This window comes from Moraxella bovis (genome assembly GCF_025985205.1).
GTDB classification, from domain to species: Bacteria; Pseudomonadota; Gammaproteobacteria; order Pseudomonadales; family Moraxellaceae; genus Moraxella; species Moraxella bovis.
Genome location: NZ_CP087840.1, coordinates 2,134,494 through 2,192,164, shown reverse-complemented (window position 1 = coordinate 2,192,164; position 57,671 = coordinate 2,134,494). Strand labels below are relative to the sequence as shown.

Annotated in this window: 56 protein-coding genes (2 of these 56 cut by a window edge); 39 read left to right on the top strand and 17 right to left on the bottom strand. The window is 41.9% G+C overall.

Going from position 1 to position 57,671, the window contains the following annotated elements; genetic code table 11:
• From LP107_RS11155 to LP107_RS11140, 4 genes are all read left to right on the top strand, one after another.
• A protein-coding gene (locus LP107_RS11155) for a phosphoglycerate kinase (protein WP_264676111.1) crosses the window boundary here: on the top strand, positions 1-298 show its end. The gene continues 902 nt to the left of window position 1, outside the view; the window shows 298 of its 1,200 coding nt (coding positions 903-1,200); its start codon lies beyond the left edge, outside the window; it ends in the stop codon at positions 296-298.
• Between the two features lie 203 nt (positions 299-501).
• Positions 502-888: a hypothetical protein gene (locus tag LP107_RS11150; RefSeq protein WP_264676112.1), complete on the top strand. Its 387-nt coding sequence runs from the start codon at positions 502-504 to the stop codon at positions 886-888.
• Positions 889-1,517: 629 nt separating this feature from the next.
• Complete coding sequence (locus LP107_RS11145; RefSeq protein ID WP_264682783.1) at positions 1,518-1,997, top strand: pilin; 480 nt, start codon at positions 1,518-1,520, stop codon at positions 1,995-1,997.
• A gap of 185 nt (positions 1,998-2,182) precedes the next feature.
• A complete protein-coding gene (locus LP107_RS11140; RefSeq protein ID WP_264682782.1) occupies positions 2,183-2,776 on the top strand; it encodes a hypothetical protein in 594 nt (197 codons plus the stop codon).
• A gap of 525 nt (positions 2,777-3,301) precedes the next feature.
• Here LP107_RS11140 and LP107_RS11135 read toward each other — a convergent pair.
• Positions 3,302-3,655: a pilin gene (locus LP107_RS11135; RefSeq protein ID WP_083141352.1), complete on the bottom strand. Its 354-nt coding sequence runs from the start codon at positions 3,653-3,655 to the stop codon at positions 3,302-3,304.
• 65 nt (positions 3,656-3,720) lie between these two features.
• On the bottom strand, positions 3,721-4,689 hold the full coding sequence (gene piv / locus LP107_RS11130) for an IS110 element transposase-like pilin switch DNA invertase Piv (RefSeq protein ID WP_264676116.1): 969 nt from the start codon (positions 4,687-4,689) through the stop codon (positions 3,721-3,723).
• Between the two features lie 161 nt (positions 4,690-4,850).
• Here piv and LP107_RS11125 point away from each other — a divergent pair, with 161 nt between their 5' ends.
• Complete coding sequence (locus LP107_RS11125) at positions 4,851-6,290, top strand: sulfatase-like hydrolase/transferase (protein WP_264676117.1); 1,440 nt, start codon at positions 4,851-4,853, stop codon at positions 6,288-6,290.
• Positions 6,291-6,292: 2 nt separating this feature from the next.
• On the opposite strand, the gene LP107_RS11120 is transcribed toward LP107_RS11125, so the two are convergent.
• Positions 6,293-6,985 carry a hypothetical protein gene (locus LP107_RS11120; protein WP_264676118.1) on the bottom strand — a complete coding sequence of 231 codons (693 nt, stop codon included), beginning with the start codon at positions 6,983-6,985 and terminating at the stop codon, positions 6,293-6,295.
• 65 nt (positions 6,986-7,050) lie between these two features.
• Between LP107_RS11120 and LP107_RS11110 the strand changes: the two genes are divergently transcribed.
• A complete protein-coding gene (locus tag LP107_RS11110) occupies positions 7,051-7,527 on the top strand; it encodes a pilin (protein WP_276012176.1) in 477 nt (158 codons plus the stop codon).
• Between the two features lie 55 nt (positions 7,528-7,582).
• Here the strand turns inward: LP107_RS11110 and serA are convergent, their stop codons facing one another.
• Positions 7,583-8,809 carry a phosphoglycerate dehydrogenase gene (gene serA / locus LP107_RS11105; RefSeq protein ID WP_264676119.1) on the bottom strand — a complete coding sequence of 409 codons (1,227 nt, stop codon included), beginning with the start codon at positions 8,807-8,809 and terminating at the stop codon, positions 7,583-7,585.
• Positions 8,810-9,401: 592 nt separating this feature from the next.
• Here serA and LP107_RS11100 point away from each other — a divergent pair.
• From LP107_RS11100 to LP107_RS11075, 6 genes are all read left to right on the top strand, one after another.
• Complete coding sequence (locus LP107_RS11100; RefSeq protein WP_264676120.1) at positions 9,402-10,766, top strand: diaminobutyrate--2-oxoglutarate transaminase; 1,365 nt, start codon at positions 9,402-9,404, stop codon at positions 10,764-10,766.
• A 136-nt stretch (positions 10,767-10,902) separates the two neighbouring features.
• Positions 10,903-11,046, top strand: coding sequence for a hypothetical protein (locus tag LP107_RS11095; protein ID WP_264682781.1), 144 nt, complete (start codon positions 10,903-10,905; stop codon positions 11,044-11,046).
• A gap of 217 nt (positions 11,047-11,263) precedes the next feature.
• On the top strand, positions 11,264-12,844 hold the full coding sequence (locus LP107_RS11090; protein WP_338044537.1) for a site-specific DNA-methyltransferase: 1,581 nt from the start codon (positions 11,264-11,266) through the stop codon (positions 12,842-12,844).
• A gap of 18 nt (positions 12,845-12,862) precedes the next feature.
• Positions 12,863-15,496, top strand: coding sequence for a restriction endonuclease (locus tag LP107_RS11085; protein WP_112741873.1), 2,634 nt, complete (start codon positions 12,863-12,865; stop codon positions 15,494-15,496).
• A gap of 84 nt (positions 15,497-15,580) precedes the next feature.
• Positions 15,581-16,492, top strand: coding sequence for an IS982 family transposase (locus tag LP107_RS11080; RefSeq protein ID WP_264676122.1), 912 nt, complete (start codon positions 15,581-15,583; stop codon positions 16,490-16,492).
• A 71-nt stretch (positions 16,493-16,563) separates the two neighbouring features.
• Positions 16,564-18,108, top strand: coding sequence for a pyridoxal phosphate-dependent decarboxylase family protein (locus tag LP107_RS11075; RefSeq protein ID WP_078273819.1), 1,545 nt, complete (start codon positions 16,564-16,566; stop codon positions 18,106-18,108).
• 110 nt (positions 18,109-18,218) lie between these two features.
• Here LP107_RS11075 and LP107_RS11070 read toward each other — a convergent pair whose 3' ends face one another.
• Positions 18,219-18,485 (bottom strand): hypothetical protein, encoded by a 267-nt coding sequence (locus LP107_RS11070; protein WP_264676123.1) that lies wholly within the window; start codon positions 18,483-18,485, stop codon positions 18,219-18,221.
• 263 nt (positions 18,486-18,748) lie between these two features.
• Between LP107_RS11070 and LP107_RS11065 the strand changes: the two genes are divergently transcribed.
• The gene (locus LP107_RS11065; protein ID WP_112741874.1) at positions 18,749-19,570 is read left to right on the top strand and encodes a DUF72 domain-containing protein; all 822 of its coding nucleotides are present in this window, start codon (positions 18,749-18,751) and stop codon (positions 19,568-19,570) included.
• 461 nt (positions 19,571-20,031) lie between these two features.
• Complete coding sequence (locus tag LP107_RS11060; RefSeq protein WP_208624075.1) at positions 20,032-20,247, top strand: helix-turn-helix domain-containing protein; 216 nt, start codon at positions 20,032-20,034, stop codon at positions 20,245-20,247.
• Positions 20,248-20,323: 76 nt separating this feature from the next.
• Here LP107_RS11060 and LP107_RS11055 read toward each other — a convergent pair whose 3' ends face one another.
• The 4 genes from LP107_RS11055 to LP107_RS11040 all read right to left on the bottom strand — a co-directional run bounded on the left by LP107_RS11055 (position 20,324) and on the right by LP107_RS11040 (position 23,919).
• On the bottom strand, positions 20,324-21,058 hold the full coding sequence (locus tag LP107_RS11055; protein WP_078273822.1) for a TetR family transcriptional regulator: 735 nt from the start codon (positions 21,056-21,058) through the stop codon (positions 20,324-20,326).
• Positions 21,059-21,256: 198 nt separating this feature from the next.
• Entirely contained in the window at positions 21,257-22,597 is a 1,341-nt protein-coding gene (locus LP107_RS11050; protein ID WP_078273823.1) for a lipid-A-disaccharide synthase, read from the bottom strand.
• A 34-nt stretch (positions 22,598-22,631) separates the two neighbouring features.
• The gene (fdxA, locus tag LP107_RS11045) at positions 22,632-22,955 is read right to left on the bottom strand and encodes a ferredoxin FdxA (protein WP_078273824.1); all 324 of its coding nucleotides are present in this window, start codon (positions 22,953-22,955) and stop codon (positions 22,632-22,634) included.
• Positions 22,956-23,430: 475 nt separating this feature from the next.
• Positions 23,431-23,919: a hypothetical protein gene (locus LP107_RS11040; RefSeq protein WP_112741875.1), complete on the bottom strand. Its 489-nt coding sequence runs from the start codon at positions 23,917-23,919 to the stop codon at positions 23,431-23,433.
• Positions 23,920-24,363: 444 nt separating this feature from the next.
• Between LP107_RS11040 and recJ the strand changes: the two genes are divergently transcribed.
• Positions 24,364-26,058 carry a single-stranded-DNA-specific exonuclease RecJ gene (recJ, locus tag LP107_RS11035; RefSeq protein WP_078273831.1) on the top strand — a complete coding sequence of 565 codons (1,695 nt, stop codon included), beginning with the start codon at positions 24,364-24,366 and terminating at the stop codon, positions 26,056-26,058.
• Between the two features lie 37 nt (positions 26,059-26,095).
• Here recJ and queE read toward each other — a convergent pair whose 3' ends face one another.
• Entirely contained in the window at positions 26,096-26,842 is a 747-nt protein-coding gene (gene queE / locus LP107_RS11030; RefSeq protein WP_078273826.1) for a 7-carboxy-7-deazaguanine synthase QueE, read from the bottom strand.
• Positions 26,843-27,334: 492 nt separating this feature from the next.
• Between queE and LP107_RS11025 the strand changes: the two genes are divergently transcribed.
• Complete coding sequence (locus LP107_RS11025; protein ID WP_158079632.1) at positions 27,335-27,493, top strand: hypothetical protein; 159 nt, start codon at positions 27,335-27,337, stop codon at positions 27,491-27,493.
• A 138-nt stretch (positions 27,494-27,631) separates the two neighbouring features.
• Here the strand turns inward: LP107_RS11025 and LP107_RS11020 are convergent, their stop codons facing one another.
• The 3 genes from LP107_RS11020 to LP107_RS11010 form a co-directional block, all read right to left on the bottom strand.
• A complete protein-coding gene (locus LP107_RS11020; RefSeq protein ID WP_208624076.1) occupies positions 27,632-28,171 on the bottom strand; it encodes a hypothetical protein in 540 nt (179 codons plus the stop codon).
• 136 nt (positions 28,172-28,307) lie between these two features.
• Positions 28,308-29,126, bottom strand: coding sequence for a 2,3,4,5-tetrahydropyridine-2,6-dicarboxylate N-succinyltransferase (dapD, locus tag LP107_RS11015; protein WP_112741876.1), 819 nt, complete (start codon positions 29,124-29,126; stop codon positions 28,308-28,310).
• Positions 29,127-29,182: 56 nt separating this feature from the next.
• Entirely contained in the window at positions 29,183-30,145 is a 963-nt protein-coding gene (locus LP107_RS11010; RefSeq protein WP_112741877.1) for an alpha/beta fold hydrolase, read from the bottom strand.
• 85 nt (positions 30,146-30,230) lie between these two features.
• Between LP107_RS11010 and LP107_RS11005 the strand changes: the two genes are divergently transcribed.
• Together LP107_RS11005 and LP107_RS11000 are read left to right on the top strand one after the other, a co-directional pair.
• Positions 30,231-30,374 carry a hypothetical protein gene (locus LP107_RS11005; RefSeq protein WP_158079633.1) on the top strand — a complete coding sequence of 48 codons (144 nt, stop codon included), beginning with the start codon at positions 30,231-30,233 and terminating at the stop codon, positions 30,372-30,374.
• Positions 30,375-31,252: 878 nt separating this feature from the next.
• Entirely contained in the window at positions 31,253-31,435 is a 183-nt protein-coding gene (locus tag LP107_RS11000) for a hypothetical protein (protein ID WP_162860348.1), read from the top strand.
• A 217-nt stretch (positions 31,436-31,652) separates the two neighbouring features.
• Here the strand turns inward: LP107_RS11000 and LP107_RS10995 are convergent, their stop codons facing one another.
• Together LP107_RS10995 and lipA are read right to left on the bottom strand one after the other, a co-directional pair.
• Positions 31,653-32,504 carry a hypothetical protein gene (locus LP107_RS10995; protein WP_264676124.1) on the bottom strand — a complete coding sequence of 284 codons (852 nt, stop codon included), beginning with the start codon at positions 32,502-32,504 and terminating at the stop codon, positions 31,653-31,655.
• Complete coding sequence (gene lipA / locus LP107_RS10990) at positions 32,464-33,528, bottom strand: lipoyl synthase (RefSeq protein WP_112741881.1); 1,065 nt, start codon at positions 33,526-33,528, stop codon at positions 32,464-32,466. The genes LP107_RS10995 and lipA overlap by 41 nt, the downstream gene beginning before the upstream one ends.
• A gap of 162 nt (positions 33,529-33,690) precedes the next feature.
• Between lipA and LP107_RS10985 the strand changes: the two genes are divergently transcribed.
• From LP107_RS10985 to LP107_RS10975, 3 genes are all read left to right on the top strand, one after another.
• Entirely contained in the window at positions 33,691-33,867 is a 177-nt protein-coding gene (locus LP107_RS10985; protein WP_162860350.1) for a hypothetical protein, read from the top strand.
• Positions 33,868-33,879: 12 nt separating this feature from the next.
• Positions 33,880-34,596 (top strand): alpha-ketoglutarate-dependent dioxygenase AlkB family protein, encoded by a 717-nt coding sequence (locus LP107_RS10980; RefSeq protein WP_112741882.1) that lies wholly within the window; start codon positions 33,880-33,882, stop codon positions 34,594-34,596.
• Positions 34,597-34,854: 258 nt separating this feature from the next.
• Positions 34,855-37,479 carry a bifunctional aconitate hydratase 2/2-methylisocitrate dehydratase gene (locus LP107_RS10975; RefSeq protein WP_078273230.1) on the top strand — a complete coding sequence of 875 codons (2,625 nt, stop codon included), beginning with the start codon at positions 34,855-34,857 and terminating at the stop codon, positions 37,477-37,479.
• Positions 37,480-37,532: 53 nt separating this feature from the next.
• Here LP107_RS10975 and LP107_RS10970 read toward each other — a convergent pair whose 3' ends face one another.
• Complete coding sequence (locus LP107_RS10970; RefSeq protein WP_078273219.1) at positions 37,533-38,123, bottom strand: DedA family protein; 591 nt, start codon at positions 38,121-38,123, stop codon at positions 37,533-37,535.
• Positions 38,124-38,267: 144 nt separating this feature from the next.
• Between LP107_RS10970 and ribH the strand changes: the two genes are divergently transcribed.
• The 8 genes from ribH to glmU all read left to right on the top strand — a co-directional run bounded on the left by ribH (position 38,268) and on the right by glmU (position 44,915).
• Positions 38,268-38,762 (top strand): 6,7-dimethyl-8-ribityllumazine synthase, encoded by a 495-nt coding sequence (gene ribH, locus LP107_RS10965; protein WP_078273229.1) that lies wholly within the window; start codon positions 38,268-38,270, stop codon positions 38,760-38,762.
• Positions 38,763-38,939: 177 nt separating this feature from the next.
• Complete coding sequence (nusB, locus tag LP107_RS10960) at positions 38,940-39,503, top strand: transcription antitermination factor NusB (RefSeq protein WP_264676125.1); 564 nt, start codon at positions 38,940-38,942, stop codon at positions 39,501-39,503.
• Positions 39,504-39,558: 55 nt separating this feature from the next.
• A complete protein-coding gene (gene thiL, locus LP107_RS10955; RefSeq protein WP_078273217.1) occupies positions 39,559-40,536 on the top strand; it encodes a thiamine-phosphate kinase in 978 nt (325 codons plus the stop codon).
• Between the two features lie 31 nt (positions 40,537-40,567).
• The gene (locus tag LP107_RS10950; protein WP_264676126.1) at positions 40,568-41,230 is read left to right on the top strand and encodes a hypothetical protein; all 663 of its coding nucleotides are present in this window, start codon (positions 40,568-40,570) and stop codon (positions 41,228-41,230) included.
• A gap of 5 nt (positions 41,231-41,235) precedes the next feature.
• The gene (locus LP107_RS10945; RefSeq protein WP_078273215.1) at positions 41,236-41,808 is read left to right on the top strand and encodes a phosphatidylglycerophosphatase A family protein; all 573 of its coding nucleotides are present in this window, start codon (positions 41,236-41,238) and stop codon (positions 41,806-41,808) included.
• 24 nt (positions 41,809-41,832) lie between these two features.
• Positions 41,833-42,348, top strand: coding sequence for a hypothetical protein (locus LP107_RS10940; protein ID WP_112741883.1), 516 nt, complete (start codon positions 41,833-41,835; stop codon positions 42,346-42,348).
• A 505-nt stretch (positions 42,349-42,853) separates the two neighbouring features.
• Positions 42,854-43,321, top strand: coding sequence for a hypothetical protein (locus LP107_RS10935; protein ID WP_112741885.1), 468 nt, complete (start codon positions 42,854-42,856; stop codon positions 43,319-43,321).
• A gap of 238 nt (positions 43,322-43,559) precedes the next feature.
• Positions 43,560-44,915, top strand: coding sequence for a bifunctional UDP-N-acetylglucosamine diphosphorylase/glucosamine-1-phosphate N-acetyltransferase GlmU (gene glmU, locus LP107_RS10930; protein WP_112741886.1), 1,356 nt, complete (start codon positions 43,560-43,562; stop codon positions 44,913-44,915).
• 340 nt (positions 44,916-45,255) lie between these two features.
• Here the strand turns inward: glmU and LP107_RS10925 are convergent, their stop codons facing one another.
• Positions 45,256-47,964, bottom strand: a complete 2,709-nt coding sequence (locus LP107_RS10925; RefSeq protein ID WP_112741887.1) for a penicillin-binding protein 1A — start codon at positions 47,962-47,964, stop codon at positions 45,256-45,258.
• 267 nt (positions 47,965-48,231) lie between these two features.
• Here LP107_RS10925 and LP107_RS10920 point away from each other — a divergent pair, with 267 nt between their 5' ends.
• The 10 genes from LP107_RS10920 to gloA form a co-directional block, all read left to right on the top strand.
• Complete coding sequence (locus LP107_RS10920) at positions 48,232-49,290, top strand: pilus assembly protein PilM (RefSeq protein ID WP_112741888.1); 1,059 nt, start codon at positions 48,232-48,234, stop codon at positions 49,288-49,290.
• The gene (locus LP107_RS10915; protein WP_078273209.1) at positions 49,290-50,168 is read left to right on the top strand and encodes a PilN domain-containing protein; all 879 of its coding nucleotides are present in this window, start codon (positions 49,290-49,292) and stop codon (positions 50,166-50,168) included. The genes LP107_RS10920 and LP107_RS10915 overlap by 1 nt, the downstream gene beginning before the upstream one ends.
• Positions 50,165-51,007 (top strand): type IV pilus inner membrane component PilO, encoded by an 843-nt coding sequence (locus LP107_RS10910; protein WP_078273208.1) that lies wholly within the window; start codon positions 50,165-50,167, stop codon positions 51,005-51,007. Before LP107_RS10915 ends, LP107_RS10910 begins: the two co-directional genes overlap by 4 nt.
• Positions 51,004-51,534 carry a pilus assembly protein PilP gene (locus LP107_RS10905; RefSeq protein WP_228157777.1) on the top strand — a complete coding sequence of 177 codons (531 nt, stop codon included), beginning with the start codon at positions 51,004-51,006 and terminating at the stop codon, positions 51,532-51,534. The genes LP107_RS10910 and LP107_RS10905 overlap by 4 nt, the downstream gene beginning before the upstream one ends.
• Positions 51,535-51,568: 34 nt before the next feature.
• The gene (locus tag LP107_RS10900; RefSeq protein WP_078273207.1) at positions 51,569-53,689 is read left to right on the top strand and encodes a type IV pilus secretin PilQ; all 2,121 of its coding nucleotides are present in this window, start codon (positions 51,569-51,571) and stop codon (positions 53,687-53,689) included.
• A gap of 121 nt (positions 53,690-53,810) precedes the next feature.
• Positions 53,811-54,419, top strand: coding sequence for a shikimate kinase (locus tag LP107_RS10895; RefSeq protein WP_078273206.1), 609 nt, complete (start codon positions 53,811-53,813; stop codon positions 54,417-54,419).
• 46 nt (positions 54,420-54,465) lie between these two features.
• A complete protein-coding gene (gene aroB, locus LP107_RS10890; RefSeq protein WP_112741889.1) occupies positions 54,466-55,566 on the top strand; it encodes a 3-dehydroquinate synthase in 1,101 nt (366 codons plus the stop codon).
• Between the two features lie 43 nt (positions 55,567-55,609).
• Positions 55,610-56,611 (top strand): hypothetical protein, encoded by a 1,002-nt coding sequence (locus LP107_RS10885; RefSeq protein ID WP_112741890.1) that lies wholly within the window; start codon positions 55,610-55,612, stop codon positions 56,609-56,611.
• A 55-nt stretch (positions 56,612-56,666) separates the two neighbouring features.
• Positions 56,667-57,290: a carbonic anhydrase gene (locus tag LP107_RS10880; RefSeq protein ID WP_112741891.1), complete on the top strand. Its 624-nt coding sequence runs from the start codon at positions 56,667-56,669 to the stop codon at positions 57,288-57,290.
• Positions 57,291-57,346: 56 nt separating this feature from the next.
• Positions 57,347-57,671: the 5' portion of a lactoylglutathione lyase gene (gene gloA / locus LP107_RS10875; RefSeq protein ID WP_112741892.1), read on the top strand. 209 nt of this gene lie beyond the right edge of the window; the window shows 325 of its 534 coding nt (coding positions 1-325); the start codon lies at positions 57,347-57,349; its stop codon lies off the right edge, out of view.

Here is a 57,671-nt window from a genome sequence, read left to right as displayed (position 1 = left end):
CGCCCCTGAGGCGGCGAGTAAGCTGGGCGAGCATATCAAATCCGCCAAAACCATTCTATTTAATGGACCTGTGGGCGTGTTCGAAGTGGACGCATTCGGTCAAGGCACTGCCATCATCTGTCAAGCGGTGGCAGACAGCGAAGGGTTTAGCATTGCTGGCGGTGGCGATACCTTGGCTGCCATTGACAAATATGGCGTGGCAGACAACGTGGACTACCTATCCACAGGTGGCGGGGCGTTCCTAGAATTTGTTGAAGGTAAACCCTTGCCTGCCATCACCGCACTAGATACACCTTGATAAGTATATGATTTTTATATAAAAATGATAAAATGCAACAACAACCTTTGTTAATTTTTGTTGCATTTTTTATGTTTGCCCTTGCCAAATACCATCATTCTGCTAAACTATGTTGGAGTTTAAAGCATCTTTAAATTTTGGTGTTTTATCACTTTTAAAGATGTACTGCCATTACTAATACATACTTTCTTTGGAGTGCTTTTATGAAAAAATTAATCCTAACCACGCTTGTCGCTGCCCTTGCTTTGACAGCGTGTAGCAAAGAAACCAGCGATAAAGCTGCCGACACAGCTCAGTCTGCTGCCACTGACACCGCCAATAACGCCAAAGCCGCTGCTGATACTGTGGTCGCCGAGGCCGAGGCTGCCGCCAATGCGACCGCTGAAGGCGTCTCTAATGTCGCTCATGACGTGGCAAATAATGGCGTAGAAAATGCCAAAAATACCGCCGAAGCTGCCGCAAGCGTGGTCTCTGATGCCGCTACCGCCACCGCCGATGCCGTGACAGGGGCTGCCAGCAGTGCCACTGATACCGTAACAGGCAACACCGCCACCGCCGAACAGCAAGCCCCCGAAGACCAAAAGTACTAATCCACCATCACCAAAGCCCCGAACATGTTCGGGGCTTTTTTGATAAAAATAAATTTACACCCAGCGAATCTGATGTTCGCCATGGATCTGTGATGATCACCCGTTTCACATCATCTTATGCCAGTTTATCAACATTAACAAAAATCGTCACATACAACACATTAATACCATGTCAGTGTTCATTTGTGTCCAAAATCAGCCAAGATGACAAACTTTGGCAACAATTTTTGACAGGTAAAAATTTTGTCCATGTCAAAAATTGACATCTCTGCTAAAATGTCAGTCCAACCTGCCAAAAAATGTCGAAAAATCCAAAACTGACAAAAATTGTCACCCAAAATTACCCGCCAGACATCAAATTTTAAAAATTTTTTTGGTAAAAAAGAAAAAAATTGTACATATTTTAATCAATTTTAAAAAATAGCAAAAAATCTGCCTATTTTTTAGACAAAATTTCTAAAATTTTCTCAATTTTGCCTATTTTTCCCAAAAACAGCCCAAATCCACCAAAAAGTTGGCACAGACAATGCAACAGTATGAGTATAAGGTTAGCAAATATGTTTAAAGTTGCTAATCAGTTAACTTAAACAAACTGGGCAATGTCGCCCCTATGAACTAAGGAGTTCATTATGAACGCTCAAAAAGGTTTCACCCTTATCGAATTAATGATTGTTATCGCCATTATTGGTATCCTAGCTGCAATCGCTCTACCTGCTTACCAAGACTATATCTCTAAGTCTCAAACTACTCGTGTGGTTGGCGAACTAGCTGCTGGTAAAACTGCTGTGGATGCTGCTTTGTTTGAGGGTAAAGAGCCAGTATTGCAAGCTAATAATGCTGATACCTCCAAAGAGGATATTGGTCTAACTGACACCAGTAACAAACCTCGTTCCAACTTGATGTCAAATGTTGAATTAGGAGGTTTCTCTGCTACTAGTTCAGCTGGCACTATTACTGGCACCTTGGGTACTCGTGCTAATAAAGACATCACTGGTGCGAAAATCATGCAAAATCGTGCTGCTGATGGTGTATGGAGTTGTACCATTGATGGTTCTGCTGCTACTGGTTGGAAAGACAAATTTATCCCAACTGGCTGTACAGCTAGCTAAGTAATAATCTACTCTTAGATTACAAAACACCACTCCTTTATGGGGTGGTGTTTTGTAACATGAAGACATAATATTTACAATAAATATACAAAAATAAGAAAACGCTTGTCTATTTTTTATCTAAAATAATCAATCACAATTATTATCCATTTCTTTTTATTCTTGTTTTAAAAGAGACTTAAGTCATGCTAAATAATTTTAATAAATTTGTCGCCTCGTCGGTATCAATGGCGTATTTGGCTGTATTAAGTTGGGCGACGGCTTACGCTTATGGTTGGGGTCAAGCAGCATATCATGGCTACCCATGGTGGCATGTGGTGCAAGGTGGTAGCATGATTGCCAGAAGTTTGGCTTATGTCTGTGTGGTATCCATGGTTTTTGTTATTGGCTATTCGATCGGATATCAGGCGTTTAAGTTTATTAAGAGATTTTTTGAGCTACTACATGTCTCTTGGGGTGCATCTCATTTGGGGTTTGTCAAAATTTTTATTTTATTGGTGATTGTATCAACACCCATCATGTTGCTGCTGTATTTTTATGTTGGTATTTTGTCGTCATACCGTCTGATGGGATGTGTGCTTTCTATTTTAGCCATTTCTTTAGTTTGCCATAAGTTCGGACGGGCAATCTCTTTTTCTATTCGTCTTAGGGAGTTGATGAGTAACGAAAAATATTATCAGATTTTTATGGCTTTTATTTTTGTGTATGTGGTCGTTTCTGCGTTTTCGATAGGGTATTTGCGTTCAGCCTTTTTACGGGTTATGATATTATTGAAGTAGAGAATCGCCCTTATTATATCTTAGTGGCAAACGGTGATGAAGGGTTTATCTTGGGTGAGAACATCAAGCATAACAGTCATTTTATCTTTTTTGATCGCAAAACTTTAAATCATTACACCATACACATCACACCATCTCCTTACCTACCCTATAAAAACCAACTATCAGCACAAATATATCACCAAGAATAAGCAATATTTGACAATTTGTATAGTAAATTCTATTCAAGGCACAACAAAGGTTTTCCGTTCGTGGTAAGCTGCCCGCCCATAACGGAGAACCGCTTCACCCGCAGGCAGGCTTAGAGCGAACGGTTTTTGTATGATTTTGATATGAATTGAGTGTGGTTAGACTTGAATGTGCAACCTGAGCTGGTACGCCAAGGTTCTTTGAGTGGCGGTTTTTCTTATATTTGATGTCAATCACTCTTTTCAAGAGGTGTTAATAGTGGTTGCTGATGATGTATTTACGTAAAAAACCACCCCTTTCGGAGTGGTTTTCATCTATGCTAGATAAGCTAGATTATTAGTTACCGCCTGTGCAACCAGTTGGGTTGAACTTAACTTTGTAGTTACCACCTTTAGTGATAGAGCAGCTCCATACGCCTTGTGCGTCACGGCTTTGAGTAGCTACAGTGCCTTTGATGTCTTTGTTAGCTTTGTTACCCAAAGTAGCAGAGATAGAACCTGCACCGCTGTCTTTGAAACCGTTAATGTTAACTGCTTCCATCAAGTTAGAGCGTGGGTTGCCGTCAGCTTTAAGACCGATGTTTTCTTGAGTAGAAGAAGAGTCGCCATCAATAATTGGCTCTTTACCTTCGAACAAAGCAGCGTCTACGGCAGTTTTACCAGCAGCTAGCTCACCTACTACACGAGTCATTTGAGACTTAGAGATATAGTCTTGGTAAGCAGGTAGAGCGATTGCAGCTAGGATGCCAATAAATGTTATTCATGAATGCGTTTGTCAAAAGGGCGATTTTGGCGAATAACGGCATAGCTGATGGTGAGTAATTTGCGCATGATGGCGATGATAATTTGTTTTTTGGTTTTGCCTTTTTGTTCCATGCGTTTGACGAACTTTTGAAAAGCGGGATATCGACCAAAGCTGACTATGACAGCGGGCATAAAAAGGGCTGAACGTAGTTCTTTTTGTCCACTAAATCCAATGGAAGACTGCTTGTGAATACTAATGCCGGATTGATGATGACGAGGGGCAAGCCCAGCATAGCTTGCTAGATGTTTGGCACTTTGAAATGATGAACCATCTCCAATGGCAACCAGTAAATGTGGCAGTGTCTTTTTGCCAATTCCAGGTATTGTGGCAAGTAGGCTGGCACGGTGATTTAGTTCGGGTGTGCAATTGATGAGTTGCCAAATTTGATGATCGAGCTGTGTGATGCTGTCACTCCAATGACGAATGTTGTCATCAGTATACGATTTCACATAAATAGACAGAGCTTCCTGTCGAGTGCGTTCTTTGATGAGTTGCCGTTTGTGGTGTTCACGTTGTTTTAGAAGGGCAGTCAGTTTTATTTCGTTGTCTGATTTAGGCTGCCATAAAGGTGGATTTTCTTTTGCACCATAGCGTGCCAAGAGAATGGCATCCTGCTTATCTGTCTTGGTGCGTATGCCTAGACTTTTGGCGTATGCATGAATATATAAGGGGTTGACAATACTTACCTTATGATGATGAGAGATTGCCCAATGAGCTAATTTTTCCCAATAAGTCCCCGTTGCCTCAATAATCAAATGTAAGGTAGATGTGTTATAATGGTGTGCTTGAATCCACAATGTTAGCTCCATAAAACCCTGTTGGTTATTTGTGAATGTACAGTTTTGCCAAGTGTTATGGGTAATAAAGCAGGCATCAAATGTGTTTTTGGCGATATCAATCCCAATGTAAGTTTTAGACATGGTAGTATAAAGCACCAAACTAGTTTGGTAAAGGAGTTATCTCAACCTAGCTTGCGGGTTTTGCTCCCAGGATACCAAGCGAGTTTTCCCCAATATTATTGCACAATGCATGAATTATAGAGGATTTGATCTATAAATGCAAATTTAACGGTAATTGTTCTATGACCATAAAAAAGAATTCTTCTAAAAAATATCCCGATTGGCTCGTTCATGATTACAAACTGCCAAAGCTTGATTGGCTGCTTTTGGCACAGGCATTGATTTTTTTGCTGATTCCCAATGTTTTTTTGCTGATTGGTGCGTATTTTGTGGGTGTGTCTCGACCTCTTATTAACATTGATTATTTTGTGGCATGTGTGCTATTTGCTCTGCCTTATCAGTTTTTTCGTGTGTTGGCGATGTTGGTGCTGCTTTGCACCATAAGTCTTGATGTTGTGATGATGACCATGCAATTATTCCCATTTTTGGATATTTTTGCAGCAATATCACTTGCTCCATTTTTGGTCAATGCCCCCTTGCGTTATATAGTGCTTGTAGGAATTGTGGCGACATATCTTACCGTTATGCCCTTTATTATGAGACGACTTGCCAAACCTTTTATGATTAAGACAGGATGGCTTTATGTGCTATTTGTGTCACTCGTTGGTTTTTTTGCGTATAGCCACTTTAATGAAATCAAATATGTAGATAGACATGGTGAACGATTTGCTCAGTCAGATTACTTTGTCATTCATAGCCAGTACAAACGCTATCGCTGGGTGGTAGATAGTGAATTTGTTAAACATTTTGGCAAAGTGCCAACCATGATCCCCATCGACATTGATAACGCTTCTGACTATTTTGGCAATTCTGATAAAAAATTACTCATTGTGGCAGAGTCATGGGGGGTGGCACGTCATGATAGCACTCAAAAAGATATTTTGGCAGGTATTTACAATCAAACTGACAGACTGGAGTTTATCAAGGACGGTTATTTTGACTTTGCAGGAGCAACGGTGGAAGGTGAGCTTAGGGAGCTGTGTTTGCTTGACGTAGAGGGTGGTTATGCCTTTAATAAAGTTGCTAATAAAGAATTTGACAACTGTTTGCCTAATCAATTAAAGCGGATGGGGTATCATACGATAGGCATGCATGGTGGATTTAGTCAGATTTATGAAAGAGATTTCTTGTATCCAAAAATGGGTTTTGCTGAGACGGTCTTTGCTGAACATCATGGCGACAAAAAACGTTGTGAGGCTTTTAATGGTATTTGTGATAACGAACTGTTTGATATTGTTGCAGAAAGTTTTGCCACCCATGATAAAAACTTCTTTTATTGGCTAACCCTAACCAGTCATTCCCACTACCCTAGAGGTGATATCATCAATCACCGACTAGACTGCAATAAGCACAACCTACCCAAAGGCGATATTTGTAATAACTTTATGCTACACGCCCAGTTTTTTGATGGATTAGGCGAACTTATCAAACGCCCTGAGATGGCAGGTGTTGAGGTAATTGTTGTGGGCGATCATATGCCTCCGCTGATGATGCGGGAGCCTATCCATCCGCACATTCATTGGCAGCGGGTGAGCTGGTTGCATTTTAAGGTTAAAGCATGATGTTAAGAGATTGGTTTTTCGCCAAATTTTGCTACCAAGTTAAAGTCTTCATCAAGGGCGAAGTATGCTCCATTGTATTTTGCCATGACAGATAAGATATACAGCTTGCCGTATTGTTTTTCCAAACTTTGCAGGACGGCTGAATCATCCATATTTTGAGCAAGAGTACGTCGATTGGCTAGATCGGTTTCTTTAATAATATCCAAAGATTGTAACATGGACTGATAAGGGTGCTTTCGATCTGGTGTATAGACAGCTGCAGGTAATTTGCCTAGTTTTTCATATTGCGATAATTCGCCCAATTCAAAATCGGTCATCTCGCGTTTATTGATAACCGTTGCTGAGCTTTTGGGGTAGATGATGACTGCTTGAGGTTGTTCTTTGTAGAGTGTGGTCAGACCATATACCAAGGCGGCAATCTGAACGGCACCAATGATAACCAAGTCAGAGATGATTTCTTTTTTGGGTTTGGCAGGATTGTACACCAAAAAAGACAATAAAGGGCCTAGCACGACATCTATCAAGAAGACCAAGGTAAGCCCCTGTATCGCCCCCGCCATGGTAAAGTACACGTCAGGATAAGCAAAAAAATATACCCAAGCTACCACAAAACAGAAGATGAGCAACGAGATGGTAAAGTGAGTGATACCGGCTTTAGCTTTGGTTTTTATCAAAGAGAGGGTAAGTGATGTCATAAAATAAAAGTTGGTACAGAAATTGCTTAATTATATCAGATATTAATTTCTTTACTAGAGTTATGATGAAAAACAATTTAAATACCCAACAGGGCTTCACCTTAATAGAATTGATGATTGTGGTAGCAATCATTGGGACGTTGGCAGCGATTGCCTTACCTATGTACCAAGACTATATTGCCAAAGCTCAGGTGAATCGTGTGCATTACGAGATTAATGCGGCACGCACCATCATTGATTCTATTTTGGCAGATGGACGATTGCCCACACTTGATCCGCAGGTTGCCAATAGCAATGATAATTATGAATATATTGGTATGACCGAAGATCCTACTTCCAATTTGGTATATATTGCTAGTATTGATATTGCTGGCAATAGATTTAATAAATTAACAGCTGAATTTGGCAAGCAGTCCTATGTTGCACTAAAGGGAGCAAAAATATCAATGGTGCGTAATGTAGATGGATTGTGGTCGTGTGTATTGGAAGAAAGATCATCTGGCTGGAAGGATAAATATACGCCAATATCATGCAGAGAATGATAAAATAAAACCACTCATCACGAGTGGTTTTATTTTTTGGGTTATTTAGGCACTATCAAAACAACACACGCACCTTGATGGTCTGCGGTACGGAACGCAAGCGTTCTAGGGCTTTGGCGGAGTCGTTGTCGTCCACGTCCATGACCAGATAGCCGACATCGCCACGAGTCATCATCGACTGGGCGGTGATGTTGATGCCAGCGTCCGCAAAGGAGGCATTGACCTGCGAGAGTACACCAGGGACGTTTTGGTGAATGTGTAGCAGGCGGTGGCTCTTGTCCGTGAACGGAATGGAGACGTTGGGGAAATTTACGCTACTTGTCGTGTCGCCCATGTCAGAATAGCGGACGAATTTGTCAGCGACTTCTAGACCGATGTTGGCTTGGGCTTCTTGGGTAGAACCGCCGACATGGGGGGTGAGAATGACGTTTTCAAAGGCACGAAGGGGCGAGATAAACTCTTCATCAGCCGATTTTGGCTCTTTGGGGAATACGTCAATGGCAGCCCCTAAGATTTTGCCACTTTTTAGAGCGTCTGCCAAATCATCGATATTGACACAGCCACCACGAGCAGCGTTAATAAAGAACGAGCCGTCTTTCATAAGACCAAACTCACGAGCGGTCATCATATTACGGGTGCTAGGCAGGTCAGGGACGTGCAGGGTTACGACGTCAGCTTTTTTTAGGAGTTCATCAAAACTGCCCATTTGCACGGCATTACCCAGTGGCAGTTTGGTCAGCACGTCATGATAGATGACTTTCATGCCCAGTCCTTCGCACAGGACGGACAGCTGTGAGCCGATAGAGCCATAGCCCACGATACCCATGGTCTTGCCACGCACTTCATAGCTGTCTTTGGCGGATTTGTTCCAGCCACCACGATGGACGACCGCATTTTTCTCAGGAATGCCACGCATGAGCATGATGGTCTCAGCAAGCACCAGCTCCGCGACCGAGCGAGTGTTTGAGTAGGGGGCGTTAAAGACGGGAATGCCCAGCTCTAAGGCAGCGTCCAAATCCACTTGGTTCGTACCGATACAAAAACAGCCGATACAGATGAGTTTTTCGGCAGATTTTAGCACCTTGCGAGTCAGCTGGGTGCGTGAGCGGATACCGATGAAATGGGCGTCTTTGATTTTTTCGATGAGTTCATCTTCATCAAGGGCGGTTTTGATGTATTCGATGTTGGTGTAGCCAGCTTCGTTTAGCACTTTTAGGGCGTTGTCATGCACGCCTTCTAAGAGCAAAAAGCGGATTTTGTCTTTGTTAAGGGATAAAGTCATGAAAAATCCTTACAATAAAGAGTGGTTGGCAAAGATATAGTTATACACTCATTTGGCAGATTTTGCAAAGGGTTTTGGGGGTTTTTTGTAACTTGATTAGAAATAAGGTCATTGGCAACTTGACTTTTGCAAAATTTTAAAGGAAATTTAAAAAATTTTCATCATGTATGTAAATGTTGGTTATCAGTAACTTTTTGTTTTGTCCTAAAAAACCATGATACAATAACCTAAATCGGTAGCAAAATGAAATTTTAGTTGTCAAATTTTGAACATGTGCTATAATTTGCCACTTTTAAATTTTTGATAAGTTTACATTTGTTTTATTAAATTTAAAAGTATTATTGCCGTGCAAGCGGTCAAATCATTATTTATGATTACTCTTGCAAAACTGGTGTGCAATGGATTTTCATTTTTCCTTTATGGTCCATTGAACCACACGCCGAACGTCATGACCTTGTTAAACCCAAATTTTAGTTGATAAATTGGGTTTGGGTTTAGGGATATAGTCATCAAATTTTCATATGTGATTGATAAGATTGAGATTGTATTCATAGGTTTTTCTTTTAACCCTTATCTGAGATGGTAATCCGATATGAGCGTTCACTCTTTAATCACCCCCAATCCTAATGCCACGAATGAGTACTACCTAACTCGCCAAAACGAGATGGAGTCTAATGTTCGCAGTTATCCACGTAAGCTTCCTTTAGCCATTGCCAAAGCACAAGGGTGCTGGGTTACTGACGTAGAAGGCAACGAATACCTTGACTGCCTAGCAGGAGCAGGGACACTTGCCCTAGGACACAATCACCCTGCCACTATCAATGCCATTAAAGACGTGCTAGAAAGCGGTTTGCCACTGCATACCCTTGACATCACTACGCCAATCAAAGACGCATTCACCGAAAAATTGTTGTCATTTTTTCCAAAAGATTTTGTCCTACAATTCTCCGGCCCAACAGGGGCAGACGGTACAGAAGCCGCCATTAAACTTGCCAAAACCCATACAGGGCGTGATAATGTCATCGCATTCTCTGGCGGTTATCACGGCATGACGCATGGTTCTCTTGCGATGACAGGCAATTTGTCCGCCAAAGAAAAAGTGGGCAATCTCATGGCGGGCGTACAGTTTATGCCATATCCACACGAATACCGTTGTCCGTTAGGGCTTGGTGGCGAGGCAGGCGTGGACGCTTTGACTTGTTATTTTGAAAACTTCATCGAAGATGTAGAAAGTGGTGTGGTAAAACCCGCTGCCGTTATCCTAGAGGCGATCCAAGGCGAAGGCGGTGTTGTCCCTGCTCCCAAAAAATGGCTCCAAAAGATTCGTGAAGTTACCGCCCGCCACGACATCGTACTAATCCTAGACGAAGTGCAAGCAGGATTTGCTCGCTCTGGCAAGATGTTCGCCTTTGAACACGCCGAGATTGTCCCTGATGTGGTCGTCATGTCTAAGGCGGTGGGCGGTGGTTTACCCCTTGCCGTGCTTGCCATTAACAAAAAATTTGATGCTTGGGCACCAGCAGGACACACAGGCACATTCCGTGGTAATCAGCTAGCCATGGCGGCAGGCTATAATGTCCTAGAACAAATCACCAACAATAATCTGGCTGAAAACTCACGCATTCAAGGCGAGTTTTTGCGTGAAGAGCTTGATAAACTTGCCCAAGATTACCCTTGTATTGGTAATGTGCGTGGTCGTGGCTTAATGACGGGTATTGAGATCGTCGATGAGCGTAAGCCTGCCGATCATATGGGGTCTTATCCTGCTGATAGCGAGCTTGCGGTCGCTATCCAAAAAGCGTGCTTTGATAATAAGCTGTTGTTAGAGCGTGGCGGTAGAAATGGCACGGTGGTGCGTCTTTTATGTCCGATTACCATTACTCGCTCCGAATGCCAAATGGTCATTGATCGCTTTAAAAAGGCGGTGGGTGAAGCGTTAAAGGTGGTGCGCGGGTAAGACTGTATTGTAATTTTAAAGATAAAGGCGTGCTAAATGGTACGCCTTTATTTTTGCCAAAAACTGGCTTTATGTTTATCAAAAAATTTGTTAAAATAAAAAATTTTACTTGACACTTGCTATGGAAAATCGCAAAATGAATCAGCAATCAGCAATCAGCAATCAGCAATCAGCAATCAGCAATCAGCAATCAGCAATCAGCAATCAGCAATCAGCAATCAGCAATCAGCAATCAGCAATCAGCAATCAGCAATCAGCAAAGCCTAAAAACCGCCCATAATACCGACTTTTTTGGTGAAAAATTAGCCAAACTTCGTCAAATTCTGCCTGAAATTTTTAGCGAACACGCCCTAGACCTAGAAAAACTCAAAACCCTACTGGGCGACCACCTTGCTCAAAACGAGCGCTACGGCTTGAATTGGGCAGGCAAATCAACCGCTTATCAAGCCCTACAAGCCCCTACCAATAACACGCTTATGCCTTGTCCTGCCGAGAGCGTGGATTTTGATACCACACAAAACATTTTTATTGAAAGTGATAATTTAGAAGCCTTAAAAATATTACAAAAATCCTATGCAGGCAAAATCAAAATGATATACATTGACCCGCCATACAATACGGGCAATGATTTTATTTATCACGATGATTTTAGCCAAAGCAAAAAGGATTATGAAGTTGCGATTGGTGATAGAGATATTCACGGAAAATTATTAAAATCCTTTAAAAAGAACAGCAAAGACAATGGGCATTATCATTCTAATTGGCTTAATATGATGTTGCCACGCTTGCATTTGGCTCATACTTTGCTTTCTGATGATGGCGTGATATTTATCAGTATTGATGATCATGAACAAGCTCAATTAAAGTTGTTGTGTGATGAAATATTTGGCGGGGAGAATTTTGTTGCGGATATTATTTGGAATTCCACAAAATCAGTTACAAATACAGCTTTAATTTCAGTATCTCACACATATAATTTGGTGTATTTTAAAGATATTGACTATTTTATTAAGAATAGGGAATTATTTAGGCTAAAAGACGATGGAGATGGTTTTGAGAACCCCGATAATGACCCAAGAGGTGCTTGGAAAGCTGACCCGTTTCAAGTTGGCGGTTGGCGACCAAACCAACAATATATCATAACCAACCCAAATACAGGAGTGGAATATACACCAAATGAAGGCAGTAGTTGGAAGAATGACTATGAAAAATTCCAAGAACTTTTAAATGACAACCGCATTGTTTTTGGGAAAAATGGAACTTCCGCACCACAAAGAAAAAGGTTTATTTGGGAAGCACAGGAGCGAGGAAAAGTAGCCAAAACCTTGTGGGACGATGTGGAGACAACAACCAACGGAACTCAATTACTAAAAAGACTTTTTAATGAAAAATCATTTTTTGATAATCCAAAACCGATTTCTTTGATAAAAAGAATGCTTGAATTGGGTTCAGATAATAAATCTATTATCCTAGACTTTTTTGCAGGTTCGGCAACCACCGCCCACGCTGTCATGCAATTAAACTCAGAAGACAATGGCAATCGTCAATTTATTATGGTGCAATTACCTGAACTCACCGATGAAAAAAGTGAAGCTCATAAAGCAGGATTTAAAACCATTAGCGATATCTCCAAAGAACGCATTCGCCGTGCAGGAGCAAAAATCAAAGCCGAGAATCCTGAAAAAAAGATTGATACAGGCTTTAAAGTATTTAAATTAAGCGATAGTAATTTTAAAGCGTGGCAGATTGATGATGATATATCTAAGCAATTAGAAATGTATATTGACCCCTTAAAAGATAATACCAATGAGGTGGATATTGTCTATGAACTGCTATTAAAGATGGGATTAAAATTAACGGCGGATATTAAATTTGATAACGGCATTTATTGGCTAACTTGTGAAAATAAATCATACGCCATTGTGCTAAATTCATTATCCCAAGATGAGTTTAACGCCATTATTGACAAAAAACCTGCCAAAACCGTTGTCCTAGACAAAGTATTTTTAAATGACAGCGAAAAATCCAATGTGATTTTGCAATTTAAAGATGCTGGACTAAATTTTGAAAGCATTTAATTATTGGGAGAATGGGTGATGCAAATTCAATACGAACAGTTAGATTATCAAAAACAGGCGATTGACAGTATTGTGGATTTATTTCAAGGCGAAATCACACATCATCAAGATGATTTTAGCTTGTCGGATAAAGACAATATGCGTGTCATTGCCAATGAATTATCATTATCCAAAGATGATATTTTTGATAATTTAAAAAATATCCAAACGCAAAATCAGCTTTCTTTGTCTGATAAATTGGATAATTTGTATTTTAGCGTAGAAATGGAAACAGGTACGGGAAAAACATTTGTTTATTTAAATACTATTTTTGAGCTTTATCAACGCTATGGCTGGCGAAAATTTATCATTGTTGTGCCAAGTGTTGCCATTCGTGAAGGTGTATTGCAAACTTTAAATAGCACAAAAGGCCATTTTAAAGATGAATTTAATTCGCCGATTTATCATTATGGCGAATATAGCGGACGCAAAACAAACTTGTTAAAACATTTTGCGACAAGTACACATATCGAAATTTTGGTGATGAATATTCAATCTTTTGAAAAAGAAAGCAATATCATCAATCAACAGCGAGAAAATGGCGTATTGATGGAGTTAATCCAAGCAACGAGTCCAATCGTTATTATTGATGAACCACAAAATATCAGCAGTGATAAACGCAAAAATGCCATTGATAATTTAAATCCATTATTCACGGTCGGTTATTCAGCAACGCATAAAGAAATTATCAATAAAGTATACAGCCTAAATCCTCTACAAGCATTTGAAAAGAATTTGGTAAAACAAATCGTGGTCAATTCTGTGGTGTCGCAGGATAAAAATAATGCCTTTATTGAATTAAAAGAAGTCGTTAATAAAGGCGGATTAAAAGCCAAAATACTTATTGATGTTAATGAAAATAAAGAATTAAAAAGAAAAGTTGTTACTGTAACAACCAATGACAAAAATAATGATTTATATAAACTATCAAAACAAAATCCCAATTATCAAGGATTTATTGTTAATGGTATTGATTTGGAAAATCAAAGCATCAGTTTTGCCAATAGCATCAATGTGAATGCTGGTGTAAATATGGACGCTTTAAAAGATGAAGTGATGAAAAAACAAATTCATTGTACCATTAAAGAACATTTAAAGCGTGAACGAGAATTGACGCCATTGGGCATTAAAGTCTTATCGCTGTTTTTTATTGACAAGGTAGAAAACTATCGCACCAATGCACAAGGCGAAATCGGTAAATTTTATCATTGGTTTGAAGAATTGTATGAATTAGAAACAGGGCAATCGGCACAAGGTGTGCATAATGGCTATTTTAGCCAAGACAAAAAAGGCAATGCCAAAAATAGTAACGGCACAACCAAAGATGATAATGATGCTTATGAATTGATTATGAGGGATAAAGAGCGGTTATTGTCGCTTGATGAGCCTGTGCGATTTATTTTTAGTCATTCGGCATTAAAAGAAGGTTGGGATAATCCCAATGTTTTTCAGATTTGTACTTTAAATGAAACCACATCTACCATTAAAAAACGCCAAGAAATTGGGCGTGGACTTCGTTTACCTGTCAATCAAAAAGGTGAGCGAATTTATGATGAACAGGTTAATATTTTGACCGTGATTCCCAATGAAAGTTATGAGCAATTTGCCAGCAGTCTACAGCAGGAATATATTGATGATTGTGGTGTTAAATTTGAAAAATCTAATATCAAAGACGCTAAAAATGAACGCACGGTAACTTATCGTTTTGATGCGTTTACCGACCCACTATTTTTACAAATTTGGGAGCGTGTTCGCCAAAAAACCAAATATCGTGTTGCATTTGATAGCGATGAATTGATTAAATTGGCAAGCCAAGCATTAAACAAAATGCCAGCCATTGCCAAACCAAAAATTGAAATTAAAAAAGCACGACTCATTCAAAATAGCGAAACAGGCGTACAGACAAAAGAGGTTTATTCTGATTACCAGTATTTGGACAAAAAAATTGCCATACCTGATATTTTAAAGGCATTGCAAGAAAAAACAGGTCTAACCCGCCAAACTTTGGTAGAGATTTTAAAGCAATCTGGCAGAATTGATGAGATTAAAAATAACCCACAACGCTTTATTGAAATTGTGGCAGAAATCATCAATAATGAACTGTACGATTTGATGAAAAACGGCATTTATTATCAAAAATTGGATGAAATGTATGAACAAAATCTGTTTGAGACTTATCAAATTTATACCAATCAATACACTTTTGATGTAAATAAAAAGGATAAAACCATTTATAATGGCGTGCTGGATTTGGATTCAACCACTGAGCATCAATTCGCCACAAATTGTGAAAATTATGATGAGCAAGTGGCGTTTTATTTTAAATTACCCAAAAAATTTAAAATTCCAACACCGATAGGCAACTATAACCCAGATTGGGCGGTTGTCATCAATAAAAATGGCGAGCAGGTTTATTTTATCGCTGAGACCAAAAATACAGGCGATAAATCCATTCAAGATGGGGTGGTGGTTGATAAATTGAAGTGGGAAGAGCGGTTTAAGATTGCTTGTGCCAAACGATTTTTTGAAATAAATGATGAAGTAGGCTATCAAGTGGTGCAAAAAGTTAATGAATTGACCGAAAATAATAAGGTATACCCCACTCTCAACTAACACACCACAACAAGCAGGGTGCTTGAAATAAAAACAACATAGCCCAATCCAATGTTTCACCACAAAACAGTCTAGGAGTAAGCTATGTCGTATGATGATTTTATCATTGTTGTCTATCTTTTGGTAGAGGCTTTGTATCAAAATATTGTAACCAAACCTCTAAGAAGCAAAGGCTTTTTGCCTGCCTTGTCTGACACAGAAATCATCACCATGGAGCTTGTGGGTGAAAGTTTAGGTTTTGACACTGACAAGGAGATTTGGGCTTACTTTAAAAACTGCTATCAACACTATTTCCCCAAATTAGGCTCATACCCAAACTTTGCCAAACACTGTGCCAACTTGGTTTGGGTTAAAGACAAAATGATGAAGGTACTTGGCTCTTTGTGTATTCTTGACAATCAAGACAGCCGTCCCACTAAGCCTTATTTGATTGACAGCTTTCCTTTGCCTGTCTGTGTCTATCAAAGAGCAAAAAGACACAAATCTTTTAAGGGGGTTGGGAGCTTTGGTTATTGTGCCAGTAAGAGCGAACACTACTTTGGGTTTAAAGCCCATTTACTCACAAACCAAGACGGTCAAGTGATTGCTTACACATTAACACCTGCCAATACAGATGACAGACAGGTAGTGTTTGAGTTGACACAGTCCTTGCAAGGAGGGCAAGCCAGTTTGGTCTTTGGGGATAAGGGTTATTTATCCAAAGCATTACAAGAGGAACTTGCTAAGTTGGGGGTTGATCTACAAACACCTCTTAGGGATAATATGAAAGAGGATAGAGGTCAAGGTTTTGTGTCTTATCTTAAACGAACAAGAAAAACCATTGAAACCGTCATCTCTCAATTATCACAAAGATTTAATGTTCAAACCACCAAGGCAAGAGACTTGTGGCATCTGTCCAACCGTTTTATTAGAAAACTCTTAGCTCACAATCTTTGTGTACAAATCAACAAACAACTTGGCAATCCACCCTTAAGGTTTGAGATGATTTTAAGTTGAGAGTGGGGTAAGGTATATTAAATGATGCAAATATGCTAAAATAAAGCATTTTTTACTTTTAGGATGTAGCCATGCCAACTTTTGAACAACACCGCCAAGCCCTACTTTGCAATGATGGCCAGTCAATCGCTGATTATGAACGTGCGATGACGGACGCTGTCAAAGCGGTAACGGCATGGCTTAAAAACGACAAAATGTACACAGGCGGTAGCATTAAAGAGCTACGCTCACAAATCGCCTTTAACCCTGCCAAAGACGGCTTGGGCGTGGATAAGGCGTTGGAGCGGTTGGTGGAGCTGTTTTTAAACAAAAGTTTGAAAGTTCATCACCCACATTCGCTCGCTCATTTGCATTGTCCCACGATGGTAACTTCACAAATTGCCGAAGTGCTGATTAACGCCACCAATCAGTCCATGGACTCGTGGGACCAGTCGCCAGCAGGCTCGCTGATGGAAGTACAGCTCATTGACTGGCTACGCCAAAAGGTCGGCTATGGGGCAGGGCAGGCAGGCGTGTTCACATCAGGCGGTACGCAGTCCAATTTGATGGGCGTGCTATTAGCAAGAGACTGGGCAATTGCGAAGCACTGGAAAAATGCAGACGGCAAAGAATGGTCGGTACAAAAAGACGGCATTCCAGCAGACGCCATGCAAGCAGTCAAAGTGATTTGCTCAGAGAATGCTCATTTTAGCGTGCAAAAAAACATGGCAATGATGGGCATGGGCTTTCAATCTGTCGTTACCGTGCCTGTGGACGATAATGCCAAGATGGATACAGATGCCCTTGCCAAAACCATGGCAGATTTAAAAGCAGATGGCAAAATCGTGGCGTGCGTGGTGGCAACAGCAGGGACAACGGACGCAGGGGCGATTGATGACATCAAAGCCATTCGCAAGCTGTGTGATGACTTTGGGGCGTGGCTGCATATTGATGCGGCATGGGGCGGAGCATTGATTTTATCCAATGAATACCGTGATATGCTTGACGGCATTGAGTTATCCGACTCGATCACGCTTGATTTTCATAAGCATTTTTTCCAAAGCATCTCATGCGGTGCGTTTTTATTAAAAGACGAACAAAACTACCGCTTTATGCACTATGAAGCAGAATATCTAAACTCAGCTTATGATGAAGAACACGGCGTGCCAAATTTGGTGTCAAAGTCTTTGCAAACCACTCGCCGATTTGATGCGTTAAAGCTGTGGATGACCATTGAAGCTCTGGGTGAAGAGTTGTATGGCTCAATGATTGACCATGGCGTGAAATTAACTCGTCAAGTGGCGGATTATATTAAAGCAACGGACGGTTTGGAGTTGCTTATTGAACCGCAATTTGCCAGCGTGCTGTTTCGTGTTGTGCCAGATGGCTATCCTGATGAGTTTATTGATAGTCTAAATCAAAACGTGGCGGACGAGCTGTTTGCCCGAGGGGAAGCCAACATCGGCGTTACTCGGGTGATTAATAGTCGTCAAAATGTACAGTCATTAAAGATGACGACATTAAGCCCAATCGCCACACTTGAAAACGTGCAAGCCTTATTATCACAGGTATTGGCGGAAGCAGAACGCATCAAAGACGACATCAAAAACGGCACTTACACGCCACCGATTGATTGATTTGGCGTAAAATAAAAAACCGTCCAAAGTGATGTTGGGCGGTTTTTTGATATGATGATTGAAATAGTTAATTGTCAAACTGATTTAAGATACTTTCTAATTCATTGACATCACACCTGTTTTTGTTTTCTGCATAATACTGGCGAAGTTGTGGTATGGTATCGGCATTGACGGGCTGTTTTTTTATGAAAAATATCTATCGGCACGAAGATTTTTACAGGTTTGGGGTCATCTGGGTTGATGTGTTTGCTAAAATCACGCTGATTTAAGACATGGATAATTAATTTGGTTTCATTAGGGGTTAGGGTGTATGGAGAAGCAACATCAGTTTCTTCACGGATAATTTTCCCTGTTTCATCAAGCCAAAGATGGCTCATTAAATGTATTTTTGCACGCATTAAAATATTTCATCTCAATGTCATAGCACCGTTCATTAGATGAACTAAGATGTAGCGTGAGTTGGTTGGGGTGTGAGTAATTAGAAGGATTTGCCAATGCTGTGCTTGTCATCATTAGACAAAGTAATAGTAATCGTTTCATAATTTGCACCGAGATTTTTTTTTGTAAGTATATACGACTTGAAAAACCATTGCAATAAAATAAACCAATCCGTTTTTATCTTTAAGAAGAGGAAATCATTATGCCAACCATTTATATTGGCACAGGTGGGTATAGCGATACCGATTTGATTGGTTCGTTGTACCCACACGGTGCAAAGGCAAGCGAGTTTTTGCACCACTATGCCAATCATTATGATTGTGTGGAAATTAACGCAAGTTTTCACGCCTCCATTGGGCAAAAGACCTTATTGGGTATGCTAAACAAAGCGGATGGACGACTTAAATTTAGCCTAAAACTGCACCAAGATTTTAGCCACAATTTTACCGCCACCGCCAAAACCGCCCAAGCGTTTTTAAACATTCTTACACCTTTGCAAGGTTATCTTGCCCCCTTATTATTGCAATTTCCCCACAGCTTTGAGCGAAATTTTGCCAATCGTCAATATTTGGGCGAAGTGGTAAAATGGTTTGACGGTTATCCGCTTGCCATAGAGTTTCGCCACCCCAGCTGGCACATCAATCCTGTGTTTGATTATTTTGCCAAATTATCCCATATTATTTGGGTAAATGCCGATTATCCAAAAAACATCGGACTACCCAATACGCCATTTTGGGTGAACACTCGCACCGCCTATTATCGCCTGCACGGTCATAATAAAAACTGGTGGGACGAAAATTCTGCCAAAGACCGCCATAATTATCGTTATAGCGATGATGAGCTTGACAAAATCGCTGATGAGATTTTTGGTTATCGTGCCAATTTTGATGAGCTTTTTATTTATTTTCAAAATACGACCAACGCCCATTCTTTTTATAATATTATGATGTTAAAAGAAAAATTGTCCGCTTATGGTTTTGTGGTAAAAACGCCAACATCGAGTGGGCAAGGGGCGTTGTTTTAGGAAATGGATTGTAGGGTTCTATATAGAATTAACAAAAAACCGATTAAGATAAGGTTCTTAATCGGTTTGTTTATATTTACTACTCACTTGGCTTCCAGTGTTTATGACCGCAGTTACTGCATTTGTAATTTTTGTTACAAATCCATTCTGTGATTTCATTTTGAAAAGCCAATAAGGCAACACCGCCAGTCATAATGGCAATCACACAATAGGCATTGCAAAACCTGTCCCAGCGAAAAATAGGTAACCCAAGCCCAGTAACCACCAAGAGGCATAGCCCCACCGATGATTTTGATAAACAATTTTGTGTTAACGGTTTCTTTTTTTCCGCACGAAGTACATTGAATTTTTATTTGTGATGACCTATACAAATTTTGTAGACAGATATATACTACGATATTCGTAGTAAAAAATCAAGAAAAATATACGAAATTCGTAACTTTTAATTTAGAGCATAAGTTATGAATTTACAAGAAACTTTTACCAAACGCTTTAAGCAAGCAAGAAAAGCCAAAAATCTAACCCAAGAGAAATTGGGTGTTATGATTGGTTTAGATGAATTTGTGGCAAGCTCACGCATCAATCGTTATGAAAAAGGTGTGCATTTGCCTGACTTGACCACATTAAACAACATTGCCACTGTCTTAGAAGTAACGCCTGCTTATTTTTTTTGCTGATGATGAGTTAGCACAGATGATTTTGGCATACAAAAAAGCTGATAATTAAGTCTAAATTATCAGCTTTTGGCTTGGCTTATTTTACATCTTCATCTAATACCGTCTCTTCGGTAGATTTCCAGTTATAGGCACCGTAGAGAATCATTTGCATTTGGCGAGTGCAATGCAACAGCATGGCTTCTTTGGCTTGTTCTAAATCGCTATCAACAGGCTTGGCCTCTTCATCGTCTTCAAGCTCGGGGGTGTAGGTCAAATCTAGCCAGTCGATAATCCATGAAAAACTTAGGTTTACCCCAATCTCGGCAAGCAAATAACGATCACTTTGGCTGACGTGTTCAAAGGCAGGTTGTAGGGCTAGGTCTTCGCTCATGACCTTGGCGAAAGTTTTGATTTGTTCGCTGATGGCACGGCGAACCGCTTCTGAACCACCAAAACGCTCGGCGGCGATGAATTGCCAGTAGCGTGGCTGAGCGTCCACCGCTTTAAAAAACAGTTGTACGCTTTTGGCGATTTGGCGTTCAAAGGTGCGTTTTTTGCCAAACTGCATATGTTCACGCAAGGTTGATAGAGCATCACCCAGCTCGTCTTCTACCAATGATTTGCCCAGCTCTTCCATGTCATCAAAATGACGATAAAAAGCGGTCGGCACCACGCCCACTTCACGGGTTACCTGACGTAGGCTGATAGAGCTAAACGCTTGCCCCATCATGCATAGGTCAAGCACGGCATTATAGAAGGCTTGACGGGTTTGGCGTTTTTTCTCTTCACGGGTTAGGGCTTTGGCTTCTTTGGTTTTGTCGGTCGTGGTCATAAGACACCTTTTGGGTATTGATTGATAAATGATGGTAAAAGACAAATAAAAACGACCAAAATCCCAAAGTTTGTAGATTTTGGTGAATTACTGTTTATTATGTAGAAAAATCTCAAAAATTGCAAGGCTTTTGGTGTGAATGGATATTTAAATGAATATCAATCAAATCTACCAAACAATTTTTGATGTTGGCGTACATTATAACACATTTTTTTGATTAAAAAAGTGCATAAGTACACTAACGGCAACATCATGGTGACTGTCGGCACGAAGCTTAGTGGTGGTGCGAGTAAGTTTGGCGATTTGTTCGCTAGGATTTGCCAGTGCGTCCAAAGCATGACGGGCGATGTTGTCGGCATTTGCGTCATCTTGAATGAGCTCTGGTAAGATCGCTTGCCCTGTTTGATTATAGGCTAGGATGTTGGGCAAGGAGACATAAGGGATTTTGACCAGTCGCTTGGCGATGGTGTAGGTTAGGACATTGACTTTATATACCACGACCATCGGGCGGTGCAGTAGCAGAGCTTCTAGGGTTGCCGTGCCTGATGCTAAGATGGTCAGCTCACAGGCATTCATCACATTTTGAGACAGTGAGAGCGTGGTTGGCAGTCGCCCTGCTTGGTCATCTTTGGCGTGATGAATGTTATCGGCGACATTTTTGGCGGTTTGAGTAAAGATGATGTGGCATTTGTCCAATAAATGTCCTGCTTGCTCTTTGATGAGCGATTTGACCAGATGGGCGTGTTCATGACTCACCACAGGCAGGATAAAGGCGTGGTCGCCTGCCTTGTCCAGCTTATCCATTGCCCCAATCAGCAAGGGCAAAATAGCGTTAATCTCACTGGTACGAGAACCTGCCATCACACAAATGGGGCGAGCAGGGCTATGTTGCAGGCGAGCAAGCTCAGGAAATAGCGGGCTATAATCGCTCAAAAATTCATCATAAATCTCACGCCCTGACCGCTCATCAGCCTGTATCTTGTCAAGCAAGGGATGTCCCACGCACACCGCAGAGTGTCCATGTTTGTCATAGACTGCCGTTTCAAAAGGGAATAAACACAGCACCAAATCGGTGGCGGATTTGATGCCAAAAATCCGCCCTTCACGCCACGCCCACACACTTGGGCTGACGTATTGCACACAAAAAATGGGCTTGATGACCGATTTTTGTTTGAGGCTTTTGGCAAGGCGTAAATTAAAATCAGGAGCGTCAATGCCTACAAAAATATCAATGCCAATGGATAAAAACTCATCTAAAATCTCTTTTTTGGCGAGCAATAAATCCGGCAAATGCTTGACGACTTCACCGATGCCCATGACCGATAGGTGAGTCATGTCGATGAGCGAGTCAAGTCCCACCTTGGTCATCAGCTCACCGCCCACACCAACCCAGCGAATGCTCGGATAAATGGCGTTCATCTTTGCCATAAAATCCGCCCCCAATGCATCGCCCGACACTTCCCCTGCGACAATGCCAATGGTTAGGGGCTTGTCGGTGGGCAAGGTGGACAAATCAAAGGGGGGTATGGCGTGTGTCATGATGTCTCGTGGGTTTGTGAGTGATTTTAAAAAATTAGCGTTCTAGATACTGGATTTTGCCTGCCACGCCGTCCCATTTTTCATGGTCGGGTAGGGCGTCTTTTTTCTCGGTGATGTTCGCCCATTCGGCAGAGAGCTCTTCATTGATTTTGATAAATTCTTCTTGACCTGATGGCACTTCATCTTCGGAGAAAATGGCGTTGGCAGGGCATTCAGGTTCGCACAAAGCACAGTCAATGCACTCATCAGGATTGATGACCAAAAAGTTTGGACCTTCATAAAAACAGTCCACAGGGCAAACCTCAACGCAGTCGGTGTATTTGCAAAGAATGCAGTTATCGGTTACTACAAATGTCATGGCGGTACCTTATTATTGGGATTGCAGATGTTGGATTGGCTTGACAAAATGACAAAATTTGTCTTGATTCTGAATAAGGCATGAAAAATCACGCCCAAAAAACAGGGTATATTTTATCCTTTTTAACAAATTTTCTCAAACCAAAGCTGATGATTTATTATGCCAAAATAGAAAATATTTGTTAAAAAACAGCAAAAAGTTGTAAACAGTAAAAGTGATTATTATTACAATGGGTAAAATAGGCAGGGTTGATAAATAATAAGAATGATTGATGATTGTTAAGTTTTATTAGGGCGTGCCTGCCTTTTGTATTTGCAATGAAAAACAAGATTTAGCCATTTTTCATGCAAAAGCGATTAGTTTTTTCTAAAATATCTCTATATTGTAAATAGTGTTATAAAGGGCAGGCAGGTCCTATAAATCTTCATCATAAAAAAGCAAGGCGAAAACCTTGCTTTTATTTTTAGTTTTTAAATTAAACCGCTTTGCCTTGTTGGGCGGATTTTGCCACACGGTAGCATTCTTCGATGTGGTCAAAGGTTATTTTTTTAAAAATCATATAACCAATTGTCCCTGCGACAATCTGACCGCCTAGGGGTACATATTTGGCGACTTGTTTGCCGATGATACGCCCGCCGAAGCCTTGCACGGTTTTATTGACGATACCACGTGTGGCGACCAGTCCGCCCACGGCAAGCACTTTGTCTTTGATGTTTTTCTCACGAGCTTCGGCGGTGTCTTTGTCTTCTAGGCCAAAACGCTCAGTGATTTGGGGGAGTAGTTTAGTGAGCATACCAACATCCACCGCCACGTCCAAAAATGGCACAGGAACGATGGCAACGCCTGCTGAGATTTTGGCACGAGATTTGGCAAGCTCTTGACATTCACGGCGGATTTGTTCTAGGTTAAGTCCGTTTACGTTTTTGGCGATTAGGGTGCTTTTACCAAGGTCGCTAAGGTTCATGAATTACTCCAAATTGATTTGTAAAATGTAAAGTATGGACAAATCATACCACAGTATGCAGATGGCATTGTAATAAAGTTGCTAATAAAATGTATCATCGTGTAAATTTTGGGCAATGATTTAGGGTAAGTTAGGGTAAGTTTTTCGGTAAAACTGTGCTAAAATAACCACAAAGATAAATGCAAAAGAAAAAGAGAGTAAGTAATGAGTACACAAAATCACCAAGACGATGACAGTCCTTTTGATAACCACCCATCGCCAAACCTGCCCAAACCCGCCCAAGTGACAAGCACGCAAAAATTTGCCAATGCCAATTTGTCGCACCTAACCAACACGAGTGTGCAGGACTTTGAGCGTGCCTTTGATAAAGTCGGGCGGTTTACCCCTAAGCACCTGACACTTACTCCACGTCATCAAGGCGATGTGCCTGATGAGCTAACGGCGATGTTTGGTGAGACACTCGGGCGATTGCTTGTGTCACGGCAGATAGGCAGTATTGATGAGATGGACATGTCTGTGGCAAAGCTTTTGCCTGCGAGTGATTTATTGGGGCTGGATGTGGGGGCGGACATCATCAGTCGTGCCATTGATGAGAACAAACGCATACTTATCGTGGGCGATTTTGACTGTGATGGAGCGACATCGACCACGCTCATGGTGCGATGTTTGCGTGAGATGGGGGCGGATGTGCAGTTTTTGGTGCCTGACCGCTTTAAATTTGGTTATGGGCTGACCCCCCAAATCGTGGAGCATGGAGCAGAAGAATTTGACCCCAAACTCATCATCACGGTGGATAATGGGATATCGAGCCATGATGGCGTTGCCAAAGCGGACGAGCTGGGCATTGATGTCGTCATTACCGACCATCATTTGACGACCAGTAGCTCGCCCAAGGCAAGTGCGGTCATCAACCCCAACCAAGTTGGCTGTGAGTTCGGCAGTAAGTGGCTCGTGGGCGTGGGCGTGGCGTTCTATGTCATGGGACGTGTCGCCAAAATCCGTCGTGAGATGGGTAAATCGACTACGCAAGTCGCCAAATATCTTGACCTTGTGGCATTAGGGACGATTGCGGATGTCGGTCATCTTGACCAAAATAACCGCATTTTGGTAACCCATGGGCTTAACGCCATTCGAGAGGGGCGGTGCTGTGTGGGGATTTTGGCACTCTTGGAGCAGGCGGGGCGAGACGTGCGTAAGATTACGGCAGATGATTTTGGTTTTGCCATTGCCCCACGCATTAACGCCGCAGGGCGTATGGATAATATGCGAACAGGGGTGGAGTGCCTGCTGACCGATGATTTTGGAGAAGCACACCGTTTGGCGATAGAGCTGAACCGTCTTAATCACTCACGCCGTGCCATAGAAATACAAATGCGTGATGAAGCCAGCAGTATCATTGATGGGCTACATTTATCTGATGAATCCGATGATAAGCCCAAATGTGTCGCCAAAGCCATTTGTCTGTATCAAGACAACTGGCACCAAGGCGTGATTGGTATCGTGGCAGGGCGTATCAAAGAGCAGTTGTACCGTCCAACCATTGTCTTTGCCCCTGCCGATGCTGACAAAGTGTGCGATGATGACCTAATCAAAGGCTCGGGGCGGTCTATTGCAGGTGTGCATATCCGTGATGCCATTGAGACGGTGGCGATGGCAAATCCTGAGCTGATTTTGCATTTTGGTGGTCATGCGATGGCGGCAGGCTTGACCATTCATAAGCGAGATTTTGAGCGGTTTAAGGCAGAATTTTTAAAAGTGGTGGACGGCTTTGATGTTGAGCTGTTTAGTAAATTAAAGTACACCGATGGCGTGCTGACCCCGCCTGATTTTAGTCTAGCCTTTGTCCATGCCCTAAAAAATGTCAGCGTGTGGGGCAACGGCTTTTTGCCCCCTGCCTTTGATGGGGTCTTTGAAGTGGTTAATTTTCGCATTTTAAAAGACAAGCATTTAAAGCTGACGTTGCGAGCCGATGGCGTGCAGTATCCGATAGATGCCATTTGGTTTAATTATGACGTGGACGAATGGGATTATCGGGCAAGTGCGGTGCATATTTTGTTTACCTTGGACATTAACGAGTGGCAGGGTAATCAGAGTTTGCAGCTGATTATCAAGGATTTGGCGGTGTGTGCGATTGATTAGATAACATAAAAGCCGATATTGATTATCGGCTTTTGCTTTATTTGCCCTTAGCGTCCGCCCAGATGATTTTGTGCAGTTGTAATTGAAAACGCACGGGCAAACCGTCCGCCAAAATCCACTCGGCAAGCTCTACCGCCAGATTTGGCACGTCTGATTTACGCTCGTCTATATTAAACATGGGCGAAAACCACACCACACCACATTTTTTGTCAAGCTCGTATTTTTGCAAAACGCCTTTTGCCCAATCATAATCGGCACGGTCAGCGATGACGATTTTGATTTGGTCATGGGGAGTTAGATAATCTAAATTTTCCCACAGATTTTTACCCACTTCGCCCGATGATGGACTTTTTAAATCCATGACTTTTGACACCGCTATTGGCACGTCCTTGACCGACAATGCCCCTGCTGTTTCTAATGAAATCTCATAGCCGTTATCAAGGAGCAATTTCATCAAGGCAATGGCATTGGGCTGGGCAAGCGGTTCTCCCCCTGTTAGGCAAATGCGTTTGCAGGGGTACTCTTTGATATGCTCCAAAATCGTATCAAGTCCCCAACGCTCGCCCCCTGCAAATGAATAAGTTGTATCGCAATAGACACAGCGAAGCGGACAACCTGTTAGACGAATAAAAATGGTCGGCAAACCCATTGCCAAGGCCTCGCCCTGCAAGGAATAAAAAATTTCAGTAAGTTTTAGCCCTGCGGACGGGTCGGTGGTGGGGATTTGGGTGTTTCTAAGTTGAATGGATTTGGGGGTGGATTGGGATTGGCTGTTGGCTGACATAGGGATAATAATGATTGAAAAACTCACTATTTTAGCAGATTTTTGGCAAAATTTTGGGAAAATTATAATATTGAAAATATCAACATTAAGAATACACCAATTTAAATTCATCAGGCAAATAAAAAGGCGGGTGCGTGCCATAGGTTAGGTTAAGTGTAATAAAACCCAATATTTTAAGCCTAAATCTTAATTTTGTGGTAATTTTAAAGTTATTTTGGCATACAATTAAAGTTATTGGTTTTTCCTTGTTAAAATTTAAACCATTTTAACAGATTTTAAGGATATTTAAAAATCAAAAATGAGAATTTATATGTAGAAAATTGGTATTGTATTTCGATCTACTAGCTTAATAAATACAATAGGATTGATAATTTTAAAAGAAAATTGTTGGCTTTACCTTTAGTTTTAATCAGAAAAATGATAAACAAAAATCTACTAATAATAGTAAACAAAATTCTATCATTAAAATGTCTGATAAACAGCGTCTAATGTTTGCCAAAAAAACTGGCAAATTTACCAGAGTTAGGCAATTATGCCCCTGTCGGGGCAAGTGCCGATGATTATGCAAACAAAATCGCTGATGAACTGTTAGACCCCACTAAATCCGAGTTTTATAAACCTTTTTTGGATTTGGTGGGGTTTAAACATTAATTTTTTGACTAATAATATAAATTAGCAAGATTAAGCCTATAATGATAAGAAAACAATCTAGTAGACCTAATTTTTTGTACCATAAATATGATTTAATAATATTTATTAGAATACCCAATAGTAATGCAAAAGCTATTATCATGGTGTACCTACAAAACAATTGTACCATCCAAGAGTAACCCCTGACGCTCCTGCAATGCCAAGAACTTTTTCTATTATATAACCTATGAGTTTGTCCGATAAACTTTTTGGAAGGGGTAATTGTGTTATCATAGCAGCCACTCCTCCAATAAAACAGTTCTTCTCAAAATCTGTCTTATTAATCATAACATCTAACATTGTCAATGTGGCTGATAATGTGCTTAATAGAATTGGAAATAAAGATAACCAAGCTAAAGCACCTATTTCTGGGGCAAGAACTGTTACAGAAACAAAACTTAATACCATTATAGATATGACTAAATAAGTGAATAACATTCCTTGAGCAAAAGCAATCCCCCCATTCGCCCCACCGTCAATAAGATAAGCCCCTGAGCCAGTGTGTGGGTCAATGATAATATAACCAGACCCTTTCCAACCCTTATAGTTAATCGTCTTCTCAATTGCCATAGTACGACCCACCGACGCATTAACGGTATCCGTCATCACACCGCTAAAGAGAGATTGATCAGCTTTCATAGTACATTCAAATAAAAAATATTTATTCCCAATTGCAATCTTTTCAAGAAAAGACCATTTGCAACACACGAAAAAGGTGATTGTATTGGACTGTAAACAATCACCCATTAAATGATACAATAGTTTTTGGTGTTCGTCAGTCCGCTCTTAGAAAGTCATTAATCGAAGTTTTCGCTCTGGTTTGTGCGTCCACTTTTTTGACAATGACCGCACAGTAGAGTGAATGCGTGCCGTCTTTGCTTGGCAATGAACCTGATACCACCACCGAGCCTGCTGGCACACGTCCGTAGTGAATTTCACCTGTTTCACGGTCGTAGATTTTGGTGGATTGACCGATATACACACCCATTGAGATGACCGAGCCTTCTTCAACAATCACGCCTTCCACGATTTCACTTCTAGCACCGATAAAGCAGTTATCTTCAATGATGGTCGGGTTTGCTTGTAGGGGTTCTAGTACACCACCGATACCCACACCGCCTGATAGGTGGACGTTTTTGCCGATTTGGGCACATGAGCCAACGGTCGCCCAAGTATCCACCATGGTGCCTTCGTCCACAAACGCTCCGATATTCACATAGCTTGGCATCAAAATCACATTTTTGCCAATAAATGAGCCTTTACGAGCCACCGCAGGGGGAACGACACGCACACCTGCATTTTTGTAGTCTTCTTCTGTCCAGCCATTGAATTTGGTATCTACTTTGTCATAAAAACCAAGCTCGCCTGTATTCATGGGTTTGTTGTCATTGATTTTGAATGACAATAGTACGGCTTTTTTGACCCATTGATGAACCACCCATTCGCCGTCAATTTTTTCGGCAACACGAAGTGAGCCATTATCAAGACCTGCAAGCACTTCTTCAACGGCAGAACGCACGTCTGACGGGCAATCGGTCGCGCCGAAGTTAGCACGGTTGTCAAAGGCGGTTTCGATGATGTTTTGTAAAGACATAACAATTTCCTAAATGAAGTAAAAAACACTTTATTCTAGCACAATTTAAACTGATTTTATTGAGATTTTTGATTGGTTTTATCAATGGTGTGATTTTTTAGCCACCCCAAAATATCCCCATATACCCTATCTTTATCCGTCTCATGCAGTGGTTCGTGTCGCATATTGGGATATAGGTGCGTGCGGACGTTTTGCCCTGCACGGATAAGCTCGTTTTGGAGTTCATCAATGTCCTGCCCCATGCGTCCGACTGGGTCGTCTTTGCCATTCACGAGCAAAATGCGAAAATCTTTGGGCGTGTGGGCGTACCATGTGGGCGATGTGGCTTTTTTGATAAGGGCTTGCAAGGCGACAAAGCCATTATTGCTAAATGCAAAACCGCATAAGGGGTCATTTTCAAAGGCTTTGATACTGTCGGTGTTTTCGGCCAGCCACGCAAAGGGCGATGCCGATATGGGCGAGCGAATTTGGGAGAGTAGGTAATGATTTAGGAGCGTGGCAAAGCGGGTGTTGGGGCGTTTTGGGTTGATATAATTCATCGCCCCAAGGGCGGTTAGGGCAAAGCGGTTGATGACCCCAAAGCTGTTGCCCGTCCCCATGATAATTGCCCCGTCAAAGCTCGTGGCGTGGTGGGTCAGCACCGTCCGCACGATAAATGACCCCATAGAATGCCCCATGATGTAGTGGGGGGTGGGGCGGTCGGTCAGCGTGCGTGCCTTGTCTTTTAGTTTATCCGCCATGATAACCACGTCTTTGCACAGGGCTTGGATGGGGTGTTTTTCGTCAATAAAACCAAGCTCGTATTTGTCCTTAACTGTCTGCCCATGCCCAAGCTGGTCGTAAGTCGCCACCAGCACGCCATTATCCGCCAAAAAGCTGGCAAAATCGGCATAGCGACCACTATGCTCGCTCATACCGTGAACAATGAGCAGGCTGGCAATGGGCGTGCTTTTGGGGATAAAAAAGTGGTGGTGTAGGCGATGAATGCCGTTTGATGAGAGAATGGGTTTAGAAGTCATAATGCTATACAGTTGTTATTTTTTTGCTATTATATAAAATTTTTTGTGCTTTACCAAATCAAAATTGGTTGATAAGCTTACGAATTTGCCAAAGTTAGGCAGTTATGCCCCTGTTGGAGCTAGTACCGATGATTATGCAAACAAAATCGCTGATGAGCTACTAGACCCCACCAAATCCGAGTTTTATAAGCCTTTTTTGGAAGTGGTGGGGTTTAATAGTAGAATTTAGGATAGGTTTTCTCTAGCTGTTGTTATTTTAACTCTAGCATATTAGAGTCAATGGCATAATATTAAGACTTTACTATTTCACTCTTTATGTAAAACTACTTTAATATTTCCACTATAATATATATCAAAGTAACTATTATCATAAACATCAAACTTACTTTTGGTTTTACAACTATGGGTCATCAAATAGTTTTATATTGAATAAATCCATAATTTTTTCACTATTCTTTATTTTTCCTTTCCATGCTAAAGCTGAAATAACAAATAAACTAAAAAATAAAATACCAGATAATACGAGAATAATAAAATAAAAATTAAGCATACATCACTTCCTCTCTTTTTAGTAAATACTTTTTAGTAAATAAAAGTAATAAAAATTATTTAAGGATAGCCATTCTAGTAGATTTCTACCAAAATAATTATGAGCGTAGCCTATCTGCATTTGTTCTCTTTTAATCAAAAATAAATTTTTATGATTAATTATTTTGATTTTTTTTATAAAAAATTAAATATCCTATAACAGGTAGACTTAATAAAATATAAGTTACGAGTTTAATATTTCTAGCAATATCTATACTATACCCCATTTTTTGAACTAGAAAAAACATTAGTATAAATATGGGATGTATAATAATTAAGGAGTATAAAGATATATAAACTAATAATCTTAAGTCTTTCATCTTAACCTCTTCCACTTATACATCCTACGGTTCCGACTGTAGCGGCAACAAATCCTGTAATGGTTGAAAGTCCTACACTTCCAGCTAATTTTGCAGTAGGAAAGAACACCAGACCTATTCCAATAGTTATTAAAGCTATTGCATAATTACATAAAATGAACTTACCGATGATAAGATTAAACAAAGTTCTATCATTAAAATGACTGACAAACAACGATTGATGTTTGCCAAAAAACTGGCGAATTTGCCAGAATTGGGGAGTTATGCCCCTATCGGAGCTAGTACTGATGATTTTGCAAACAAAATCGCTGATGAACTGCTAGACCCCACCAAATCAGACTTTTATAAACCTTTTTTGGATAGGATGGGGTTGAAATATTAAGTTTTTGATTTTAAGTGGGTTAAAATACCTTTACTTTCTAAAAAAAGGACTGATAGAGAATACAGCTATAATACCTGAAACTTTGAAAAAATCATTTAGGTGTTTTTCTTTACCAAAAAATTCACTTAACCCATAAAATATCAATAAACTGCTAAAAGTTAACCAAACAATATAAATTAGAATTTTTGAATAAAGTGGAAGGTTATCATAATCGGTCTTAATCTTCATTGGTTACACAAGCTCCTAACCCTAGAAATAGACCACTGCCTGAAACCATACCAAACAATATATTAAAAAAAAATCTAGCTCTATAGAATAAAGCACTTAAACCTACAGCACCTGCAACAGTATAAATACCACAAGCTGTTTTACTTCCATTAAACATATTTATTCCCTTCGCTATCATTGCTATAGCTATTAAAAGCGTGCCTAAATATATTTCAAGTAACAGTCCATTATTGGCTAATAAAAGCGGAAGTAGAGTTCCTCCACTTTCTGCAAGTAAAAATACAAAATTAACTATCATAAGGGCTAATATAGCGATACCTCCAGCAATTAAAATCGCCCCATTCGCTCCCCCATCAATAAGATAAGCCCCTGAGCCAGTCTGTGGGTCAATGATAATATACCCAGAGCCTTTCCAACCCTTATAGTTAATCGTCTTCTCATGCACCGTAACCGTACGCCCCACCGCCACATTATCACGGATATCCGTCATCACATTGGCAGATAGGCTAAGTTTTGGGATAATCTGACTATAGTTTTCTTGAGTAATGGTATAAACCGTTTGCCCCTGCTCTTGGGCGATTTGAATGGCTTTTACCGCAGACACGCCTTCAACTTCTTTTTCTTTGGTGTTTGGGTCATCAAACAACTGTTCAGGCACAAGATGCTCATTGGCAGATTGTCTAGCCCCCTGACTTTGGATAAAGCCTTTTAACTCGTTGGTATCATTGTTTTTGCTAACCGCCTGATACATCAACTGGTCAATATCCATTTGCATACCCTTAAAATTCCCCTTTTGCCACTCAAAAACACCCAACTTTTTCGCCACGCTCGGCATTGGCAAGTTTTTCTTTTGCCAATGCTTTGGCACTGCGTACAGGCGGTGGGCAAGGCTCGCCATAATATTGACGGTCGGCAAAGTAGCTTGAACGCACCATAGGATTTGCCCAGATGTTAAAAAAGCCCAATTTTTTGCCGTATTCGGTATAGCGGGCAAACTCATCAGGGTGGACGTATCTGTCCACAGGGGCGTGGTTTTTACTTGGGGCTAGATATTGCCCGATTGTGATGATGTCCACGTCATGGGCTTTTAGGTCGTCAAGCAGGGCATAGACTTCTCCTTCGGTCTCGCCAAGCCCCACCATAAATCCGCATTTGGTGGCGACATCGGGACGGCGTGCCTTGTATTCCTTTAGTAGGTTTAATGAGTGCTGATAGTCCGAGCCGGGGCGAAATGCCTTGTATAGGCGTGGCACAGTTTCGATGTTGTGGTTAAAGACATCGGGGGCGGTTTCGGCAAGTAGGTCAATGGCGATTTTTTCACGTCCACGAAAATCAGGCACCAAAATTTCAATCAAGCAGTTGGGGCTTAGGGCTTTGGATTCTTGGATAACTTCCACAAAATGCCCTGCACCGCCGTCTTTTAGGTCGTCTCTGTCCACGCTTGTGATGACGGCATATTTTAGCCCAAGCCCCAAAATTGTCTCGGCGGTGTGGCGTGGCTCGTCCACATCTAGGGGGTTGGGTCTACCGTGTGCCACTTCACAAAACGGGCAACGACGTGTACAGATGTCGCCCATAATCATAAAGGTCGCCGTGCCGTCGCCAAAGCATTGCGGTAGGTTGGGGCAAGCGGCTTCTTCGCAGACGGTGTAGAGCTTTTGTTTGCGTAGCGTGCCTTTGATACGCTCCACTTCGGCAGGGCTGGATAATTTGACACGAATCCAGTCGGGCTTTTTGGGGGTTTCTACGGTGGGAATGACCTTAATGGGAATGCGAGCGACTTTATCATAGCCACGCAGTTTTTCGCCCTGAATGGCTTTTTTGGGGGCGGGCTTGGGGATTGGGGTATAAGTTTGGACGGTCATGGCTTGCCTATTTTTATAAAAATATGAAAATAAATTGGGGTATTTTACCTTATTTCAAGACAAAAAGCGATGACAAAAATCAAGGCGTATGGGTGCGATTGTCGCCATAAACCCTTGTCGTTGATAGGGTTTTGCCATTTTTAAAGATGGTTTGGGCGTGGCATGAGCGTCGATTGGCAACGACGGATTGATTTGTTAAAATGGGTGCCAAAATTTGGGTGGGTTAAAGCTGTTTTTAAAAATAATCATTTGTCAAATTATGGTTATTTTAAAATGCTTGCAAATTGTAAATCATATTATAAAATTTTAACACATCCTAATTATTTAAAAGTAAAATAAAAAGGTAAGTTCATGGATTTATTTAATGATATTTTTGACAATCAATCGCCAAATCAATTACCCATAGACCAATTAATAAAAAACGGTCAATTTATGAATACTGACTTTACCGCTTATCTGCACGATGACGGCAAAGGCGTGGTTATTGTGGTGCCATTTGGTAGATTGTATTATTCGCCATGTTATTTTGATAAAAAATTCTGTGATGATTATTTGGCTTATTTATTGGCAGATGGCAATATCAACTGGCAACAAGACACCATTTATATGTATGGTAAAACGCACCCAATTCCCCGCCTGTCGGCATGGTATGGCGATAAGGATTGCCCTTATGCGTATTCGGGTATTGGCCTTATGCCAAATACTTGGACGGATGAGCTACTTGCCGTCAATCAGGCGTTATTTGATGTTTGTAAAAGGCGATTTAATAGCGTACTGTTAAATCATTCTCGCACGGGCGATGATTATATTAGCTGGCATGCCGATGATGAATCAGAGCTTGGGGCAAATCCTTTGATAGCGTCAGTAAGTTTTGGGCAGACCAGACGATTTTTATTAAGGCTTAAAGACAATCATGCGGTAAAATTAGAATTGCCTTTATATCATGGCAGTCTGCTTGCCATGGCAGGGCAGATTCAGCACCATTGGCAACACAGTATACCCAAGCAAAAGCGAGTGCAGGGCAGTCGGGTGAATCTGACGTTTAGAAACATCAAAATACGCCAATAACCCAATGCTCCACGTGTCGCCTAAGCCAAAATCACACCCAATGCCAAACCCTGACAAATGGGTGGTATTTTTTAAAAAAATGTTGGCTATGGCAAATATTTTTTTGAAAATATGTCATTTTTCGGTTATCATACAAAGAGTAAATTTGGGCAAGATTGCCTTTAAAATCAACGTCTAGGCACTTGATAATTATTGTAATAATGAAAATCATTGTCAAGCACTTATGACCTACTATCATGGAGAATTGCTATGTCGCAAATGCTAACCGAATACAGAGCCCACGTTGCCGAGCGTGAAGCCTTAGGCGTACCCCCACAGCCATTGACCGATGCCCAAACCGCCGATTTGGTTGAACTTTTAAAAAACCCACCAGCAGGCGAAGAAGACTACTTGGTGGACTTGCTTGAAAACCGTGTACCAGCAGGGGTTGACCAAGCTGCCTATGTCAAAGCTGCCTTTTTAAACGCGATTGTCAAAGGCGAAGCAACCTCCCCACTAGTTAGCAAAGAGCGTGCGGTATATCTACTAGGCACGATGCTTGGTGGTTATAACGTTGCGCCATTGGTTGACCTACTAGACAATGCCGAGCTTGGCGGATTGGCAGCCGAAGCGTTGAAAAAGACGCTGTTGGTCTTTGATGCGTTCCATGACGTAGAAGAAAAAGCCAAAGCAGGTAATGCCAACGCCAAAGCGGTATTGCAGTCTTGGGCGGAAGGCGAGTGGTTCACAAATCGCCCAGAAGTCCCCACCGAGATGACCATTACTGTATTTAAGGTAACAGGCGAGACCAACACAGACGACCTATCGCCTGCCCAAGATGCGTGGAGCCGTCCTGACATTCCACTACACGCCAACGCCATGCTAAAAAATGAGCGTGATGGCATTCGCCCAGAAAAAAATGGGGAAGTTGGTCCTCTAAGCCAAATCAAAGAATTGATTGCTAAGGGCAATCCTGTCGCCTATGTGGGCGACGTTGTGGGTACAGGTTCTAGCCGTAAATCAGCGACCAACTCTGTGCTATGGTTCTTTGGCGATGACATTCCGCACATCCCTAACAAGCGTGACGGCGGTGTGTGTCTAGGCGGTAAGATCGCACCGATTTTCTTTAACACCATGGAAGACGCTGGAGCGTTGCCTGTTGAGATTGACGTTGCCGACATGAATATGGGCGATGAAGTTACCCTAAAAATCGACCATGCCACCGCAACTGTTACTGCATTCAAAGACGGCAATCAAATTGCCGAATCCAAACTAAAAACCCCTGTGCTACTAGACGAAGTGCGTGCTGGCGGCCGTATCAACCTTATCATAGGTCGTAACTTGACAAGTAAGGCTCGTGAGTCGTTAGGTCTTGAACCATCCACCTTGTTCCGCACCCCAGAGCAACCTGCCGACACAGGCAAAGGCTTCACGCTAGCTCAAAAAATGGTCGGTCGTGCATGTGGTCTGCCAGAAGGTCAAGGCATTCGCCCCGGCACCTACTGCGAACCTAAGATGACAACCGTGGGCAGTCAGGACACCACGGGTCCGATGACTCGTGACGAGCTAAAAGACTTGGCTTGCCTAGGCTTCTCATCTGACTTAGTGATGCAGTCGTTCTGTCACACCGCAGCTTATCCTAAGCCGATTGACGTGGTAACTCATCATACGCTACCTGATTTCATCATGAACCGTGGTGGTGTGTCTCTACGCCCAGGCGACGGTGTGATTCACTCATGGCTAAACCGAATGCTACTGCCTGATACTGTAGGTACTGGCGGTGACTCACACACTCGCTTCCCGATTGGTATTTCATTCCCAGCGGGTTCTGGTCTGGTGGCGTTCGCTGCTGCGACGGGTGTGATGCCACTGGATATGCCTGAGTCGGTGCTTGTGAAGTTCAAAGGCAAAATGCAACCTGGTATCACACTTCGTGACCTAGTACACGCCATTCCTTACTATGCCATTCAAGCAGGCGACTTGACTGTTGAGAAAAAGGGTAAGAAAAACATCTTCTCTGGCCGTATCTTAGAGATTGACTTGACCGAAATGGAAAACGACCTAACTGTTGAGCAAGCGTTTGAATTGTCTGATGCGTCTGCTGAACGCTCGGCAGCAGGTTGTGCGATTACCGTTTCAGAAGAAAAAGTTGCCGAATACCTACGCTCTAACATCGTCATGCTAAAATGGATGATTGCCGAGGGCTATGGCGACGCTCGTACCCTAGCTCGCCGTGCCGAGAACATGCAAAAATGGCTAGACAACCCAAGCCTGCTAACAGCCGATGCCGATGCCGAATACACCAAAGTGTATGAGATTGACCTTGCCGACATCAAAGAGCCAATCCTATGCTGTCCAAACGACCCTGATGATGCCAAATTGCTATCAGAAGTGGCGGGCGACAAGATTGACGAAGTGTTTATCGGTTCGTGCATGACCAACATCGGGCATTTCCGTGCTGCAGGTAAACTCCTTGCCGAAGTGCCAGCAGGTAGCCTAACCACTCGTTTGTGGATTGCACCGCCTACCAAGATGGATGAGCGTCAGCTGATGGACGAGGGTTATTACAACACCTACGCCCAAGCAGGGGCAAGAACTGAGATGCCTGGTTGTTCGCTGTGCATGGGTAACCAAGCTCGTATTGCACCAAACAGCACCGCTGTCTCGACCAGTACTCGTAACTTCCCGAACCGTCTAGGTCAAGGTGCAAACGTATACCTAGCCTCTGCTGAGCTTGCCTCTGTGGCATCTGTACTTGGTAAACTGCCAACCGTTGAAGAGTACATGGCGTATGCAGGTAAACTTGAGTCTATGGAGTCCGAAGTGTACAACTACCTAAACTTCGACCAAATGAGCGAGTACACCGAAAAATCAGACAAAATCAGCGTGGCACAACTTGCCTAATCTGATTTGATTAAAAAGACACCGTCAAGCGATTGGCGGTGTTTTATTTTTGGTCATTTTTTATCAAAAAACACACTTCTAATCTGCAAAAATGCCACGACCACCAAGACAAGCCCCACCACGACCGCCACGCCTTTACTAATGGGGGCGATAAACTCCGCCATTTGTTCATAGTTCGCCCCAAGTACATAGCCGGCATATGCCAACAGGATCGTCCAAATGGCAGAGCCTAATGTCGTCAGCACCAAAAACGGCAACATCGGCATGCGGTTCATGCCCGCAGGGATAGAGATGAGCGAGCGAATGGCAGGTATCATTCGCCCAAAAAATACCACCGCCTTTCCGTGTTTGTTAAACCAATGGGTCGCATTGGTGATGTCGGACGGCTTAATCAGCAGGTATTTGCCGTATTTTTCGGTCAGAGCGTACAGGCGTTTCTCATCAAACACCATCCCCAGATAGTACAGTGGCAATGCCCCAAGCACCGACCCTGCTGTCCCTGCGATGATGACGGCAATGATATTCATATTACCCATGGCTGACCAAAATCCCGCCATAGGCATGATAAGCTCGCTCGGTATGGGCGGAAAGACATTTTCCAAAAACATCATCAGCGTAACCCCTGCCAGTCCAAGCCTATCCATAATCGCCAAAATTCACGCACTCATGCTGTCCATGAATACCCTCAATCTTTAAAAAAGGTCTTATCATAACAGAAAAAATACTTTGTCGGCAAAGGTAAATTTGATATAATGGACAACCAACCCTTTATTTATGATGAGAGCCTTATGACCACATTTACCGAACAAAAAAATGCCGTAACCCACATTGACGGTGCCTTACATGATAATGCCAATCTGAGTATTGGGATTGCCGTGGGGCGGTTTAATGGTTTTTTGGTTGAAAGTTTGGTAGAAGGGGCGTTAGATGCTCTGCTACGTCATGGCGTGCTTGGCGAGAACATTACGGTAGTGCGTGTGCCGGGGGCGTTTGAGCTACCCTTGACCGCCAAACGCATGGCGGTAACGGGCAACTATGACGCCATTGTCGTGCTTGGGGCGATTATCCGTGGGGCGACACCGCATTTTGACATCGTGGCAAGCGAGTCCGCCAAAGGCTTATCGCACGTGGCGCTACATCACGACATCCCTGTGATTAATGGCATTTTGACCACCGAAAACATCGAGCAAACCATCGAGCGAGCTGGCACCAAAGCAGGTAACAAAGGCTATGAAGCAGGCATGACCGCCATTGAAATGGTGAGCGTGTTAAAAGCTCTGTAATCTCTAATAAATTTGGCATTGTTTTTTTATTAAACTTATTTTAATTTTAAATTAAAAATGTAGGGGCGAATTGCAATTTGCCCCAAGATGACTTATTAAAAATAAACAATGTCCATTTCCCATTTTCCCATTAAAAGATGATTTTAATGTAGCACTATTTTTAATTTAAGGTAATTTATGACAACGACCACGCCCCCCAATGCCCAAAACGACCAATTTGACATTAATACCACAGGTTACAAAACCAGCTATACCGCCATTCGCAAGGCTCGCCGTTTTGCCGTGCAAGGTCTTTATGAATGGCTGATGACGGATTATCGTTTTGCCAATGAAAGTCGTGATTTGCTTGGCGGTAATGAGCCACACACCATTGTCGCTCACACACGAGCTGATAACGCCATGCACACCGTGCATTTGGGCTATTATCACGAACTCATGCGTGAGATTCCGATGAAGGCAGGCGAGCTGATTGTGGAGATTTCTCGTTATCTTGACCGCAGTTTTGAAAAGTTAGACACCATTGAAAAGGCGATTTTGCTGATTGGGGCGTACGAGCTAAAACACAGCTTGCATATCCCTTATAAAGTGGTACTTGATGAAGCCATGCAATTAAACACCCATTTTGGGGCAACCGATGCACATAAATTCATCAATGCCATTTTGGATAGATATGCCAAAGATATGCGAGAATTGGAATATCAAGCCAATAAAGCTGAGAAAAAAAGCCAAAAAAGAAAGTGAGTAATTAAAAGGGCGGATAATTCTGCCCTTTTTTAAAATCATCAAATAAATAACCATGTCCGAATTTTCCCTAATCTACACCCATTTTAAACACGCCACAACACGCCATGCCAATACCGTTTTGGGCATTGGCGATGATTGTGCGATAAGCCACATTCCGCCAAATAACCAGCTTGTCAGCTGTGTGGATACGCTCGTGGCAGGACGGCATTTTGTGTTTGAGACCGACCCGCACGCCATTGCCTATAAGGCGGTGGCGGTCAATTTGTCCGACCTTGCCAGCATGGGGGCGACACCGTATGCCATTTTGGTGGGGCTATCTTTGCCAAAGGCGATGGCGAATGATGATTTTTGCAAGGCATTTGCACACGGTTTGGCGGATGCTTGCACGCCCTTTGGTGTGGAGCTGATTGGGGGTGATATCGCAGGCTCACCTGTTTTGACGATTTCGGTTACGGCTTTGGGTTTTGTTCCGTCAAATCAAGCAATCACAAGACAAGGGGCGTGCGTGGGTGATGTGGTGTGCGTGAGTGGCACAGTGGGGCTGGCAAGCCTTGGGTTGCATCGGATTTTGGACGATTTGAACGGAGACGGGCATGCCAACCGACCGCCAAACAGTCTGCCCCACGACTTACGCCAAGCCATGCAATACCCTGTCCCACAGGTGGCACTTGGTGGGCGACTCATCGGCTTTGCAAACAGCATGATTGACATCTCGGACGGCTTGGGGCAGGATTTGGGGCATATTTTGACGGCAAGTGGCGTCGGGGCGGTAATTGACCTTAATGCCATACCGAGCCATGCCCTGCTTGATGCCTTGCCCCACGCCCAAAAATGGCAACACCAAATCAATGGGGGCGATGATTATCAGTTGTGCTTTACCATGCCTTCTGCTAAACTTGATTTATTCAGACAGCAAAATCCTGATATGCCGATTTATCCGATTGGGCAAATTGTGGCGGATAAAGGATTGGTATTTTTACACAATAAAAAAGAAGTGGGGTTATTGGTAAAAGGGTGGGAGCATTTTTAATTAAATGTTTGCCAATCAAAAGGCGTTAATCATGAATAAATTTATTTTGGCAATCTTATTATCTCTTAACCTGTTTAATATAAACGCTATCGCTCAAAACACCCAAAAGGCGATGACAGATGCTCAAAAAAGTGCTTATGTTGACTTTCAGACCAATGCTGATATTATTCGTTTAAATCATTTGGTTTATTGGGGTAAATTGATTGATGAATATCGTCAAAAAATGGGGCATTATCCTTTTGCTAATCAATCAAAACACCTCATTTATGTGGAGATTGCCACGCCATTACAGCAAAGTTTCTTTAACGGTAATAAACCGCCTGCACCTGCAACAATAAAATCCATGAAAGATTTCGTACAAGAGTTAGAAAAAGGCTTGGGGCGAACCATTGATGAATATTATGACCCACAATATGCCCCAGACGGCAAACCAAATTTTTATATTTATATGATAGACGGGCAAGACTATTATTTGGCGGTACATACTTTTTCGCCGTTTTCTTTTGCTCGTCATATTGATGTTAATTATCATAAGGTGGAAATTTCTAATATCAAAAATCGCACGCTTAATATCACAACTTTACAAGAATTATTAAACAACAATGCCTTTAAAAAAGCAATGAATAAGCCGATTGATAAGATTGGATTTTTTAATCAGCGAGAACAAAAAAATTTGCACAGCACTAAAGAGTAACTTGAATGCAAAACCACAAACCCGACATTCGTAAATCAAACCCTTGTCCGCCTTGTCCGCCTACCGCCACCGCCTTTGAAAAATGCGTATATTGGCTAGGGATTGGCTTAGGTTCTGGTCTGCCCAAAAAAGCTGCTGGTACTTGGGGGACGGTGGGTGGGCTTATTATCGCCTTGCCCATGCTTTTATTGGGATTTTGGGGATTTTTGGCGATTACCATTATTGGTTGTCTGATTGGCAGTTATATTTGTGGCAAGACATCAGATTTGATGAATACTCACGATGACCCACATATTGTGTTTGATGAATGGGTAGGAATGTGGATTGCGTTATTGCCAAGTGTTTGGTTGTTGATAGGTATACCAGATGATAAAAGCGGATTGACATATTGGCACCCAAGTTTAATTTTATTTTTGATTATTCCATTTGTTTTATTTCGCTTTTTTGATATTATCAAACCTTTTCCCATCAAATGGGTGGATAAAAACGTCTCTGGCGGATTTGGGATATTGATTGATGATATATTGGCAGGGATAATGTCGGCGGTGGTGTTTGCTTTAATAATGCTTATACTTTAACGTATTTTGGGGCTTTTATGTTTAATGAATTTATTTGGCGTAATTACAAAGAGAGCGATTCGGGAGGGAATTTTATTGATAATTTTAAAGAATTGCCACAAGATTTTTTTAAGGGAATATCTGGTAGATTATCATTTGGATATAGATGAAGTCTATGCTTATATAGATGAATTTTTATTGTTTTCAAGTTTATCAAATACCAAGATAGATAATCTAGAGCAAGCTAAAAATATTTTTCATGACCTTTGTGATAATGGTATTGATTTTGATATATCTGAAAAAAGAGATGGCTCTATCATTGAGCATGTAGAACCAAATTTTGAATGGTTTTTGCAATGTATTGTACCTATATCTTTATGTCTATATCTAATTAATAGTGATTTTTTCAAGCCCTATCTTTTTATTCATAAATTTAGGGACTTAATATCAATTTGTGATGAGTTTGGGATAGAATTGCCTGAAATCCCCAAAAAATCTGATAAACAATCACGTTTTGCTTATTATTGGGGTTTTTGTGAATCGATATATAATTTCAAATAAAAAACAATCTTGATTCAAACGAAATTTGTGCTTTCTTATATGACTTTGCACCTAAATATCTTTTTTCTCAGAAAAACAAGGAGGTTAGTCTGCCAAATCCAACAAATATCTGGTTGGTGGGGGCAAATAAGACGGGTGGAGATTTTAATTTTTTAGATGGTATAAATGACAGTAGTACACACTTTTGGCAAGGAAATTTGGAGACTAAAAAAGGAGATATTGTCATTATGTATTGCCTAAGCCTAAGAAGCTACATACATTCTATTTGGCGAGCGACTTCCAATGGGATTGCAGACCCATTTTTTCATTATTATAGCCATATTTATATAGGCTATGGCAAAAAGATAAAGCCAATACCACTTAATCAATTAAAGACGGATACTTATTTTTCTAAAAACAGCTTGGTTAGAAAAAATTTCAGGGTGTAAATGGATTTTCTTGGAATGCTGTAGATTATCAAAATCTAATAAATATCATTGAAAGCAATCAAGATGATATAAATGATTTGCCTGTTTTATTTTCTTCTTCTTATAAAGGTAATGAAAACTTAAATAATGAAAAAGATGTTGAAAAATTTTTAATAGAGCCGTTGTTGCGTGATTTGGGTTACAGTGATAATGATTGGGTGCGTCAATTAGTTGTTAAAATGGGTAGAGGCGAGAGGGTCTTTCCTGATTATGCCTTGCTTTCAAATAAAGATAAGGGTTTTGAGCAAGCCAAGATTTTATTTGAAGCGAAATTTATAATTAAAAATCATAAAGATTTTGAATCTGCCTTCAGACAGATTTGGTCATATGGATTAAAGCTATCAGCAATATTACTAATTGTTGCTGATAAAAACTCTTTATGGTTATTTGAGAGGGTTAATCAGGGTTTTGATAGACATTCTTTTAGTCAATTCTATTGGAAAGAATTGCAACAATCAGATAAATTTCTAGCCTTAAATAAGATTTTTAAAAGGCATGACAAATAAAATATTTGGTAGTAGTCTAAAAAGTATGCTGAACTAGTTTTCCGTTCGCCCTGAGCCTGCCTGCGGGTATGAAAACCGTTAGGTTTCCCAAGCTCGCCACGAACTGTTTTCTTTGTAGCATACTTTTTGAACCAGAGCCAAATATTTTAGCAAAAGAGTATTATGCAAGTTTCGTAACCATATATTTTCCCAAATTCCATGTTATAATAATTTTACCTAATTTTAGTAAGGAATTACCATGTTAAATATTATCATTTTAGCAGGTGGCAAAGGCACTCGCATGAAGTCGGTTAAACCAAAGGTATTACAAACCTTAGCAGGCAAACCGCTACTTCGCCATGTATTAGATACTTGCCGTGCATTAAATGCCGATAATACCATTTTGATTTATGGTTATAACGGTCAAATGGTCAAAGATGAGATTGCTGATAGCGATTTGATATGGGCAGAGCAAGCCGAACAGCTCGGCACGGGTCATGCGGTGCAAATGGCATTGCCCCATTTGCCAAAAGATGGCAAAAGTCTGATTTTATATGGCGATGTGCCATTGACAAGATTGGATACTCTGCAAAATCTCATTGAACAAAACACGCATGGCATTAGCATGCTGACGATGAGCGTGGATAATCCGTTTGGGCTTGGGCGAATTGTCCGTCAAGATGATAAAGTCATCGCCATTGTGGAACAAAAAGATGCCACTGATGCCCAAAGACGAATTAAAGAAATCAATAGCGGTATTTATTGTGTGGATAATGCCTTGCTACATAATTATTTACCAAAACTCGATAATAATAACGCCCAAAGCGAATATTATCTGACCGATATTATCAAAATGGCGGTGGCGGATAATGTTGAGATAAAAACGATTAACCCAACGTTTGAATTTGAAATAGACGGTGTGAATGACCGTATTCAACTTGCTAATTTAGAACGCACTTATCAAGCTCATCTGATTCACCAGTTACAATTAAATGGCGTGCAATTTGCCGACCCCAATCGTGTGGATATTCGTGGTACATTAAAATGCGGTAGCGATGTGTTTATTGATATTAACACCGTTTTTATGGGCGATGTGGTATTGGGCGATAATGTGCAAATTGATGCGGGCAATGTCATCTCTAATTGCACAATTGGTAATAATACCCACATTAAGCCAAATTGCGTGCTTGATGATAGCACCATTGGGGCGGATGTTGCCATCGGTCCTTTTGCCCATATTCGCCCAAAAGCGGATATTAAAGATAAAGTCAAAATTGGCAATTTTGTAGAAATCAAAAAATCTACATTAAACCAAGGGGCGAAAGTTAGCCATTTAAGCTATATTGGCGATGCTGATGTGGGGCGTGATGTCAATGTGGGGGCAGGGGTAATTACCTGTAATTATGACGGCGTGAATAAATTTAAAACGCATATTGGTGATAATGCCTTTGTGGGTAGCAATAGCTCGCTTGTCGCTCCTGTCAAGATTGGAGCAAACGCCACGATTGGAGCGGGGTCTGTGATTACCAAAGATACGCCTGATGATAAATTGACGGTTGCTCGTAATAGACAGACGACCATTGACGGTTGGAAGCGTCCTGTTAAAAAAGGCTAAGTTTTAATCAAATATCGCATTCATTTATTTAGGGCGTGCCTACCCTTTATAACACAGTTTAATGTTTACAAATTTCGTAAAAATAAAATAATGTTTTTGTATGAAAAATGGCTATCCGACCACTTAATTTAAAAATTAGGTTAAAATTCTTAAAAATTTACCCAGTTAAGTGATCGGATTGTTTTTCATAATAAAAGCTCGTTTGATAGAATGGCTATCAAACTTCACTTTTTCCTTGAAAAACGGGCGATTTTTTTACCACGTTTCATTGCAAATATTAACTTGCCACACTCTATAAAAACACGACCGAACAGCCGTGTTTTTATAGAGTAAATAAGGGTTATTGTCCTTCGGGAATGTTCTCGCCATCACCCTCAGGAATAACTTCATCACCTGAGCTTTCTGCCATATCTGAGTCACCATTACCTAAAATCTCATTGGCAAGAGCTTCTTCGGCTTCTTCTCGGGCAATCTCCTCCATGGCTTCGGCTTCATTCTCATCGGTGATGTCGATGATCCTTTGCTCGGTTTTTTTGCTCTTGGCAAGATTACCATCATCAACCCATTTGGTGGGTTCGTCTTTGAGTTGATGTTTCATATAATCCACCCAAACAGGCATAGCAAGCGTGCCACCATAGGCTTTTGCACCCAGTGAAGCAGGCTCGTCATAGCCAATCCACACTACAGCCACATGGTTGCGTTGCAAGCCGGCAAACCAAACATCTTTGGCTTGGTTGGTGGTGCCTGTTTTACCACCTAAGTCAGAGCGGAAATTACCCTTACGACCTGTACCGCCTGTCATCACACCTTTTAGCATACTTGCCATGTAGCGAGACGTGCGTACTGATAAGATGCGTGGTGCTTGCTCGGCTATACCAAATTGAATGGCTTGTTTGGGTTTTAGGCGGTCAAAGATGGGCGCGGCATCTAGCGTAGGATTCTCTTTGCGGTAGGCGACTTGTTGGGCGTCAAGTGCTTTATGAGCGTTGTGAATGCGTGCTACCAAGGCTTTGGCGTGGTCTATCTTTTTAGGTGGTTCTTGGTCTTTTTTGGTATTTTTCTCTTTATCCAAGGCATCATCAGTGGTTTGCTCTGATGTTTCTTCGTCTGCTGGTGTATGCCCAAAGCTGTCTAATAATTGGGTATTGACTTTACTAAGCTCTTTATTAAAGCAAACGGCACAAGCTTGTAAGGGATTGGCTTGGAAGATGGTTTGGTTGTCAAAGTTATAGATACGTTCAATAAAATAAGGCTGGATGCGGTGACCGCCATTGGCGAAAGTGGCATAGGCGGTTGCCATCTGTAAAGGAGTGGCATCAGTTGCCCCCAGTGCTAAGGTGAGAGACTGGGGCAGGCGGTCTTTTTCCAAACCAAACTGTGAGAGCATTTCTCGGGTGGGTTCAACACCTGCCTTTTGCATCATGCGAATCGACGGTAGGTTTAGTGAACGTGCCAAAGCACTAGAAATGGAAACTGCACCACCAGCACCACCACCTGCATTCTTGGGTTGCCAATTACCAATCCTGATGGGAGCATTTGAGATGACATCGCCAGGGCTTAGCTTGCTGTTTTCAAAAGTGGCGGCATAGATCAAGGGTTTGATGATAGAACCAGGCTGGCGATAGCCTTGGGTGGCACGGTTAAACTTGCTTTGGTTGAAATGAAAACCACCAGCGACAGCTTCTAATGCCCCATTTTGGGGGTTCATGGCGACAAGTGCCCCTTGGGTGCGTGGGGGCTGGGTTACGTACCAGCTATTACCTTGCTTGGTCACACGAATGATGTTACCCACTTCAATGGCAGGTTTTAGCTCTTTTCTGTCGCCAGCGACAAGGTTGGTGCCAAAGCCCCGTCTTTTACCCCCGACTTTGCTGTCAGCATAGCGCATGTTCATAAAGACACGCACTGTCTCGCCTGATTGGAGTTCGGCACGGATTTGACCATTCTTAACTTCGACCACTTTGGCAGGAAGCATGTCACGAAAACGCTCGCCGTCTCTAAAAGTAAAAGGTTTAAAATATGCCAAATCCCCCGTTAGAGCCTCAACACCACGATAAACACCATTGGTATAAGCGTTATGACTGTAAGTGCCGTTTAGCACGGCTTGCCTTGCTTTTAATTGGTCAGCACTGTCAATGGTCAGCTGTACTCGCCAGCCACTGTCCATGACTTGTGCCCCATAACGCTCGACCAGTGCCGAACGTGCCATTTCAGCGATATAAGGCAAGTTTAGATCAAGCTGTTCTTGGTACATATTAAGCCCGATGTCAGCGGATAACGCTTCATCGTGCTCGGCTTGGGTGATGTAGCCTTTGGCAAGCATCCGTCCAATAATCCAGTTGCGTCGTTCTAAGGCGCGTTTGGGGTTGATGACTGGGTTAAAGTCGGACGGGGCTTTGGGCAGACCTGCCAACATTGCCATCTCTGCGATGGTAAGATTATTTAATGACTTACTATAATAACGTTTGGCGGCGGCACGGATACCATAAGCTCCTTGACCTAAGTAGATCTTATTGACATACAATGTCATGATTTCTTTTTTGGACAGCTCGTTTTCGATTTTACGGGCAATGAACAGCTCGTTTAGCTTGCGCTCAAAAGTTTGCTCGGGGCTTAAAAAGTAGTTTTTGGCAACTTGTTGGGTAATGCTTGAACCGCCCGTTTGTCCATCTGTGGTTGAAATCATCTCAGTGATGGCACGCCCAAGCCCTTTGACGCTAATGCCAGTATGTTCAAAAAAGGTATCATCCTCTGCCGCCAAAAACGCTTGAATCATGGTCTCAGGGATGTCTTCATAAGCCACAGGCAGTGAATATCTGTTGCCATACTGCCCGATGAGCTTATGGTCTGCGGTATAGATTTGCAAAGGCATCTCTAAGGGCATTTTTTTTAATTCTTTGATGTTTGGCAAACTGGGTTCAAGATACATTGCCATGCCATAAAACCCAATTGGAAAAGTTAGCACTAAGATTAAAATTAGAGCAAAAATTGCCAAAATTAGGTTTTTTAGATAAGAAATCAGACGAACGGCAGAATTTTTTTGAGACATAGCGTTTCTAGGTGGTTAAAATTGTTGTCAAAATGTTGTATCATATTCTCTGTGTAAAGAATGCGTTACAAAGCATGTTAATTTTGAAAAATTCATGTTAAAATTACAGCTAAGTATAGCAGATTTCCAACAAAACTGGTAAATAAAACTGTGAAGTTGGCATTATTGGTGTAAAGCAGTAACGCACTGTACTTTCAAAAGCCACTATTATAACCGAAACGATGCTGTTTTTTTCGGTTGGCGTTAAAAAATATAAGGATAAAGTCTGTGGGACTATCTTTTTCTTCTAAGGGTCGGCATCTTCTCGGCTTAGATGTCAGTACCACTTCCGTTAAACTTGTTGAGCTAACAAAACAACAAGGAAGACTTCATTTGAAGTCTTATGGCGTTGAGCCGCTTGAGCCGGGTTGGGTTGTTGACAAAAATATTGTCAATGGTGAAGAAGTGGGCGAGGCCATCGCTCGTTTGGTACGTCGTTCTGGTGCTGGTGCTAAAGACGCAGCAACGGCAGTATCAGGCTCGGCGGTGATTACCAAAATTATTGACATGGAAACAAACATGTCTGATTCTGACCGCGAGGCCCAAATCAAGCTGGATGCTGAGCAGTATATCCCATATCCATTGGCGGAAGTGAATATGGATTTTGAGGTGTTAGGACCATCAACGACTAACCCGAACTTGGTGCGAGTTCTGCTTGCTGCTTCTCGTTCTGAGAACGTGGATCAGCGTGTCGAGACTCTCTTGATGGGTGGTTTGACAGCCAAAGTGATGGATATTGAGTCTCATGCCATTGAGCGTGCATTTAGTTTGATGGTGGATAATCTGCCTAATGACCCACAGGTGGTAGCACTCATTGATTTGGGACATAAGCAGTCTACACTGTATATCGCCAAAGATGGTGAATTTATCTATAACCGTGAGCAAGGTTTTGGTGGGGCTCAGTTAACTGAAGAGATTCAGTCGCGTTACAGTATTCCTTATCATGATGCTACCATCGGTAAGCATGAACATACACTGCCTGCTGATTATCATGAGAGCGTGCTCACACCTTTTATGGAAAATATCGTCCAACAAATCAGCCGTTCATTGCAATTTTATTTCTCATCTAGCGAATACAACAATGTTGACCATATTATCTTATGTGGTGGCACTTCTGCGCTGCCAGGACTGGCTCAAATGGTGCAACAACGTGTCGGGGGTATGGTATCAGTAGCAAATCCTTTTGAGGGTATGTCTATTGACTCACGCATTGATACCGTTACGCTCCAAAAAGATGCACCAAGCCTGATGGCGGCATGTGGATTGGCTTTAAGGGGGTTTGACTGATGGCACGCATTAACTTATTACCATGGCGTAAAGAACAGCGTGAGCGTAGAAATAAAGAGTTTAATCTCTTGGCAGGAGCGACAGCTGGACTTGCTATTTTGGCGACGATTTTGGTGTTGTCTATTTTAAATCGAGAATTGACCAATCAACAAAATGCCAATAAACACATTGAAGACGCCAACGCTCAGCTTGATGTTGCCCTAAAATCGATTGAAGAGCTAGAGGTTAAACGCGAGCAGATGCTGTCTCAGATGAAAGTCATTCAAGATTTGCAAGGTCGTCGTTCGGTGCCTGTGCGTGTATGGGATAACATCGCTCGAGCCATCCCAAGAGATACCATGTATCTAAACAATATCAAGCGTGAAGGCGATGTAATTACATTTACAGGCTTTGCCGCTAACCCCAATGTTGTGGCAAATTTGGTACGCAACTTAAATGCTAGTGAATGGTTGGATGGCTCAGCGGTGGTAAGCATTAAGACTAAACTAGAGGCCTATCAAAGTACGCCCTCTCAACAATTAGCCGATGCAGGTACTCGTTCTGTGTATCCTGAAGATAGTTATGTAGAATTTGTGGCAACCACCAAGATTCAATATCAAGAAGACAAAGAAGAAGCTACTGATTCAACCGGTGAAGACGTTGTATTACCACCCGTTACTGTAGACAGTCAAAGTGTGGGTGCTCAAACAATGCCTGAGGTTTCAGCGATTGGTGTTGATAACGCTCCAGCTCAAGCATCTTCAACTACAAGCGAGGCCCCAGCATCTGAACCCACCAATAATACTACATTGGATACAGAAGCGACTGATACTCCTAATAGCCAAAATACGCAACCTACACCTACAGATGGTAGCACCCAAGTAGGAGGTCAACCATGAAATCACCTTTCAAAAAATCTAGACCAACCACCGATACAGCTGTTACTCCAGAGGAGAGTGGTAAGAAAAAAATTAAACTTGGCAAGCCAAATTTATCAAAGCCAAAAGGCTCGGGTGGCTTGGGCAAACCCAAAACAAAAGCCAAAGGTAAAAAGGTAGGTTCTAAGCCTAAAAAACCTGCTTTTGATTCCAAAAAGTTTATGGCAGAGGTAAACTCCTTAAATGGTCAAAACTATGGCTCTGCCCCGCTCCCAGTTAAGATTTTCATCTTAGCGATGATGCTAGCGATTATTTTGGTTTTGGCTTGGCTTTTGTTAATCTCTAAAAAACTTGATGAAATTAAACAGGCTGAAAATCAACAAGTTGGTTTGCTTGAAAGTTACAAAGAAAAAGAGTCTAAAGCCCGCCATCTGCAAGCCTATGAAGCACAAGTGGCACAAATGGAGACTGACTTTGCAGACCTATTGGCACAGCTACCTATCGATACTCGTGTGCCTGAATTGGTAGATGGTATCAACATGGTGGGTAGTGGTAGTGGTGTGCGTTTTCAGGACATTTCTGTGCAACCTGAGGTGGAGCAAGAGTTTTTTATTGAGCAACCCATTCAAATTATTGGTTTGGGGGATTATCATCAGTTTGGTTCGTTTGTGAGTGGCATTGCTGCTTTACCAAGAATCATTACCATGCACGACTTTGAGATTAAGAATCCTCAGCCTTCGCTTGATAGAATGCCTGAATTACAACTGGTGTTGCAAACCAAAACTTATCGTGCAAAAGATGATGTGGATTTAAATGCAACTGCCGAAGAAGTGAAGTCAACTGAAGGAGAGGGCAAGTGATTAATTTTTCTCTAAAAACCAATGTTGGTTTGGTAATGCTCCTGTCTTTATTGGTGGGTTGCACCGATCGTGTTAGCCTTGCCGAATCAGAAATGCAAAAAATTCGCAGTCAAGGACCTCAAGCTATTGAGCCGCCACCAGAACCCCTTAAGATTGAAGACTTTGTTTATGCTGCTCAAGGTGAGTCCGACCCTTTTGTGCCAAAAAGCCTACGCGAACGTCAGCAAGTCAGGGAGCAGACGCCTTCTGTAAAACCAGATGAGAATCGAGTGAAAGAGCCACTTGAAGAATTTGAGTTGTTGCAACTAACATATCGTGGTAAAGTGGTTGCACCTAATGGTCAGGAATATGGATTGGTACAGACGCCTGATATGATGGTGCATGATGTTCAGGTTGGTAACTACCTAGGTAAAAACCATGGGCGTATTGTTGAGATTACTTCAACTCAAATCAATTTGATTGAGATTGTCAAAGATACTGATGAGCAATACGTTGAAAAAACCACTCCGTTGGTATCACCAAATTAACAGAGCCAACTAGATTTATTCTGAGGATGAAATAATGAATTTTTTAACCAAAAAGTCTGCCTTTGCTTATTCTGCGTTGGCAATCAGTTTTATGGCGGTTGAAGCACATGCTTTAGCTATTCAAGGTCTATCAGCCAACCAAATCAGTGCTAATACTACGCAAATTAAAGTTGCTTTTGATGGTCAGCCTGTAACCCCTGTGGCTTATCAACAGGCAGGCGGTAAGCAATTGACACTTGATTTTAACCAAGTAAGTAGTGGTGGATTGCCAAGAAGTATGCCCATCAACCGTGGCGTGGTTAATGAAGTGACTGCACTAAATAACGGCTCTATGACCCGCTTAATGATTAACTTAAAGGATAGTGCAAGCTACACCAGCACAGTACAAGGTAATCAGCTACTTATTAATATAAAACAGGGCGGTTCATCGACCACCCAATCTGTAGCAAATGAACCCGCCCCTGCGGTTGTTACCACGCCAGTCCAACCAGAAGCACAGCCGATGACTGTAAAAGTAAACCCATTGTTAGCACCTACCTCGGGTTCTTTGGCAAGTAGTTATGACGGCGTCTCAACAGTCGATTACTCAGGTAATGCTAATGGTGGTAATGTTACCGTAAACCTAACCAATGAGTCTATTCCTGTAGATGTACAACGCCAAGGTAATAAACTGGTGGTTCGCACCACTGGCACTACCATTCCACGTCATTTATTAAAACGTATTAATGGTAGTGGTTTGGTTGCGGATATTGATGCAAAAAATCAAGGTCAAAATGGTGTTATTACGGTTAACATGACAGGTGATTTTGAGTACCAAGCCTATCAATCAGGTGCAACACTTAACATCTCAGTATTGCCACCAAAAATGCTCCGTGAACCGACCATTGAAGAGAAGGTTTATACTGGTGAACCGTTATCAATGGAATTTCAGGATGTATCAGTGCGTACGGTGCTGGATGTATTGGGTCAATTCACCGAAAATAATATCGTTGCTGCTGATAATGTGCAGGGTAATATTACATTAAGACTTATTAATGTCCCATGGGATCAAGCATTAGATATTATCTTAAAAAGTAAAAATCTAGGTCAGCGCAAAAATGGTAACGTGATTTTGGTAGCACCTGCTGAAGAGTTGGCAGCACGCGAAATTAAAGAGTTGGAAGATGCTAAAAAGGTAGATGAATTAGAACCTATTCGTCAAGAGCATATCCGTCTTAACTATGCCAAGGCGGAAGACATTCATGGTCTATTAGATAGAGTTGGTAGTTCAAGTGGCTCTAATAATAACCGTAACTCACTACTTAGCCCACGTGGTAATGCTACCTTTGATGGTCGTACCAACACCATCATCATCAATGATACGGCACGAAGCATTGCAAATGTACGTCAATTAATTGAAACTATTGACATTCCTGTTAAACAGGTAATGATTGAGGCTCGCATTGTTAATGCATCAGACTCTTTTTCTAAGCAGTTGGGTGTAAGATGGGGTTTTAATAGAACGGGTAATAAATTTGACATTCGCGGAATGAAGGGATTGTCTTCTTCAAACACCGAATCACGTTTTGGTAACTTTGCTGTTGATTTAGGTGTTGCAGCTACAAGTGGTATATCGCTAGGACTGTTGAATATTGATAATTATGCACTGGGCTTGGAATTGTCAGCAATGCAGGCTGATAATAAAGGAGAGATTATCTCTTCGCCAAAAGTCTTAACATCTGATAAACAACCAGCCAGAATCTCATCTGGGGTGGATATTCCTTATCAAGAGGCATCAGCCAGTGGTGCAACAACAGTCAGCTTTAAAGAAGCGGCCTTAGTGCTATCTGCCACACCAAACATCACCCCAGAGGGTAAGATAGGTCTAGATTTAGAAATTACCAACTCTGCGGACTCCGGCAATAGGGTGTTGGGCGTACCAATTCTTAATACAGATGAGATAAAAACCAATGTCATCTTAGAAGATGGTCAGACTGTGGTGCTGGGCGGTGTCTTTAAGAACACCATTGGTAACAACCAAAGTAAAGTACCTTTTTTGGGTGATTTACCAGGGGTGGGTCGTTTGTTTAGAAATAATGTTAGGCTTAACAACAAAGAAGAGCTCCTTATCTTTGTCACACCACGCATCGTTAACGACGGTGTGAGTCGCTACTAATTGTACAGTTCAAACAAAAAGCAGGCTAATAGTCTGCTTTTTGTTTTGTGTTCACAAAAAAGCACTAGCCATAATCGCCCAAAACTTGTATCATAGAACATTTATTTTTAGTGATGTTATTATGAGTATAGAAGAATCGGCGGTGATTGAAGAGGTGTTTGTCCAAAAACCCATTCATCACTATACCCATTTATTGCCGTCTATTTTTTTGGTGGGACCGATGGGGGCGGGCAAGACAACTATTGGTAAACTGCTTGCTAAACATTTAAAACGCCCTTTTTGGGACGTGGATTGGTGTATCAGTGAAAAAGCAGGGGCGGACATTCCGTGGATTTTTCAAAAAGAGGGTGAGTCAGGCTTTCGTGAGCGTGAGAGTCGTGCCATGGATGAGCTGTCTGCCATGCCAAGCATTGTACTGGCTACAGGTGGCGGTGTGGTTGAGCGTGAATGCAATCGAGAATATCTAAAACGTGGATTGGTTATTTTTTTGGATGCGAGCGTGGACACCCAAATCCATCGCACCAAAAAAGACAAAAATCGCCCCCTACTCCAAACAGATAACCCCAGAGTGGTATTAGAAACGCTTTATCAAAGACGATCACCATTATATCAAGAGGTGGCAGACATTACTGTCGCTACAGGAAGGGCTTACCCCAAGCAAATGATGGCAGAGATACTTGATGTTCTTATCGCTTATGCCAAAAATATTGAGAATCAGCAAACATCTTAATATTTAAATCAATTAAGACATTTACAGCAAATTTCAAAGTAGCATTATGACACACATTACCAATACACTCACTGTCCAAACCCAGAATCACGATTATCCCATTTTTATTGGTGCCAGCATCGCAGGTCAGATAGATTTGGCAAGTCCTATTTTGCCATTCATCAGAGGCAAGCAGGTGCTTATCGTTACTAATACGACCATTGCCCCTTTGTATTTGACCGATTTAACTAAACATTTGGCAGTACAGGGCTTGATGGTGGAGAGCTGTGTCTTGCCTGATGGTGAGCAGTATAAAAACCAAGAGCATATCAATACCATTTATGATGTACTCATGAAAAACCACTTTGCTCGGGATTGTACGCTCATCGCCTTAGGTGGTGGGGTGATTGGCGATATGACCGGCTTTGCGGCGGCAAGCTTTATGCGTGGGGTAAATTTCATTCAAGTGCCGACCACGCTACTGGCACAAGTGGACTCGTCAGTGGGTGGCAAGACAGGCATTAACCATCCCTTTGGCAAGAACATGATTGGGGCATTTTGGCAACCTGTGTGCGTGTTGGCGGACATGACGACATTTGATACATTGCCCGAAAGAGAATTTGCGGCAGGACTGGCGGAAGTGGTAAAATATGCCCTCATTTTTGATAAGGCTTTTTTGGATTGGCTTAAAGTTAATGCCACGAAAATTACCGCCAGAGATGGTGCGATACTAAGCGAGATGGTGTATCGCTGCTGTGACTATAAAGCCAAAATCGTTGCCAGCGATGAACGTGAGTCGGGTGTGCGTGCTTTACTAAACTTCGGACATACCTTTGGACACGTCATTGAGACGCACATGGGCTATGGTAATTGGCTTCATGGCGAGGCAGTGGCGGCGGGTATGGTGCAAGCGATGATGATGTCGCAAAAACTTGGATTGATTGGTGAAGACGAAGTTGCTCGTGTCGTTGATTTATTGCAAATCTTTGATTTGCCCGTCAAACCACCCTATATAGAACCATCGGTGGCACTGGATTTGATGGGACATGACAAAAAAGTGCAAAACGGCAGTATTCGATTGGTGTTATTAAAAGAGCTTGGCAAGGCGTTTGTCACCAAAGATTTTGATATGGCAGTGTTAACAGAAGTGCTCAACGCCAACCATTGATTTTTTAAATTTTAAAAATATTGTATTAATTAAAGGCAAGACCATGACCCAAAGTGTAGCGATGATTAATAAAAAATCCAGAAGACAGGCGATGATATGGTTTATTATGGCAGGCGTCATGCTGATACTGTGGTTCTTAATGTCGCTTTCTCACGCCACACCAGAGATTACCAAAGAACGTCAAAAAACCAAAGCGGTGGCAGAAGACTTCGCCTTACCAGTAACCATTGATAATTTAAGCGAGCTTTCCAAAGAAGTGCCACCCATTGACTTTGCGACGGTGGTGCGAGACCTGCGTAATTATCCTGCCCAGTTTAAGGGTAAAAAATTTTTTGAAGACAATGACAAACGCTGGACGGTGCAAGTCATGGATGTGGCACAAAATGAGATTATCACCGAATATCTCAAAGGACGCAGAGACCGTGATAAGTTTGCTTATTTTCGCTATCATAATTCCAATAACGAACAGCGTTATATCCTAACCTATGGCATCATGGGTAGTACCCAGGAGGCATTGGGTGCGATAAAGACGGTGGATTTTGGACTGCCCAAAAGTGTCACACCCATGCCTGAGGAAATGAAGCGTTATGTTGGTATGATAGATAATTACGAACGTTCAGCGGAAGTGGTGATTGATTCTTCGGAATCATCACCTCGTGCAGTTCGTTTAAAACCAACCAAAAAAGAAATTCCTGCCGAGGCACCTAAGCCACAAGAGGAAGTAAAAGAGAAGCCCAAAAAAGTAGTGGCAGAAGACGTGATTGCCGACTTAAATGAGCAGGAGAGTGAGCCGACCAAACAACTCAAAGCTCCGCCTACCATCAAACCCAAAGAGACGGCAGAAAAACCAAAAGCTGATACTAAGAATAGTAATAAAGCAGAAAGTCAGGTCGAGCCAAAACCTCAAACAAGACCCGAGCCAACCTCTGAACCCAAAAATGAACCAAAGCCTAAACCTAAGAATGAAAAGCCTGCACCCACCAAGGAGGCGAATGTGGCGGACTTAGAGCCTGCCCCGCCCATGACCATGCCAGGTGATGATTGATTGTATTTGAATGGTCGGTCACGTATCAAATTAAATAACCCCAACAGGAAGTGCCATGAAAAACTTAAATGCCCAAGCGGTGCTAGAACAGTTAAAAGCGGGTAATTTGCGTTATGTTGAAAAAATCAAAAATGCTAAAGAACATCATCAGCCTCCGCCGATACTGGTAGAAGAGCAGTTGCCATCTGCCATTATTTTGGGGTGTTCGGACGCTCGTGTGCCAGTGGAGCTGATCTTTGACCAAAAATTGGGCGAGTTGTTTGTCATCCGAGTGGCGGGCAATGTAGTTGCCCCGTCACAGATTGGTTCGGTAGAGTTCGCTGCCGAGAAATTTGGCACCGAGCTTGTGGTGGTGCTAGGACATAGCCACTGCGGGGCGGTAACGGCATGTGTTGAGACGCTCATCAATCCTGAGCAATATTATTCGCCCAATTTGCAATCCATCGTTGATAGAATTCGCCCCAGCGTGTACAACCTACATGAGATACTCACCGCAGGCGATGGCAAGATAGACATGAACGAGTTCATTGACCGTGCTGTGCGTGCCAATGTGCGACTGTCGGTGAGCCAATTAAAATCAGGCTCACGCAGTTTAGAGGACATGGTTAATAGTGGGAGACTGACCATTGTCGGAGCGGAATATGACGTGGCAACTGGCAAAGTGAATTTTTTTGAATAAGTTTATTATTGCAAAAGTTTTTTTAAAAGTATACAAAATCAAAAAGAGGAGCCGTTATGACGACCATTACCCAACCCGCCCAAGCCTTGACCGCCAATGGCGTTAAAGACATTCCGACAGCGTCCGAAGGTTTTACCTTTAACCACACCATGCTACGCATCAAAAATCCTGTTAAGTCGCTAGAATTTTATACAGGTGTGCTTGGCATGACTTTGTTACGCCATAGTCAATTCCCTGATGCCAAATTTGACTTGTATTTTTTGGCAAAGCTGACTGCTGATGAGCGTGATAATTTGCCTGCCACAGAGAATCTGACCGCTTATGTCTCGCGCCAACGTGGTATTCTAGAACTCACGCACAACTACGGTACCGAAAATGACG

What these genes read in the sequence shown, in the direction of transcription:
- LP107_RS11150 (WP_264676112.1), top strand. Translation starts at nt 502, where the DNA reads ATGAAAAAATTAATCCTAACCACGCTTGTCGCTGCCCTTGCTTTGACA.
- LP107_RS11145 (WP_264682783.1), top strand. Translation starts at nt 1,518, where the DNA reads ATGAACGCTCAAAAAGGTTTCACCCTTATCGAATTAATGATTGTTATC.
- LP107_RS11140 (WP_264682782.1), top strand. Translation starts at nt 2,183, where the DNA reads ATGCTAAATAATTTTAATAAATTTGTCGCCTCGTCGGTATCAATGGCG.
- LP107_RS11135 (WP_083141352.1), bottom strand. Translation starts at nt 3,655, where the DNA reads ATGACTCGTGTAGTAGGTGAGCTAGCTGCTGGTAAAACTGCCGTAGAC.
- piv (WP_264676116.1), bottom strand. Translation starts at nt 4,689, where the DNA reads ATGTCTAAAACTTACATTGGGATTGATATCGCCAAAAACACATTTGAT.
- LP107_RS11125 (WP_264676117.1), top strand. Translation starts at nt 4,851, where the DNA reads ATGACCATAAAAAAGAATTCTTCTAAAAAATATCCCGATTGGCTCGTT.
- LP107_RS11120 (WP_264676118.1), bottom strand. Translation starts at nt 6,985, where the DNA reads ATGACATCACTTACCCTCTCTTTGATAAAAACCAAAGCTAAAGCCGGT.
- LP107_RS11110 (WP_276012176.1), top strand. Translation starts at nt 7,051, where the DNA reads ATGAAAAACAATTTAAATACCCAACAGGGCTTCACCTTAATAGAATTG.
- serA (WP_264676119.1), bottom strand. Translation starts at nt 8,809, where the DNA reads ATGACTTTATCCCTTAACAAAGACAAAATCCGCTTTTTGCTCTTAGAA.
- LP107_RS11100 (WP_264676120.1), top strand. Translation starts at nt 9,402, where the DNA reads ATGAGCGTTCACTCTTTAATCACCCCCAATCCTAATGCCACGAATGAG.
- LP107_RS11095 (WP_264682781.1), top strand. Translation starts at nt 10,903, where the DNA reads ATGAATCAGCAATCAGCAATCAGCAATCAGCAATCAGCAATCAGCAAT.
- LP107_RS11085 (WP_112741873.1), top strand. Translation starts at nt 12,863, where the DNA reads ATGCAAATTCAATACGAACAGTTAGATTATCAAAAACAGGCGATTGAC.
- LP107_RS11080 (WP_264676122.1), top strand. Translation starts at nt 15,581, where the DNA reads ATGTCGTATGATGATTTTATCATTGTTGTCTATCTTTTGGTAGAGGCT.
- LP107_RS11075 (WP_078273819.1), top strand. Translation starts at nt 16,564, where the DNA reads ATGCCAACTTTTGAACAACACCGCCAAGCCCTACTTTGCAATGATGGC.
- LP107_RS11070 (WP_264676123.1), bottom strand. Translation starts at nt 18,485, where the DNA reads ATGAGCCATCTTTGGCTTGATGAAACAGGGAAAATTATCCGTGAAGAA.
- LP107_RS11065 (WP_112741874.1), top strand. Translation starts at nt 18,749, where the DNA reads ATGCCAACCATTTATATTGGCACAGGTGGGTATAGCGATACCGATTTG.
- LP107_RS11060 (WP_208624075.1), top strand. Translation starts at nt 20,032, where the DNA reads ATGAATTTACAAGAAACTTTTACCAAACGCTTTAAGCAAGCAAGAAAA.
- LP107_RS11055 (WP_078273822.1), bottom strand. Translation starts at nt 21,058, where the DNA reads ATGACCACGACCGACAAAACCAAAGAAGCCAAAGCCCTAACCCGTGAA.
- LP107_RS11050 (WP_078273823.1), bottom strand. Translation starts at nt 22,597, where the DNA reads ATGACACACGCCATACCCCCCTTTGATTTGTCCACCTTGCCCACCGAC.
- fdxA (WP_078273824.1), bottom strand. Translation starts at nt 22,955, where the DNA reads ATGACATTTGTAGTAACCGATAACTGCATTCTTTGCAAATACACCGAC.
- LP107_RS11040 (WP_112741875.1), bottom strand. Translation starts at nt 23,919, where the DNA reads ATGAACCTTAGCGACCTTGGTAAAAGCACCCTAATCGCCAAAAACGTA.
- recJ (WP_078273831.1), top strand. Translation starts at nt 24,364, where the DNA reads ATGTTTGGTGAGACACTCGGGCGATTGCTTGTGTCACGGCAGATAGGC.
- queE (WP_078273826.1), bottom strand. Translation starts at nt 26,842, where the DNA reads ATGTCAGCCAACAGCCAATCCCAATCCACCCCCAAATCCATTCAACTT.
- LP107_RS11020 (WP_208624076.1), bottom strand. Translation starts at nt 28,171, where the DNA reads ATGAAAGCTGATCAATCTCTCTTTAGCGGTGTGATGACGGATACCGTT.
- dapD (WP_112741876.1), bottom strand. Translation starts at nt 29,126, where the DNA reads ATGTCTTTACAAAACATCATCGAAACCGCCTTTGACAACCGTGCTAAC.
- LP107_RS11010 (WP_112741877.1), bottom strand. Translation starts at nt 30,145, where the DNA reads ATGACTTCTAAACCCATTCTCTCATCAAACGGCATTCATCGCCTACAC.
- LP107_RS11000 (WP_162860348.1), top strand. Translation starts at nt 31,253, where the DNA reads ATGACTGACAAACAACGATTGATGTTTGCCAAAAAACTGGCGAATTTG.
- lipA (WP_112741881.1), bottom strand. Translation starts at nt 33,528, where the DNA reads ATGACCGTCCAAACTTATACCCCAATCCCCAAGCCCGCCCCCAAAAAA.
- LP107_RS10985 (WP_162860350.1), top strand. Translation starts at nt 33,691, where the DNA reads ATGAGCGTCGATTGGCAACGACGGATTGATTTGTTAAAATGGGTGCCA.
- LP107_RS10980 (WP_112741882.1), top strand. Translation starts at nt 33,880, where the DNA reads ATGGATTTATTTAATGATATTTTTGACAATCAATCGCCAAATCAATTA.
- LP107_RS10975 (WP_078273230.1), top strand. Translation starts at nt 34,855, where the DNA reads ATGCTAACCGAATACAGAGCCCACGTTGCCGAGCGTGAAGCCTTAGGC.
- LP107_RS10970 (WP_078273219.1), bottom strand. Translation starts at nt 38,123, where the DNA reads ATGGATAGGCTTGGACTGGCAGGGGTTACGCTGATGATGTTTTTGGAA.
- ribH (WP_078273229.1), top strand. Translation starts at nt 38,268, where the DNA reads ATGACCACATTTACCGAACAAAAAAATGCCGTAACCCACATTGACGGT.
- nusB (WP_264676125.1), top strand. Translation starts at nt 38,940, where the DNA reads ATGACAACGACCACGCCCCCCAATGCCCAAAACGACCAATTTGACATT.
- thiL (WP_078273217.1), top strand. Translation starts at nt 39,559, where the DNA reads ATGTCCGAATTTTCCCTAATCTACACCCATTTTAAACACGCCACAACA.
- LP107_RS10950 (WP_264676126.1), top strand. Translation starts at nt 40,568, where the DNA reads ATGAATAAATTTATTTTGGCAATCTTATTATCTCTTAACCTGTTTAAT.
- LP107_RS10945 (WP_078273215.1), top strand. Translation starts at nt 41,236, where the DNA reads ATGCAAAACCACAAACCCGACATTCGTAAATCAAACCCTTGTCCGCCT.
- LP107_RS10940 (WP_112741883.1), top strand. Translation starts at nt 41,833, where the DNA reads ATGAATTTATTTGGCGTAATTACAAAGAGAGCGATTCGGGAGGGAATT.
- glmU (WP_112741886.1), top strand. Translation starts at nt 43,560, where the DNA reads ATGTTAAATATTATCATTTTAGCAGGTGGCAAAGGCACTCGCATGAAG.
- LP107_RS10925 (WP_112741887.1), bottom strand. Translation starts at nt 47,964, where the DNA reads ATGTCTCAAAAAAATTCTGCCGTTCGTCTGATTTCTTATCTAAAAAAC.
- LP107_RS10915 (WP_078273209.1), top strand. Translation starts at nt 49,290, where the DNA reads ATGGCACGCATTAACTTATTACCATGGCGTAAAGAACAGCGTGAGCGT.
- LP107_RS10910 (WP_078273208.1), top strand. Translation starts at nt 50,165, where the DNA reads ATGAAATCACCTTTCAAAAAATCTAGACCAACCACCGATACAGCTGTT.
- LP107_RS10900 (WP_078273207.1), top strand. Translation starts at nt 51,569, where the DNA reads ATGAATTTTTTAACCAAAAAGTCTGCCTTTGCTTATTCTGCGTTGGCA.
- LP107_RS10895 (WP_078273206.1), top strand. Translation starts at nt 53,811, where the DNA reads ATGAGTATAGAAGAATCGGCGGTGATTGAAGAGGTGTTTGTCCAAAAA.
- aroB (WP_112741889.1), top strand. Translation starts at nt 54,466, where the DNA reads ATGACACACATTACCAATACACTCACTGTCCAAACCCAGAATCACGAT.
- LP107_RS10885 (WP_112741890.1), top strand. Translation starts at nt 55,610, where the DNA reads ATGACCCAAAGTGTAGCGATGATTAATAAAAAATCCAGAAGACAGGCG.
- LP107_RS10880 (WP_112741891.1), top strand. Translation starts at nt 56,667, where the DNA reads ATGAAAAACTTAAATGCCCAAGCGGTGCTAGAACAGTTAAAAGCGGGT.